Origin of the sequence: Streptosporangium sp. NPDC002721 (genome assembly GCF_042888905.1) — a bacterium.
Classification (GTDB): Bacteria; Actinomycetota; Actinomycetes; order Streptosporangiales; family Streptosporangiaceae; genus Streptosporangium.
Genome location: NZ_JBIAQI010000013.1, coordinates 229,945 through 286,317, shown reverse-complemented (window position 1 = coordinate 286,317; position 56,373 = coordinate 229,945). Strand labels below are relative to the sequence as shown.

Below are 56,373 nucleotides of genomic sequence, written 5' to 3'. Positions count from 1 at the left end.
TCGAGCGGCACGTCGCCCACGGCCAGAACACCCGGCGATGGGACGCGCGAGGACCGGACACCTGGGGACCGGACGTGGGAGGCCCGAGACCGTCATGGCAGGACGCGCCGGAGCCCGGAGTGCAGGGGCTGACGGCGCAGGGGCCCCTCGAAGCCGGGACGACCGGCGACGCCGCCCCCGTGGAGCGGTGGTCCCAGCTCGAACGCCGGGGCAGGCCGCATGGGGAGGGCGAGGCTCGGGAGGAGCACACGTTCACCCTGCCGGACGCGACCGGCACCGGGAGCGCTCCGGAGGACATCGACGCTTCCCGCGTCCAGGATCTTCCCGCCGGTCCTCCCCTGACCGAGACAGGGGCGAAGACCGAGACGCGCGCGGACTTCGGCCCTCCCCAGGTCAGGACACGGGCGAACTGACAACCGGTCCCCCGGCCGCGTCTCTCAGGCCGAGACGCGGGCGAACTGGCGGTTCAGGTAGCCGCGGATCAGGCGCTTGGCCTCGGCCACGATCTCCGGGGCGCCGTTCGGATCGCGCCGGAAGGCCAGCTTGAGGACGGCGTCACCGGCCTCCACCGCGACGAGGATGGCCAGGTCGAACTCCTCGCTGTCGGCCAGCCCGTACTCCTGCAGCAGAAGGCCGCGCAGCCGTCCGGCGATCACCGTGTTGTTCTCGGACCCGGGGTCGAGCAGGTTGAGGTCGACGACGTCGCCGAAGTGCAGGGACCGGAACCCCGGCACGGTCCGGTGCATCTCCACGTACTCGTCGATGATCGCGTCGACCGCGTCCCACCAGCCCGCGTAGTCCTCGAGCAGGAAGCGCCTGCCGATCCGGGAGACGAACCCCTCCACGTGGCGCCGGGTCACCGCCTGGGTGAGGGCACGCTTGTCGGGGAAGAACTGGTAGACCGAACCGATCGCGACCCCCGCGCGCTCGGCGATCCTCGTGGTGGAGAGCGCGTCGTAACCGATCTCGTCCAGCAGGTCGGCACACGCGTCGAGCATCCGCTCGACACGTCGCGCGCTTCGTCGTTGGGTGGGTTGACGGCGTAGTGGAGCCTCACCCGGCTCCTCGCAGGAGATGGTGGACACCCCACCATCTTGCCCCTCTGACAGGCCGGGGTCAGCGCTTATTCGTCAATCGCGAGATTTCTCCACCCCCGGTGATCCCCCGGTGAGCCGGACGAGCCCGGCCAGGCGGCGGGTGAGCGCCGGGGAGACCCGCGAGAGGGCGTAACCGATCTTGCCCTCCGCGTTCACCGCGACGACGGGCAGGTCGCGGTGAACGGCGCGCAGGATGTGCGCGGCCACCCGCTCGGGTGGGTACCCGCGCGCGGCCAGCGCCCTGCCCGCGGGCTCCCCCGCGACCTCGGCGAGGTCCCCGACGTAGGTGGCGTTCCGCGCGATCGCGGTGGAGACGAACCCGGGGCAGATCGTGGAGACCCCGATCCCCTGTCCGGCGAGCTCGGCGCGCAGGCAGTCGCCGAGCATCTTCACGGCCGCCTTCGACGTCGAGTACGCGGGCAGCAGCCTGTTGGGGAGGAAGGCGGCGAGCGAGGCCACGTTCACGATGTGACCGCCCTGGCCGCGCTCGGCCATCTGGGCGGCGAACAGGCGGCAGCCGTGGATGACACCCCACAGGTTCACGTCCAGGGTCCGCCGCCAGTCGTCGACCGTGTGGTCCAGGAACGGGCCCGCCACCGCGATCCCCGCGTTGTTGACCACGATGTCGGGCACGCCGTACCGGTCCCTGACCAGCCGGGCGAACTCCTCCATCCCCTCGGCGTCCGCGACGTCCACCCGGTGGGCGTGCGCCGCGCCCCCGCTCCGTGCGCCCCTCTCCGCGGTGAGGGTGATGCCCTCCGCGGTGCGGCGCGCGGCGTCGAGGTCGATGTCCGCGCAGACCACCTCGGCGCCGTGCGCGGCGAAGGCACGGGCGGTGGCCCGGCCGATCCCGCCGCCCGCGCCGGTGACCACCACCAGCCGTCCGTCGAAGGGCCCGCGCTCACCGGGCCGGTCCCTGCGCAGCTCCGCAGAGGGCGGCGCTCCCTCGACGTGCTCGGCGAACTCGGCGATCATGCGGGCGAGCACACCGGGGTGGCTGCGCTGCACCCAGTGGCCCGCGGGGACGCGGCGGTGCCACAGCCGGGGCGCCCAGCGGTGCGCCGAGGCGAGCAGGGCGGGGGAGACGAACGGATCCTCGGTGGCCTCGACCAGCTGGACGGGCATTCGCGGCGCGGACCCAGTCTCGGACCCGGTTTTAGGTGCGGACGCGGTTTCAGGTGCGGGCCCGGACACGGACGCGGGCGTAGTCCCGGACGCGGGCGCAGTCCCGGACGCGGGCGCAGTCCCGGACGCGGGCGCAGTCCCGGACGCGGGCGCAGTCCCGGACGCGGGCCCGGACACGGACGCGGGCGTAGTCCCGGACGCGGGCCCGGACACGGACGCGGGCGTAGTCCCGAATGGGGGCCCGGGCACGGACGCGGGCGCAGGTGCGGTGGGCGACGCGCCGCGGCCGGTCAGCATGTTGGCACGGTAGAGGCCGAGACCGTTCAGGCCGTCCCTGACGAGGGTCTCCGCCGGGTGTCCCGGCCGCGCCGGCGCGCCCACCGACCGGCGCATCAAGCGCGGCAGCACGGCGCGCAGCACGAGCTCGGGGACGACGGGCACCTGGAAGGCGCCGATGTACCAGGACCGCAGGAGCTGCCCGGCGACCTCGCGCCGCCCGCCGTGCCGTACGAAATGCGCGGCCTTCTCCAGGTGCGGGCCGCCGACGGAGGTGAAGGAGAGGATCCGCTCCTCGATGCCCGGCCTGCCGATCAACCTCCAGCCCTGGATGGAACCCCAGTCGTGTCCCACGAGGTGCACCCCGGGCTTGCCCACCGCGTCAAGGACCGCGGTCAGGTCGGCGGCCAGGTGGTCGTAGCCGTAGCCCTCGGTGGTGCGCGGGGCGTCGGAGAGCCCGGCGCCCCGGACGTCGTAGCGGACCACGTGGAAGCGGTCCTCCAGCAGCGCGGCGACCTCGTCCCAGACCCGGTGGGTGTCGGGGTAGCCGTGCACGAGCACGACGGTCGGGGACGCGGGGTCGCCCTGCTCGAACAGCGCCAGCCGGACGTCGCCGGACTCCACCCACCGCATCACTGCCTCCCGCCCACGCTCTTCCGGAACTATCCCGACTGGCCGGGCCTGGCGGCCAGGCCGGTGCAGCCGCGCAGCGCCTTCCAGCCCGTGATGGCCTGCTGCCGCCCGGTGCCGGTGAGCGGGATCGGCACCCCGCCCTGGATGGTGGCCGGGGTCCACTGGTCCTTGAGCACCTTGCGGCCGTTGATCGTCAGGGTGAGCACGCCGGTCCTGCCGGTGTCGGGGCCCCAGTTGTAGAAGACGAAGTTGCCCAGGCCGTAGCTGACGTAGCTGTTCTTCAGGTATCCGGCGCCGAGCAGGATGTGCGCGTGGCCGCCGACGACGACGTCCGCCCCGGCCGCGACCAGCTTGGGCGCCAGGCCGCGCTGCGCCTCGTTGGGACACTTCTGCAGCTCGGTGCCCCAGTGCAGGTGGACGATGACGGTGTCGGAGTTCTTGCGCGCCCTGCGCACCTCCTGGATCAGCCGCGCCTCGTCCTTGGCCGAGGCGAGACCGCCCTGGTCACCGGAGGCCGTCCACGCCTGGACGAACTCCGCGTCCAGCACCTGGGTCGCGCCGATGATGGCGACGCGGTTGCCGTTCACGGTCGTCCGCCAGGGCTTGTACGCCTCGGCCTCGTTCCTGCCCACGCCCACGACGGGGAACTTGGAACGTTTGATGGCGGCGAGGGAGTCCTTCAGCCCGCTCTGCATGTAGTCCATGCCGTGGTTGTTCGCCAGCGAGGCGACGTCCACCCCGGACGCCTTCAGCGCGGTGAGCGCCGCCGCCGGGGCACGGAAGGTGTACTGCTTGCCGGGGGCGGGGGTGCCGCCGGTGGTGATCGCGGTCTCCAGGTTGACCATCGCCAGGTCGGAGCGCTTGAGCACCCTGGCGATCGGGCCGAGCGCGGTCTTCGGGTCGGCGTTCAGCCGGGTGCGCAGCACGCCCTCGAAGTGCACGTCACCGCCGAAGGAGATGGTGTACGGCCTGCGCTCCGGCGTGGGGGTGGCCTCGGCCGGTTCGGTGGGCCTCTCCACGATGTCGGGGGTCGATTCGGGGGCGGCCGACTCGGCGGCGGAGCAGGCCGCGAGGAGCACGGCTGAGGCGGTGATCGCGGCGGCCAGGGCGAGGCGGCGAGCTGTGTACGTGTCCATCGGTATTCGAGGATGCCATCTCCCCCACCGCCTGTGTCACAACTCGCCCCACCAGATTTGTTTCATTAAGACTGGAGAAAGTCGTTAACTTGAATCATTCAGCTTTAGGTCGTACGGTGTGGTCATGGAGGACGAGGACCGGCTCCGGCAGGCGGGTCTGCGGGTGACCGCGGCCCGGCTGGCGATCATGCGGACCGTGCGGGAGGGCGACCACCTCGACGTGGACGCCGTCCATCACGGTGTGCGGAGCCGCGTCGGCCAGGTCTCCCTGCAGGCCGTCTACGACTCGTTGCACGCGTTGCACGGGGCCGGGCTCCTCCGGCGGCTGGAACCCGCGGGCAGTCCCGCCCGGTACGAGACGCGGATCGGTGACAACCACCACCACCTCGTCTGCCGCCGGTGCGGGAAGGTCACCGACGTCGACTGCGCCGTCGGCCACGCGCCCTGCCTCGACCCGGTCTCCGACGCCGGATACCTGATCGACGAGGCGGACGTGATCTTTTGGGGTACGTGCCCCGGCTGTCGTTCCGAAGACACTCGACGAAGAGAACCCCCGGAGGACCCGCTATGAGCACCAGGCCCATCACCACCACCACCGACGCGGGAATCGCCGCGCCGAGCGACGAGCACTCCCTGTCGGTGGGCCCGAACGGGCCCCTGCTGCTGCAGGACCACTACCTGATCCAGAAGATGGCCCACTTCAACCGGGAGCGCGTGCCCGAGCGGGTCGTCCACGCCAAGGGCGGCGGCGCGCACGGCATCCTCCGGATCACCGAGGACGTCAGCCAGTTCACCAAGGCGGGCCTGTTCGCCAAGGGCAAGGAGACCCCGCTCTTCATCCGCTTCTCCTCGGTCGCGGGCGAGCTCGGCAGCCCCGACACCCAGCGCGACCCGCGCGGCTTCGCGCTGAAGTTCTACACCGAGGAGGGCAACTACGACCTCGTCGGCAACAACACGCCCATCTTCTTCATCCGCGACCCGCAGAAGTTCTCCGACTTCATCCACAGCCAGAAGCGCCGCGCCGACACCAACCTGCGCGACCACAACATGCAGTGGGACTTCTGGACGCTCTCGCCGGAGAGCGCCCACCAGGTGACGTTCCTGATGACCGACCGCGGCACCCCGGCGTCCTGGCGCCACATGCACGGCTTCGGCTCGCACACCTTCCTCTGGTACAACGCCGCCGGCGAGAAGTTCTGGGTCAAGTACCACTTCAAGACCGACCAGGGCGTGAAGAACTTCACCGACGCCGAGGCCGGCGCGGTCATCGCGCAGGACGCCGACTTCCACATCCGCGACCTGCACACCGCGATCGCGAGCGGCGACCACCCGTCCTGGACGGTGAACGTCCAGGTCATGCCGTTCGAGGCCGCCGCCGACTACCGGTTCAACCCGTTCGACCTGACCAAGGTGTGGCCGCACTCCGACTACCCCGAGATCACGATCGGCAGGTTCACGCTGAACCGCAACCCGGCGAACTACTTCGCCGAGGTCGAGCAGTCGAGCTTCGAGCCGTCCAACCTGGTGCCGGGCATCGGCCCGTCCCCGGACAAGATGCTCCAGGGCCGGCTGTTCTCCTACCCGGACGCCCACCGCTACCGCATCGGCGTCAACTACCAGCAGCTGCCGATCAACGCGCCGAAGGCTCCCGTCCACAGTTACAACAAGGACGGCCAGATGCGCTTCGACAACCCGGGCGACCCCGTCTACGCCCCCAACAGCGTCGGCGGCCCGGTGGCCGACCCGGCGCTGTACGAGGGCGAGCACTACCAGGTGACCGGTGAGATCCTCCGTTCCGCCTACACCCTGCACCGCGAGGACGACGACTTCGTCCAGCCCCGCGCGCTGTGGGAGAACGTGCTGTCCGACACCGACCGCTCCCACCTGGTGAGCAACGTCGTCGGCCACGCCTCCGCCCCGGAGGTCACCGCCGAGATGAAGAAGCGCGTCGTCGAGTACTGGACGAACGTCCACAAGGACCTCGGCCAGGGCGTCGCCCAGGGCCTCGGCGTCGCCGCCGGGTAATCACACCTTCTTCTCCTCGTACGGCTCGCGTCTCCTCGGAGGTGCGGGCCGTACGGCTGTCCTGCGGCTTTCACCGGTTTTCCCCGGTTTTTCCCGGTTTTTTCGGCGTCCCCGGTCGTCCCCGAACAGTCTCCGGACAGTCTCCGGACAGTGCCTGGACACACGAAAGGGGGCTGTCCCGTCGTCGGGCAAGCCCCCGGTCCTGGAAGGACGGCCGCTCAGAGGTCGAGGGCTTCGCCCTTCACCGCCGCGACGAACGCGGTCCACCCCGGCCGGCCGAAGACCAGCACCGCTCCGCCCCTGTCCTTGCTGTCCCTGACCGCGAATCCCCGTCCGGGCAGGTGAGCCACCTCGACACAGTTACCGTTGGTTCCGCTCTGCCGACTTTTCCGCCATACCACTCTGGACAGGTCAATATCAGACACAACTCACCCCTTCTCCCACGGGGGACCATAAGGCACCTTAAGGATGAAGGCGTGACGAAGAACTTGCAAGGTATTAAGCATGGCCGGATAGAACACCGTATCCTGACCGCTCTTCCGGTGTGCGATGATTCTTCCCTGCTCAACCGGTGGGCCCAATCCATCCGGTGGGGCGGAAGCGATGAAAACGCGTTAACCACTGCGGGGCGGCTCTTGTTCTCTTGCGTGAGTGCCGGGGCCGCTTCCCGCTAGATGTCGAACTCCCCTTCCTTCACCCCCCCGACGAAGGAGTCCCACGCACCGGAAGCGAAGGTGAGAACGGGACCGGAGCGGTCCTTGCTGTCACGCACCCCGACCCGCTCCTCGCCCAACCTCGCCACCTCGACACAGTTGCCGCTGGCGGCGCTCAGGGCGCTCTTCTTCCAGATCACATCGTTGTGATTGTTCGCGCTCATTATTCTTCCCGGAAATAACGGAACAGGCGGCGGGAACAATGTCTCGCTACCTGTCCCAGTACTTGATTGTTTTTTTGATGATCTCCTGTGATGCCGTCTCGTCGAGGGCCCGTTCCATCAGGTAACCAAAGGCGCGCTCGTACTGGTAGACCATTTCCACGTCCTCGACAAATCGTCCTCCGGGAAGAAGCTCCTCGTAGACGACGTCCTGGAAATCGGGAAACGTCAGGTGCAGGAACGCCCCGGTGGACACCGGCGGCGGAACGTCCTGGGGAAGAACTCTCATATCCACGTGCTCCAGCTCCGAGACCTCGATCAGGTGCACGAGCTGGTCCCGCATGACGCGAGGGTCGTCGCCGTACTGGTTCTTCAGCACGGATTCGTGCAACACGCTCACATGGGTCAGCGGATCGGCCTCGTGCAGCAGCGTGCGCTGCCGCGCCAGCCGTATCTCGACCCGGTCCTGGATCCAGCTCGGTGGAAGCAGGCTGGACTCCTGGTTCGCGTTGTGAACGCCCAGGACGTAACCCTCCGTCTGGAGAAGGCCGGGCACGATCTGGGGTTCCCAGTTTCGCGCCACGGTGGCCTCCGCCTCCATCCCGATGAGCGTGATGTAGTCATCGGGCACGGAACCGCGATATCTCTCCCACCACCCCTTCCGAGCGGCGTCGCGCCGCAGCGTGACGAGAACCTCCCGCAGGGACTCGTCGACCTCGTAGAGGTCGGCGAGAACCTCGACGTCGACCTCGCTGGCCAGCGTCTTGGCGGTCTCGATCCGGCTGACCTTGGCGGTCGACCACCGCAGGCGCTCGGACACCTCGTCACCGGTCAGGTGAAGTCCTTCGCGAAGCCTGCGTAACTCCAGACCCAGCCGACGCCGACGGAGTGCTGGACTGCCACGTTGCGGCATCACGACCTCCTCACCATGACGGATGGGCGTGCGTCACGGCCTCAACAGGGACCTGACGAATGATAGTGCAAATTACACAGATGCTTGCAGTGCATGTGTGGAACATTATTGCCTTTTTCCTTACGGCAAGTCTTGCAGCCAAATCTATGCTGAGCGACTATCAGAACAGGAAGGTTCTCGAAAGATCGGGGGGCCCGCCGGTGATCATCCGGAAGGGCGTCTTCGAGTGCCTTCATGAGCCACGTGGTGCGGGGCGGGCACGCGGTTGTCCGGCAACGGTGCCGTCTTCGACGAAACGGAGTTGACGCGGGGAGGCCAGCAGGGGGAGCACGTAAATCGGCCGGCGACGGCCCAGCGTCGCACGCATCAAAGAGAGCGCCTTTGTCCGGCGCAAAAAACACCGGGCCGGCGGCCACCGACCCGGTTGGCACAAGAACTCCGCGTCAAAGCCACGAAAGGAGTCTCCTATGTCCTTCCACCGTACCAACAGAACTCATGGAATCAAGACCTTCATCCTCGATCTGATCTATGTGACCGACCGAGAGCTCTATATGGACCAGGACGAATGGGCCTACCGGCTCGGCTGGACCGTGACCAGGACCGGGTTCGGGACCAGGCACTACCGCGACCCCCGGTTCGACCTCCTCAAGGCCGAGCGGACCGCCGCTCCCGCGCTCGCCCTGGCGCCGGTCCGCGACGAGGGGGTGGGTGGTGACGTCGCGGCGTGACCTCCGCCACGGCCGTCACTGCGGCTACGGCGGCCGGCCTCCCGGCGGGGCGGGTCTCCTCGTCCGGCTGTGGCGCTGGCGAACGGAGACGATCCTGCTCACCACCGTCTCGTTCCTCCTGGTCACCGTGGTCCTCTCGCTCGGAGAGGGCGACCGGTGGCCGTTTCTCGTTCTGGCCTGCACCGCCGGTGTCCTCGTCGCCTCCGGCTTCTGGAGGAGATGGGTGACGGCACACGCGTGGTGCCTGTTCTCCCGGCACCGCATCCGGAGGGCGTGCGAGGAGGCCGGGATACACACCCGCTCGGGCCGGTTGCCGCTGATCCTGTGGATCACCCCCTCCGCGGCCGGGGAGAAGGCGCTCGTCCTCGCCAGGGCCGGGACCTGCGCCGAGGACTTCGACGCCTTCTCCGCCGGGATCGCGGCGGCGTGCTGCGCCCGCGACGCCGTGGTCTCCCGGCACGGCGAATGGGCGAACCTGCTCACCGTCGAGATCGTCAGGCGGGACGAGGCCACCGGCCCGCCGGTGGGTCTCGACCGGCTCTACGGGCGGACGAGCTGGGTGAGCCTGCGAGCCGACCGGCCCGTGGAGACGGAGGACCGGCCCGTGGAGACGGAGGAGGGGATCACCGGCACGCGCCCGGCGGGGAGGTTCGCCGCCCCGCTCCCCCTGTCAGGAGAGCTTCCCGAGCTTGAGTTGCCCGAGGCCGGTGAGTTCCCCGAACCTGGCGGGTTTCCCGAGCCCCGTGAGTTCCCCGAGTCCGGCGGGCTTCCCGAACGGCGGCGACAGGCCGCGTGAATCCGGAGGGACGCGCGGCGGGAGGTCCCGGAGATCGCGCTCCGGGGCTTCCCCATGACCCTGACGACGGCCATGATGAGTCCACTCGCCGAACTCAGGAGTGCCGATGAGAACAGCGCACCGGACCTGCCCCCTCTGCGAGGCCGTCTGCGGCCTCCGGCTCACCCTCGACGACACCGGGCACGTCACCTCGGTCAAGGGTGACCCGGACGACCCCTTCTCCAAGGGGTTCATCTGTCCCAAGGGCGCCACCCTGGGACACCTCGACGAGGACCCGGACCGGCTGCGCGTCCCGATGATCCGGACGGGCGGCGAGTGGCGCGAGGCGTCCTGGGACGAGGCGTTCCGCACCGTCGCGGAGGGCCTCGCGGGCGTGATCGACGCTCACGGCCGCCAGTCGCTCGCCGTCTACCTCGGCAACCCGAACGCCCACTCCATGGTCGGCGCCCTGTACGGCGGGGCGCTGATCCGCGCCCTCGGCACCCGCAACGTCTTCTCCGCGAGCACCGCCGACCAGATGCCCAAGCACGTCTCCTGCGGCCTGATGCTCGGTGACCCGCTGGCCATCGCGGTGCCCGACCTGGACCGCACCGACTACCTGCTGATGCTCGGCGCCAACCCGCTGGAGTCCAACGGCTCGCTCTGCACCGCCCCCGACTTCCCCGGCCGCCTCAAGGCGCTGCGCGGGCGCGGCGGCAAGCTCGTGGTCGTCGACCCGCGCCGCACCCGTACCGCCGCCCTCGCCGACGAGCACCTGTTCGTCCGGCCGGGTACGGACGCCTACCTGCTGTTCGGCATCGTCCACACCCTCCTCGCCGAGGACCTCACCTCGATCGGCGTCGAGGTCAACGGGCTGGAGGAGGTGCGGCGGCTGGCGGAGGACTTCGCCCCCGAGGTGGTGGCCCCGATGTGCGGGGTGCCCGCCGGGGAGATCGTACGGCTGGCGCGCGAGCTGGCCGCGGCCCCGACGGCCGCCGTCTACGCCCGCATCGGCACCTGCACCGCCGAGTTCGGCACCGTCGCGCAGTGGCTGGTCGACGTCGTCAACGTCCTGACCGGCAACTTCGACCGTCCCGGCGGGGTCATGTTCGCGAAGCCCGCCGTGGAGAACGGCCGCCGGAGCAAGCCGTACACCACGGGACGCTGGCACAGCCGCGTCCGGGGGCTGCCGGAGGCGAACGGCGAGATCCCGGTGGCCACCCTCGCCGACGAGATCGAGACGCCGGGTGAGGGGCAGGTCAGGGGGCTGGTCACGGTGGCCGGCAACCCGGTGCTGTCGGCGCCGGGCGGGCCCCGGCTGGACCGGGCCTTCCGCGACCTGGAGTTCATGGTCTGCGTGGACCCGTACCTGAACGAGACCACCCGGCACGCGAACGTCATCCTGCCGCCGCCGCGCGTGACGCAGTCGCCGCACTACGACCTGTCGCTGCTGGCCTTCGCGGTCCGCAACTACGCGAGGTTCTCCCCGCCGATCCTGCCGCTGGAGCCGGGGCGCCCCTCGGAGGCCGAGATCATGGCGCGGCTGACGATGATCGCCTCCGGACAGGGCGCGGACGCCGATCCGGCCGCGCTCGACGAGCTGATCCTCGACCGGACGCTCCGCAGGGCCGTCGAGACGCCCGGCTCCCCGGTGGAGGGCGTGGACCCGGCCGAGCTGCGCGCGTCCCTGGACGGCTCCAGCGGAGCCGAGAGGCGGCTGGACGCCATGCTCAGGCTCGGCCCGTACGGGCTCTCCCTGGCCACCCTGCTGGCGAACCCGCACGGCATCGACCTGGGCCCGCTGGAGCCCCGGCTGGGGGAGATCATCCGTACGGCCTCGGGGCGGGTGGAGCTGGCGCCGGCGCGGCTGGTCGAGGACGCCGCGCGGCTGCGCGGGCGGCTCGCCGTCCCGCCCGCGGAGATCGTGCTGATCGGACGGCGGCACCTGCGGTCCAACAACAGCTGGCTGCACAACGTGGAACCGCTGGTCGGCGGGACCAACCGGTGCACCCTGCAGATCAACCCGGACGACGTGAGCAGGCTCGGGCTGGGCGAGCGCGCCGTGGTGCGCTCGGCCGCGGGCGAGCTGGTCGTGCCGCTGGAGCCGACCGACACGATCATGCCGGGGGTGGTGAGCCTGCCCCACGGGTGGGGGCACTCGGGCACCTCGCAGCCGGTGGCCGCCAAGCACGCGGGGGTGAACGCGAACACGCTGACAGACGATTCCGTCGTGGACGCGCCCTCGGGAAACGCCGTGTTCAACGGGGTTCCGGTCACCCTCGGCCGGGCGTGATCCCATGATCGCTCGGAAAAGCGGGATCGACGCGCATTAGGCTTGCGCGCGTGACCACCCCTCCAGCACTGGACCGTCTGCACGCTCAGCTCACCTTCGCCATGGAGATCGACAAGCTCAGACGCATCGTCCGCCGCAACACCCTCATGGACGGGTCGCGGCGGGAGAACGACGCCGAGCACTCCTGGTACGTGGGCATGCTGGCGATGGTCCTGGCCGAACACGCACCACCCGGCACCGATCTCGACAGGGTCGTCGCGATGCTGCTCGTCCACGACATCGTCGAGATCGACGCGGGAGACACGTTCATCTACGACGCCTCGGCCGTCGAGGCCCAGCCCGCCATCGAGCGCAGGGCCGCCGACCGGATCTTCGGGCTGCTCCCCTGCGACCAGGCCGAGCGGTTGCGCGAGCTCTGGGACGAGTTCGAGGAACGCAGGACGCCGGAGGCCAGGTTCGCCAAGGCCCTCGACCGGATCGCGCCCATCATGGCGAACCACCACAACGAGGGCGGCACCTGGTCGCTGTACAAGGTGACCGCCGAGCAGGTGCTGGAAAAAGTGAAGATCATCGAGGAGGGATCGGCGACACTGGGCGCCTACGCCACCGAAATCATCGCCCTGTCCGTCAGCCGGGGGCATTTGGCGCGTGCATAACACCGTTCTCGGGTAGGTCCCTATGGGTTGAGAAGGGGGCGATGGTGAAGGAAACCGTCAAAACAGGGCGTCGGCCCTTCAAACGTCTGGTGCCCGGAGTCGAACTCACCGACCGGATCGAGCGCTCACCCCGGGCCGACAGGCCGATCCGCATACTCGCCAAGGCCGTACGTCAGCGGATCGGTCCCGGGCCGCTACGGGACCTGCTGCACGGGGTGCCGACCGGCAAACCGCTCCATCCGCCGCTCGCCAACCTCAGCCTGGGGCTCTGGGCGGCGACGGCGGTGCTGGACGTGACCCGCCACGACCCGCGGGCCTCGCGCGTGCTGGTCGCCGGCGGGCTCGCCGTCGCGATGCCCGCGATGGCGGCGGGCGTCACCGACTGGTCCGCGCTCCACCGCGAGCAGCAGCGGGTGGGGTTCGTGCACGCGATCGCCAACCTGACCGCCCTGGGGCTCTACACCGGCTCGCTGGTGCTCCGGCTGGCCGGGCGTGAGCGGGCCGGGCGGATGCTGTCGTTCGCCGGGCTGGGCGCCGTGAGCGTGGGCGGCTACCTCGGCGGCCACCTGGCCTACCGGCAGGCGGCCGGGGCGAACCACGCCGAGTCCGTCGCCCATCTGGTCCCGCTGGGCTGGCACGACCTGTGCGAGCTCGGCGACCTGCCCGACGGGCGGCCGGTGACGCGGCGGCTCGGCTACATCGACCTGTTCGTGCTGCGCGTCGGCTCGGGGGTCACGGTGCTCGCCGACCAGTGTGCCCATCTGGCGGGCCCGCTCCACCAGGGACGCCTGATCTCGGAGGAGGGGACCGCCTGCGTGGTCTGCCCGTGGCACGGGAGCACCTTCAGGCTCTCCGACGGGGCCGTCGTGCACGGTCCGGCCACCGCTCCCCAGCCGTCCTTCGAGACCCGGGTCCGCCGCGACGGGGTGCTCCAGGTCCGGCCCGCGCAGATGTGAGCCTGATGCCGTGGGGAGCCTCCCGGTGGGGGTTTCCACGGCTTTCAGTGGGCCTTTGAAGTCTCTGACGCCTTTGACGCCTTCTTCCGCGGATCTCCGCGGCTCTCGGCGGGAATCCTTGGGCCTCGTACGGTGTCTCCTCGGGCATGGCGCGGTACGGCCCCTGCGCCCCGCCCAGGCGTGACAGTGCGTCCCACCCGGGCGTGACGAGAACCGGCCCGCCGCCGGCCGGTCTATGCCGGCTTGCCGTCGGCGGGGTGTTCGACCAGAGCGAGAATACGGCTGGACATGAAGCGGGCGGTGCGCACGGCCGTTCCGCTCCGGGTGACCTCGCTCACCTCGACGACGCCGCCTCGGGCGTTCGCCACCTCAACGCGACGCCCCGCTCTGGTGGCGCTGACCTCGTAGGTACGGGAACTGTCTCCTGCGTCGATGACAACCTCGACTTTGTCACCTTTCATACCTGTATAGGTACCCGGTAAGGGGCAGGTTCACCCGTACACCAGTTTGACTATCGCCACTATCCCGATGCAGACGATGAGCCAGCGCAGCACCGGGGCGGGCAGTCTCCTGCCGATCTTCGCGCCGAAGAAGCCGCCGATCGCGGCGCCCAGCGCCACCATCAGGGCCGCCAGCCAGTCGACCTCCGCGATCGCGATGAACAGCAGCGCGGCGGCCGCGTTGACCAGCAGCGCGAGCACGTTCTTGGCCGCGTTGAGCCGCTGCAGGCCGTCGTCGAGGAGGGTGCCCATCAGACCGATGAGCAGCACGCCCTGGGCCGCGCCGAAGTAGCCGCCGTAGATTCCGCAGGCGAACACGCCGGCCAGGAGCCAGGGGCCGCCGTGCGGGTGGGGATGCTCCCTCCGGGCGCCCAGCCATTTGTTGAGCCTCGGCTGGATCACCACCAGCACGCACGCCACGCCGATCAGGATGGGCACGACGATGTCGAACGTCTCCGGGGGAAGGTAGAGCAGGAGCACCCCACCGGCCACCGCGCCGACCACCGCGGGGATCCCCAGCCTGACCAGCCGCCGGAGCTGCCCCCTCAGCTCCACCCGGTAGCCGAACGCGCCGGTCAGCGACCCGGGGACCAGGCCGACGGTGTTGGAGACGTTGGCGACGACCGGCGGCATGCCCAGCGCGACCATCGTCGGGAACGTGATCAGAGACCCGGAACCGACGACGGCGTTGATGCCCCCGGCCCCGATGCCGGCCACGAAGATCGCGACCGCCTCCCACGGTGTCATGCACTTCCCCTCACTGGTAAGGCTCGCGCCCATGACAGGTGCACGGCACTCACCGGATGTTAGGAGGAGAGCGGCGGTTATCCGGTGGCGGGGGGTCTTTCACGTCCTTCACGTCCTTCACGTTCATGACATTCGTGGCATCCTTGACGTTTTTGACGTTCTTGATGGGGGCCGGCCCTGACCGGGGGCCTGTCCGTGTCCGAGGAGTCGTCCTTCTCCGTCTTCACCGGAGATCCGCTCATGGCCGGGAACCCGTCCTTCACCGGCTTCACCGGAGATCCGCTCATGGCCGGGAACCCGTCCTTCACCGGCTTCACCGGGGACCCGCCCGTGGCCGGGAACCCGTCCTTCAGCGGGACCCGTCCTTGTCGGGGAACTCGTGCCTCGCCCTGATCCTGTCCGTGGCCGGGGGCTCCTCCCCGGCCGACGACCTGTCCGTGTCCGAGGGCTCGTCCTTCACCGGCTTCACCGGTTTCGCCGGTTTCGCCGGGAGAAGGTCCGCCAGGTTTTCGAGAGCCTGTCTCAGGTCCGGCGAGACGACCGGCGGCCCGCCCTCGCCCCCCTTGGCGATCTCGCGGAGTGCCCGCAGGTACTCGTAGGCGAGAGGCTCCGAGCCTGGCCCGCCCTCGTGGACGGCCCGGAAGAGCAGGCCGATCGCGTCGGCCTCCCCCCTGGCCCGCGTCGCCCTGGCCTCGGCGTCGGCCCGCGCCTTGAGCACCGTGGCCTCCGCCTCGCCGCGCGCCCTCAGCACGGCCGCCTGCCGCTGCCCCTCGGCCGCGAGGACGGCCGCCTGCTTCTGCCCCTCGGCCGCCAGCACCGCGGCCCGCCTGTCGCGCTCGGCGCGGGCGTACCTCTCCATGGACTCCTGGACGGAGACGGGCGGATCGATCGCCGTGAGCTCGACCCGGCCGACGCGGAGGCCCCACGCGCCCGTGACGGCGTCGAGCGCCTCGCGCAGCTCGGTCCCGATCTCCTCGCGGGAGGCCAGCGCGTGTTCCACGCTCATCCCGCCGATCACGTCGCGCAGCGTGGTCACGGTGAGCCGCTCGACGGCGATCAGGAAGTTGGCGATCTCATAGGTCGCCGCACGGGCGTCGACCACCTGGAAGGAGACTGCCGTGTCGACGGAGACGACGAGGTTGTCGGAGGTGACGACCGCCTGCGGCGGGAAGGCGACGACCTGCTCGCGAAGGTCGACCGTGTCCTTGATCCGGTCGATGAACGGCACCACGAGGTTCAGCCCGGGGGCGAGTGTCCTGTGGTAGCGCCCGAACCGCTCCACGACGCCCGCCGTGGCCTGCGGCACGACACGAATCGTCCGGTAGACGGCGAAAACCGCCACGACCGTGACGACGAGAGCGGCGACAAGCGATTCCATGAGCCATCCCGGGCGGTCGAGTCACGTGGAACTCTTGACCCGGCAGGATATTTGCTTTTCCCCTCACCGGCCTTTGAACGGCCGAAACAGTCTTGGAACCGCCCTGGGATCACCCTGGAATCGCTTTAAGATCGTCTCGGAACCGGCGGCCGTTCGGACCCACCGGTCCGCCCTCGGAGCCGGTGCGCCCTCAGGACCGGCGCATCCCTAAGACCAGCGCGCCCTCAAAGCCGGCGCGCTCTCAAAACCGTCCGTCCTCAGAGCTGGTGCGCCCGTGCGTACCAGCGGCCGTCACGCCCCCGATCCAGGGTGAGCGGGACGCTGAAGGTGCGCGACAGGTTCTCCGCGGTCATCACCTGGTCGATCGGGCCCTGGGCCACCACGGAGCCGTGCCGCAGCAGCAGCGCGTGGGTGAACCCGCTGGGCACCTCCTCCACGTGGTGGGTGACCAGCACCATGGTCGGCGCGTTCGGGTCGTGCGCGAACGTCGCCAGGCGGCGGACCAGGTCCTCGCGCCCGCCCAGGTCCAGGCCGGCGGCGGGCTCGTCCAGCAGCAGCAACTCCGGGTTCGGCATGAGCGCGCGGGCGATCTGGACCCGCTTGCGCTCCCCCTCGGACAGCGTGTTGAACCGGCGCCGGATCAGGTGGGCGCAGCCGAGCTGGTCGATCAGCTCGACGGCGCGCGTGACGTCGTGGGAGTCGTACTCCTCCGTCCAGCGGCCGAGGATGGCGTACGAGGCCGTGAGCACCAGGTCGATGACCTTCTCCTCCGGCGGCACCTTCTCCGCCAGCGCGGCGCTCGCGAGCCCGATGCGGGGCCGGAGCTCGAAGACGTCACTCTGGCCGAGCCGCTCGCCCAGGATCTCGACGATGCCCTCGGTGGGGAACAGCATCGCCCCGACCACCTGCAGCAACGTCGTCTTTCCCGCGCCGTTGGGACCGATGACGACCCACCGCTCGTCCTCGTGAACGGTCCAGTCGATCTCCCGCAGCAGGGCCGCCCCGTCCCTGCGGACGGTGACGTCCTGTAGCCGAAGCACTTGACCGCCCATCCCTTATGCCTCCTTGTGAATCGCTGGAACAAAACCTATTGCAGGACAAGCGCATATCGTGGATCGGTGCATCCTGATTCACCCATCTCGGCCACCCTGGTCTGCTGGGGCAATGCCTGGCTCGCCGGACAGGTCGGCCTCGACGAGGCCGCCGACCGCGTGGAACGACAGGCAGGCCCCCAACTCGTCGCCGGTGAGACCGGCGACCTCCCCCTCCGCGGATTCCTCGCCGACCTGCGGATCGAGGGCATGAAGTCGCTTCGGCTGGCCCTCCCCGTCGCGGGCGACCCACTCGGGCTCACCGGACCGCCCCCCTTCAACTCCGCGGCCATCGAGGCCGGGCAGGCGGCGACAGCCGTGCTCCCCGGCAGATGCGTCGGCCTGATCCCGGCAAACGACCGCCGCGGGTCATCGTACGCCGGGGTCCGCTGGACCGTGCTGGAGGCCCGTGCCACCGCCCCCGACCTGCCCTCCCTCGCCGAGGCCGAGCACGAGCTGACCCGAGCCATGCGCGTGGCCACCGACGCCCTGCTCGGCGTGGAGGGCCCGGCCCAGGGACATCGGCGGATGGAGATCGTAGACGACGGCCTGGCCCCCGGCTACCCCGCCAGGGCGCACCGGGTCGCCGCCCTGGCCGCCCGCCTCGCCGCGGTCCTCCGGGTCGCCGACGACCGCGGGCTCACCTCGGGCCAGATCGCCGTACGCGGTGAGGCCCTGCGCGAGCTCGACCGCGCGGTGCGCCGGGCCCGGGTGGTCGCCCACCACGCCATCACCGAGCTGGTCTGACGGTCTCGACGGTCTCGACGGTCCGGGCTATCGGACGGAGGTCAGCTTCCAGAGCTTGAGGGCGCGGTCCCTGCCCGCCGAGACGGCCAGGGTACGGTCGCCGACGGTCATGACGCCCACCGAGTAGACCCCGCCCTTGTGGGCCCTGACCGGCTTGCCGAGGGGCTTGCCCTCGGCCGGGTCCCAGAGCCGGACGGTCCCGTCCGTGCTGCCCGACACGAGCACGGTCTCGCCGTCGACCTCGCCGAACGCCAGGGAGTAGACGTTGCCGCCGTGCCCCCCGAGCGGCTTGCCGATGGTCTTGGACGTCTTGGGGTCCCAGATCCTGATCTTCTTGTCCTTGCCGCCCGAGGCGATCACGGTGCGGTCGCCCAGCTTGCCGAAGGCCACCGAGAAGACCTGCTTGCCGTGCGCCCTGTAGACCTTGCCGTACCGCTTCCTGGTGACGAGGTCCCAGATGCCCAGCGTCTTGTCGGCGCTGGCGGACACGACGACGGACCTCTTGCCGATCTTGCCGAAGGCGAGCCAGTTGACGTCGTCGCGGTGCGCGGAGATGGTCTTGAGCAGCCTGCGGCTCTTGAGGTTCCAGAAGTAGAGCGTGCCGTCGCCGTCCCCGGTGACGGCCAGCGGCGAGCCGTTCACGGTCCCGGCCGCGGCGGCGAAGACCGCGATGGGGTGGTGGCCCAGGGCCCTGCTCTTGCGGGACTTCAGGTTCCACAGGCGGACGGAGTGGTCGTAGCCGCCCGTCACCGCGTACGGCCTGCCGCCGAAGGTGACGGTGGCGACCGCGTAGACCTCGCCCCGGTGGCCGCGGAGCCGATGGAGCCTCTTGTGTTTGGCCGGGTCCCAGAGCCCGAGCGAGCCGTCCTGGCTCCCCGAGACCACCGTGGGCCTCTTCCCGATCTTGATCCCGGCGAGTGACTGGACGGCCTTGGTGTGCCCCTTGAGCGCCTTGCCGTCCTGGCCGGCGAAGGTCACCGTCGTGGCCGGCGGTCTGGGCGGCTCGGGCGGCCCGGAGGTGGGGGCGGTCGTGGGGTTCGCCGTGGGCACGGGGGTCATGGCCCGCGTGGCGGCGGTGGGAGCCTGCGTGACCCCCGTGGGGGGAACCTGGGAGGCGGTCGCCGGGGACGGCGTGGCGGGAACCGTGGACGGCGCCCCCGTACCGTCACCGGCCAGGGCGCCCCGTGTGGCCGCGGGGGTGTCGGAGGTCGCGGCGTCGTCCCGCAGGTTCGGCACCGCCACCAGCGCGGCGGCGGCCAGGGTCAGTGCCCCCGAGAGCACCGCTGTCACGAGGACGGCACGCCTGCGCCGCGCCCCGCGCTCGCCGGGCACCTCGGGGCCCGCGTCGGCGAAGAGGTCCGGACGGCGCGGTGGCGGTGGGGGGGAGGCCCCCTCGGGCGGCGCGGGAGACGGAGCGGGCCGCCGGCCCACGGGCGTCAGGTTGCCGGGGTAGCGCGCGGGACCGGCGGGGGAGGCGAAGGGGTTGACGACGGGCGGAGGGCCACCCGGGGCACCTGAGCGCCTCCGGGAGGCATCGGGGACGGCACCGGCCCCTCCGCCCGGGACGCCGCCGGAACGGTCTCCGGGAACGCCCGCCCGGCCGCCCGGCGTACGGCCGGAGGCGGCATCGGGCCTTCCACCCCTGGGATCCTCTCCCGAGGGTCGCACCCACACCGTCTCGGGCGCGGGTGGCCGCTCGTCGGCGGCTGGACGTTTGTCGGCAGGTGACGGCTCATCGGGTAGCCGTTCAGCGGCGGGATGCCGCTCGGCGACGAGGGGCCTCTCGGCGGGTGGTCTCTCGGTGGGGGGCCGTCCGTCGGCGGGGGGCGGGGACACGGGCGCCACGGCGGGGGCCTCGTCGGACTGGGTCTCCAGGAGCGCGAACAGCACCTCCGAGGCGCCGGGCCTCTCCCCGGCCCGCTTGCTGAGGCAGGAGGCGACGATCGGCCGCAGCGTGTCGGGGAGCGCGGACAGGTCCGGGTCCTCGTTCATCACCCTGTAGATGACCGCGGGCACGCTGTCCTGGCCGAACGCGGGCCGGCCGGTCGCGGCGAACGTCATCGTCAGCGCCCAGCTGAACATGTCGGACGAGGGTTCGACACGATGCCCGGAGACCTGTTCCGGCGACATGTAGGCGGGGGTGCCGACCACGCCGCTCGTCACGGTCATCGCCGAGTCCAGGGCCCTGGCGATGCCGAAGTCGATCACGCGGGGTCCGTCGGGGCCGAGCAGCACGTTGCTGGGCTTGAAGTCGCGGTGCACGATGCCCGCCCGGTGGATGGCGGCCAGCGCGGTCACGGTGCCGACCGCGAGCCGGTGGAGCACGTTGCCGCGCCTGGGCCCCTCGGACTGCACGACCCGCTGCAGGGACACGCCCTCGACCAGCTCGCTCACGATGTAGGGGCGGTCGCCGTCCATGTGGGCGCCCAGCACCTGGGCCGTGCAGAACGGCGCCACCCGGCGGGCGGCGGAGACCTCACGGAGGAACCTGTCGCCGTCCATGCCGGTGTCGCTCAGCCGGGGGTGGAGCAGCTTGATCGCGACCATCACCCCGTCGGGCCCTCGTCCCGCGTAGACCACGCCCTGCGCGCCCTCGCCGAGACGGCCGAGCAGCCGGTAGTCGCCCAGTGACTCGGGGTCCTCCCTGCGCAGCGGGTTCGTGTCCGGCACGTGAGCCTCCCCGTTGTCCAGCCGTGAGCCGCTGGTGTCCCCGAGTAACCAAAGATACGCAAACTACGAATGTTCAGGTAGATCATTCACTATTCCGACGAGTCCCGCTTACGTCATAATTCACGAAACAAATGGTGACCACGATCACCCTTAGCCCGTGCGGAGACGCCCATGCGCCGAAGCTTCGGCACGCTTCTAGGTCTCAGCCTCATCGCTCCGCTCGCGATCGTCCCCACCGCCTCGGCCGCCGCCGCGAACGCGCCGTCGCCGCCTCTGTCCGCCGCCCCGGCGGGCGCCCCGGCCGCCGCTCCTTCCGGAGCCCGGCAGGACAGGCCCTGGTCGGCCTTCAAGGTCTCGGTGAAGGCACCGAAACGGGTCAGGAACGGCCGCGAGTTCATGTACGAGGTCAAGGTCACCAACCGGGGGCCGAGCAAGGCCGACTACTTCTACGTCGGCGGCACAGTCCTGCCGAAAGGCATTAACGACACTGTTTACTACAAAGGCCCCAAAGGCACCGATTGTGACTTCTACAAGGACGGCTTCTGGTGCGTGACGCCGTGGATTCTCGATAAGGGCGAATCCGAGACGGTACGCATCTGGGTCAAGCTCAAGAAGCGGACCAGGGGCACCGCGGTCGCCAGGCTCGGCGCCGACACCTGGAACGTCCCGACCGGAGGCGGAGACCTCAGCCGCTCGGAGTGGAAGCGGCTGGCCTTCCCCAACTGGTACTACCTCAAGACGGTCAAAACGAAGATCGTCCACCCCCCGCCGCCCAAACCCAAATCCCAGGGCGGAGGGGGAGGCTACAACCCGCCACCCCCACTGCCTCCGCCGCCTCCGCCCCCGCCGCCGGACCGGCGCGAGGAGAAGAAGGACACCTGACGCCGTAGAGGTCCCAGACCCGGACCTGACGGCACCCGACCGGACCCGTCAGGTCCCGTCACGGCCCTGTCACGGCCCTGTCACGGCCGCGTACAGCCCTGTCACGGACCCGTCGGGCCGGGCGTATCAGACCTGGCTCCTGTCAGGCCGGGCGCCCCCGGTCAGGCACCACCTGACCGGACGCGCCGTCAGGCCAGGCGCTCCAGAGGTCCGGGCGCCGTCAGGCCAGGCCGTTCCGCACCGCGTAGAGGGCGGCCTGGGTCCTGTCCTGCACGCCCAGTTTCATCAGCACGTTGGAGACGTGGGTCTTCACCGTCTTCTCCGCCACCGCGAGCTGCCTGGCGATCTCCCTGTTGGAACGGCCCGACGCGATCAGCGCGAGCACCTCGCGCTCCCGGTCGGTCAGCGCCGCCACCGGCCTGCCCTCGGGACCTCCCGCCCGCCCACCCTCCCGCATGGCGGGGACGGGCCCGGGACCCGACAGCATCGCCTCGGCGGCCTCGGGGGCGAGCAGCACCTGGCCGCCGTGCACCGCCCGGATCGCCTGCACGAGCGCGGCCGGTTCGACGTCCTTGTAGAGGAAGCCCGCCGCGCCCGCCCGCATCGCCGGGGCCACGTCGCCCCTGTCGCTGACCGAGGTCAGCACGAGCACCCTCGGCGACAACCCTCGCTCCCCCAGCAGGAGCAGCGCGCCGAGCCCGTCGAGGACCGGCATCCTCAGGTCGAGCAGCAGCACGTCGGGGGCGAGCGACCCGACCAGGGCGACCGCCTCGGCGCCGTCGGCGGCCTCACCGACCACGTCGAGGTCCTCCTGCAGTTCCAGGAAGGTACGAAGCCCCTGCCGGACGATCGGGTGGTCGTCGGCGATCAGAACGCGGATCATCCGGGCGCCTCCGCCCGGACCGCCGACGGCGGGCCCCACGCCCGCTCCTCCGGCCCACGGATCACGCGATCCCCTTTCCAGCACCGCGGATCATCCGGGCACCCCGTATCGCGGATCATCCGGGCACCTCCATCCGGACGAGTGTGCCCCGTCCGGGCTCCGACCTCACCCGGACGCTCCCGCCGACGGACTCCGCCCTGTCGCCCATCGAGGCGATGCCCAGCCCCCGTCCCGCCGCCGCGGTCACGTCGAACCCGGCCCCGTCGTCGCTCACCTCAAGGAACACGCGCCCGTCCTCGCAGCCCAGCCGGACCTCGACGGCGCGTGCCGCCGAGTGCCTGGAGGCGTTGTGCAGCGCCTCCTGGGCCACCCGCAGGACAGCCACCTCGATCTCCGGCCCGAGCTCGCACACCGGGGCTTCCTCGAACGAGAACGCGGCCGGATGGAGCCGGTCGAGCAGCCGGACGTGCTTGCGGAGCGTCTCGGCCAGGCCGTGCCGGTCGAGCTCGGCCGGACGGAGCTCCACGATCACCGCGCGCAGCTCGGCCAGCGCCTCTCCCGCCAGCCGCTCCACCCGGTCGAGCTCCCGCAGCGCCCGTACGGGATCACCGATGACCAGCGACGCCGCGGCCTGGGCGGTGAGGCGCAGCGAGAACAGCTTCTGGGTCACCGCGTCGTGCAGTTCCCTCGCCATCCGGGTGCGCTCCTCGATCAGCGTGAGCTCCCGGCCCCGCTCGTACAGGCGGGCGTTGGTGAGGGCGATCGCGGCGTGCGCGGCGAACATGGTGAGCAGCCGCTGGTCGGCCTCGGTGAAGCCGCCGGGGGCCCGTTTGTTGGACAGGAAGATGATGCCGAGCACCTCGTCCCCGTCGAGTATCGGCACCCCGAGGAAGTCCTTGAGCACCGGATGGGCGCGCGGCCAGTACTCGAACCTGGGGTCCTTGCGGATGTCGGGCAGCCGGACCGGCGCGCCCTCGCGCAGCATGGCGCCGAGCATGCCGTGCTGGCGGGGCATCGGCCCGATCGCGTCCCACTGCTCGTCGGAGATGCCCTCGGCGACGAACTCGGCGAACGCCCCCTGGTCGTCGGGCACGCCCAGCGCGGCGTAGCGGGCGTCCAGCAGCCGCCGCGCCGACCGCACGATGACCTGGAGCACCTCCCGGACCGACAGGTGCCTGGTCACCGCGAGGACGGCGGAGCTCACCGCGTGCAGCACGGCGTCCCGGTCCTCGCTCTCCTCGCTCCCAGGGCTCACGGACCGACTCTAGGCGGCGGCGGGCATCGGCCGCGTACGCCATCGGTCCTAGGCCCATCAGCCCACCCCGGGCCGGGTCCGGCGGCCGATGTGCGGCGGGCGCGCGACTCCTAGCGTCGAGGCATGACGAAGACCGCACTCATCACCGGCGCCTCCCGCGGCCTCGGCCTGGCACTGGCCCGCTCCCTCGCCGCCGACGGCTGGCGGCTCGTCCTCACCGCGCGGGGCGAGGACGCGCTGCGATCCGCCGCGGACGAGCTGGGCGCCGTCGCCCTGGCCGGAGACGTCGCCGACCCCGCCCACCGGGACCGGCTGACGCTGGCCGTACGGGAACACGGCGGGCTGGACCTGCTGGTCAACAACGCGTCGGGGCTGGGCACGGTCCCGCTGCCGCCGCTGGCCGGATACCCGGCCGACACGCTTGAGGAGCTGTTCCGCACCAACGTGCTGGCCCCGCTGGCACTGATCCAGGCGAACCTCCGCGGGCTCAGGGAGCGGCGCGGCGCGATCGTGAACATCTCCTCCGACGCGGCGGTGGAGGCCTACGAGGGCTGGGGCGGGTACGGCGCGACCAAGGCGGCCCTGGAGCAGCTCTCCCACGTGCTGTCCGTCGAGGAGCCGGACGTCGCGGTCTGGTGGGTCGATCCGGGTGAGATGTCCACCGCCATGCTCGCCGACGCGGTCGGCGCCGGGGAGGCGGCGCGGGCCCCGGGCCCGGAGACCGTCGTCCCCACCCTGCGGCGGCTGATCGCCGACCGCCCGGACAGCGGCCGGGTGAGGCACGAATGAGCGGGCGAGGAGGGGGCGTGAACGGGCAGGGCGGGGGCGCGGGCGGGCTCGTGGCGGACGCCATGGCGGCGGACTTCGTGCTCCCGTACGAGCTGGAGGCGCACGAGCCGCCGGAGGCCCGGGGACTGGCCCGCGACGGGGTACGCCTGCTGGTCTCGGACCGGAGCACCGGGGAGGTGGGGCACCACGCGTTCGCCGAGCTCCCCGGCCTGCTCGGTCCCGGCGACCTGCTGGTGGTCAACAACTCCGGCACGCTCCCCGCCGCCGTCCGGCTCGACCGGCTCGCGGTGCACTTCTCCACCGAGCGGGAGGACGGGACGTGGCTGGTCGAGCTCCGGCGGCGCCGGGTTCCCGGCAGCCCCGAGAGCGCGGAGACGGCCGCCGAGCCCTACGGGGGCGGCGTGGACGGGGAGTGGCTGCCGCTGCCGGGCGGGGCGACGCTGCGGCTGCTGGGACGCGAGACACCCCGCCTGTGGCGGGCGAGCCTGGACCGCGAGGTCACGGGCTACCTGCGCCGGTACGGCGTGCCGATCCGCTACTCGTACGTCGACAGGGACTGGCCGCTGGCCGACTACCAGACCGTCTTCGGGGTCCGGCCTGGCAGCGCGGAGATGCCCAGCGCGGGGCGGCCGTTCACCACCGGGCTGGTGACCTCCCTGGTGTCGCGCGGGGTCGGGATCGCGCCGATCACCCTGCACACGGGGGTGGCGTCCCCCGAGAAGGACGAGCCTCCCTACCCGGAGCGGTTCGAGGTGCCCGAGGCCACCGCGCGGCAGGTGGAGCTCGCGCGCGAGACCGGCGGCCGGGTGATCGCGGTCGGCACGACCGTGGTCCGGGCGCTGGAGACGGCCGCGCTGGCCACCGGCCGGGTCCGGGCCGCGGACGGCTGGACCTCGCACATCGTCACCCCCGAGGCCGGGGTACGGGCGGTGGACGGCCTGCTCACCGGGCTGCACGAGCCGCGCTCCAGCCACCTGCTGATGCTGTCGGCGATCGCCGGCCGCGACCTGCTCTCGCGGTCGTACGCGAAGGCGCTCGAAGAGGGCTACCTCTGGCATGAATTCGGTGACGTCCACCTGATCACCGGTTAGCCGGTCGGCCAGTCAGTCACAAGGGTTTTCCAAGTCGGGCCCCGCATGCTGAGCGCGGCAGACAACGGGAATCACCGAATTCCGACTGGAGTAAAGAAATGCGCCGGCACCTGACCGCCTTCGCCGCCATCGCCCTGGCGGGAGGCATGCTGCTCACCCCCGGGACCGCGAACGCCGCGGCTCCCCGGATCACCGCGTCGCAGGGAATCGCGGACCAGCCCCTCGCGCCGCTGAGAACGACCGTCTCCTACCCGCGCAGGGCCTGGGCGGGCGACTCCTACGTCTACACGCTCAGGGTCAAGAATGTCGGCAAGTGGTACACCGACATCGCCTACGTCGGCGGGTACCTTCCCTCGCAGGTGTCCAAGGTCCGCATCATCGGCAAGCCCTCCGGCTCGTACTGCGAGGTCTCGGGGCGTGAGGTGGGCTGCCTGCTCGACACCCTGAACCCCGGCAGGACGGCCACCCTCAAGGTCAGGGTCTGGCTGAGGAACAGCGTCCGGGGCACCGCGACCGCCGATTTCGGTTCGGCCTCGATCGACGTCCCGTCGGGCGGGCTGAGCACCCTCGACATCCACGGCATCGACGTCGGCACCGACGTCAAGTATGTGCGGGTGAAGACGCGGGTCCTCCGCTAGTCACGCGTTTCACATATCGCCTTCTGACCAGGAACGATTACCGAAAGCAATGGATATTCACAACGCCGGGGAAATTCCCCGGCGGCGACGGCCCGGCCCGCGCCGGACAGGCGGGGACCGGGCCCGTCCGTCCGGAACGGCGCCGCACCCAGCCGTTCCGTTCAAATCACACAGCAAAATATAATTTCTCTTTACATCTTCATATGTGATAAAACGCTGCGGACTTTATGGGACGTTCCACGCGTCCCCCTGACTCCTCAGCTGGGAGACGTTTGATGCGCCACCCGATCTCCAAGATCGTTGCCTTTGCCCTGGTCACCCCGCTGGCCGGCAGCATGCTCCTCGCCGCCCCCTCCTCGGCCGCCTCGGCGCAGGCACCGGCGGTAACCGTCAAGGCGGAGCCGTACTCCACCTTCGCGGTCACCGTCTCCGCGCCGAAGAAGGTCAGGACGGGCGGGAAGATCACCTACAAGATCAAGGCCGTCAACGAGGGCCCCCACCAGGCCGACTACTTCTACACGGGCGGCCTGCTGCCCAAGGGCTCCAAGGTCGTCAAGGTCGCCGCTCCCAAGGGCACCGTGTGCGACCACTACGAGGACGGGTTCTGGTGCTGGAGCCCCGACATCATCGAGGTCGACGACTACGAGGCCATCGCGATCACGGTGAAGCTCGGCAAGAAGTCGGGCCGGACCGCGCAGGCCGTCCTCGGCGTCGACAGCTACGACGTACCGACCGGCGCCGAGAACCTGTCCAGGGACGAGCTGGAGCGCATGGGCCTCAAGAGCTGGTTCTTCGTGAAGAAGGTCAAGACCAGCATCGTGCGCTGACTTCGCGTTTTCGAGGGTTTCGAGGGGCCCCGGCCTGCCACAGGCCGGGGCCTCCTCTTTTCCCGCCTCGAGCCCTCCGGCTCCGGAAACCTTCCCGTCTCGGACGGTCTCCCCGCTTCGAGCCTTCCAGGTCCGGAAGCCTTCCCACCTCGGACGGTCTCCCGCTTCGAGCCCTTCGCGCTCCGGAGCCGCATCCATGCTCGCATTCGTGCTCGCATCGGTACTCGCATCCGCCCGACGGCATCACCTCTCGCGGGACGGCCGTCCCTCACGGACCCGGTCCCCGGCGAAAGTGCGGGCAACCTCATATGCGGGACGCCCGCGTACCGGGCAGGATCTCCCCATGGCGAGTTTCGGACTGTGCGCGATTCATGGCTGAACTGAGGATCGTCCTGGCCGAGGACCACTACCTGGTACGCGAGGGCACTCGCAGGCTCCTGGAGACCTCCGGTGAGATCGAGGTGGTGGCCGCCGTGGGCACCGCGGACGAGCTGCTCGACGCCGCCGGGCGGCTGCGTCCCGACGTGGTGGTCACCGACATCCGGATGCCCGGCTCGGCCGATCTCGTCCGGCCGGGGATGGAGGGGATCGACGCGGCGCACCGCATCCGCGCCGCCTCGCGGGACATCGGCGTCGTGGTGCTCTCCCAGTTCTCCGACGCGATGTTCGCCCTGGACCTGTTCAGGGACGGCACCGAGGGCCGTGCGTACCTGCTCAAGGACCGGGTCGGTGACATCGACGAGCTGCTCGGCGCGATCAGGTCGGTGGCCGGGGGCGGATCGGTGATCGACCCCAAGGTGGTGGAGGGCCTGCTGGCCAAGCGGGAGGTGCGCGGCGGTCCTCCTCCCGCGGACCTGACGCCCAGGGAGCTGGACGTGCTCAGGGAGATGGCGCACGGCCTGTCCAACGGAGGCATCGCCCGCGCCCTGCACCTGTCGGTCTCGGCCATCGAGAAGCACGTCAACTCGATCTTCATGAAGCTGGCCCTGGAGAACAGCCCCGACACCCACCGCCGGGTGGCGGCCGTCATCACCTATCTGGGCTCGGCCTGAGCCCCCGTCCTCCCCGCGTCCGGAGCCCGACCCCGCCGACGGCACGGCCCTGCCCGACGCGGCGTACCGGCCCTCCCGGAAGCTCCCGGCCTGACGGCGGGCCACCCGCCCCCGTCAGGCGGCGACGGGAAGGCCGTGCGCGGCCCCGGCGACCAGGACCGAGGCGACGGACGACTCGGCGGCCCAGGCCAGTTCCCTGCGGTCGCGTCCCCACACGGCGGGCAGCATCGTCACCTCCACCGTGAGTCTCCGGACGGCCACCACGCGGCGGAGCGAGGCCAGCAGGGGGTCGTCGCCGACGAAGGCGGGCCCGGTGGCCGGGACGCCCTCCCCCTCCAGGTACCTGATCGCCACCGGCCTGACCGGGGCCCCGGCGTCCAGGGCCGCCTGGAACACGGCGGGTCTGAAGGAGCCCATGCCGCGCCCGCACCACGTCGTCCCCTCGGGGAAGGCCGCCACCGGGTGGCCGCCGGCGAGCGCGGCGGCCACCCCGCCGACGGCCTCGGGCAGCACGGAGAGCCGGTCCCTGTCGATGAACAGCGCGCCCGCGCCCGCCGCCAGCCGGCCGATCACCGGCCACATCCGTACCTCCTGCTTGGCCAGCAGGCGGCACGGCAGCACCGCCGCCATGACGAGCGGGTCCAGCCACGACACGTGGTTGGCCACGACCAGCGGAGCCGCCCCGGACGGCCCGGCGGCGACCGGACGGGGCCCGGAGACGGAACCGGCCATGAACGCGAAACCCTGCCGCACCTCGACCCGTACGCCCACGGCCCGCAGCACCAGCCGGGACCAGGCACTCGTCAGCCGGAGCCTGCCCGTCGTGCCGAGCCCCCGGGCCGCGAGCGCGAGCACCGCCCCCGCCAGGACCACCAGCGCGATCGCCGCCAGCCGCAGCGCCCTGCGCGGCCCGGCGGCCCGCGATCCCGGCGGGAGGAGACAGAGGACGGGCCTGCACGGCGCCACCGGCATCCACGGGTTCACGACACGGCTCCCAGGAAGTGGCGCAGGTAACGGGGGTCCGCCTCGTTCATCGAGAGCAGTACGAAGAAGTCGGCCGTGTCGAAGTCGAGGTCGTGGGCGGGCGGCCCGCAGACCCAGGCGCCCAGCCGCATGTACCCGCGCAGCAGTGGCGGCAGCGCCCGCCCCGGCCTCGTGGCCGCGGCGGAGGCCTCCTCCCGCTGCGACGGTACGGAGGAGACCGGCTGTGACAGTACGGAGGAGGCCGGACCCTCCCGCCAGGGGTGTAACGGCGTGACGCGGTAGCCCGGCGGGGAGAGCGGCACCCGCTCCATGATCCCGGCGGCCTCGGCCACCGGCACCGAGCAGCACCCGGCCAGCCAGCCGTACCCCCCGTCCGCCATGTAGCGGGCGATTCCCGCCCACATCAGCCCGAGCACCGCGCCGCCCCGGTGGCCCGGGTGCACGCAGGCCCTGCCGGCCTCCACCATGTCCCCCCGGATGCCGGCCAGCGCGCCGAGGTCGAACTCGGAGTCGGCGTAGAGGCGATCGGCCCTGCGGGGGGCGAGCAGCCGGTAGGTGCCGACGACCTCGTCCGTGTCGTCGCACCTGACCAGGAGGTGATCGCAGTAGGCGTCGAGCGGATCGACGTCCAGGCCGGTGATGGGACTGTCCAGCCTGGCGCCCATCTCCTCGGCGAAGACCCGGTGGCGCAGGCGCTGGGCCTCGCGCATCTCGACGGCGGTAGCGGCCAGCCCGACGCTGTAGCGGGCAAGGCGCGGCTCCATGGGAAGGGTCGTCATGAGTTCATGAAGACAGTCACAGATGACATGGGACCCGAGGGCCCCGCGAACTCCAGGCGTCCGGATGATGAACCACATTCACGGTCCAATCCGGAGCCAAGTACCGTAGGAACCGATGAACCAGCGCACGCTTCTGATCACGTTGAACGGCCCCGACCGACCGGGCGTGACCTCACGCCTCTTCTCGGTCCTGGCCGGCTTCCCCGTCATCGTCGCCGACGTGGAGCAGGTCGTCATCCGCGGCCGGCTCACCCTCGGCGTCCTCGTCTCGTACGCGGGCGACACGCCGACCGGCACCGGCGGCACCCTCGGCGCCCTGTGGACCGCCGTCGAGCGGACCGCGGAGGATCTCGGGCTGCAGGTGGAGCTGTCCACCGGCTCCGACCCGAAGGAGAAGCGGCGCAGGGGGCGGCTCAACGTCACCGTGCTCGGCGCGCCGCTGCAGCCCGCCGCCATGGCGGGCATCGCGGGGCGGATCGCCGCGGCCGGTGCCAACATCGACCGGATCGAGCGCCTGTCCAGTTACCCGGTGACCTGCATCGAGCTGTCCCTCTCCGGCGCCGACCCCGACACCCTCAGGACCGAGCTCGCCGTCGAGGCGCACACCCAGCAGGTCGACGTGGCCGTGCAGCGGACCGGCCTGCACCGCAGGGCCAAGCGGCTGATCGTGATGGACGTCGACTCGACGCTCATCCAGGCCGAGGTGATCGAGCTGCTGGCGGCGCACGCCGGCTGCCTGGAGGAGGTCGCCAGGGTCACCGAGGAGGCGATGCGCGGCGAGCTCGACTTCGCCGAGTCGCTGCGCCGCCGGGTCGCGCTGCTCAAGGGCCTCTCGGAGGAGGTCTTCGAGAAGGTGCGCAAGGAGCTCGTCCTGACTCCCGGCGCCCGGACGCTGGTACGGACGCTCAAGCGGCTCGACTACCGGTTCGCGATCGTCAGCGGCGGGTTCACGCAGCTCACCGACGCCCTCGTGGACGACCTCGGGATCGACTACTCCGCGGCCAACACCCTGGAGGTCGTCGACGGCGTGCTGACCGGGCGGGTGGTCGGCGAGATCGTCGACCGGCCGGGCAAGGCGCGGGCGCTGGAGCGCTTCGCCCGCCAGGCGGGAATCCCGATCAGCCAGACCGTGGCCATCGGCGACGGCGCCAACGACCTGGACATGATCGCGGCGGCCGGTCTGGGCATCGCGTTCAACGCCAAGCCGGTGGTCCGCCGGGCCGCCGACACCGCGGTCAACGTGCCCTACCTCGACTCGATCCTCTACCTGCTCGGCATTCCCCGCGCCGAGGTGGAGGACGCCGACGCCGAGGACGGTGTCACCACCGCCGAACGGTGACCGTACCGGCCTCACCGACGATCGCGGCCACCGGCACCTGGAGGCGGGGAACCGCCCGGCACCGCCCGGCACCGCGCGACGACGGGCCACCGGCTCCCCGGAGCGGTGGGCTACCGGCTTCTCGGGGTCGTGAGAGCGGCCAGGCGTACGGCCTCGGCGCCCAGTCCCCGCAGGGCGGGCTGCGCGGCGGCGGCGTGCCTGATGCGCCGTCGCAGACCGGTCATCCTGTCGGCCGCGTCCCCGTGCGGATCGTCCGGCCCGGCCAGTTCGGCGAGCTCGTCCAGGCGGCGGGCGGCCAGCGTGTCCACGTGCGAGCCGATCTCGTCGAGCACCGCGTCGAGATCGTCGGGCGGCACCCCGGCCTCCTCCGTCCTGACCGCCTCGGCGACCTTCTCCAGCCGGTCGGCGACGAGGTCGAGGATCGTCACCGTGGGCCCCGCCCCCTCCTCGGGCGGCGGCACCGCCAGCAGCGCGAACCCGTTGTCCCGCAGCCGCCTGGCCGCCGTCAGCGACTCCCTGAGCCGCGGCGGCGCGCTGCCGCCGGGTTCCCTGTCCAGCAGGTCCAGGGAGTCGGCGAGCCGTCCCTCGGCGTCGGCCGCGGCGAAGCCCCGAGCGCTCACCTGGGCGGGGTCACGATCGACCAGCGACCGCACCAGTGCGGCGTGGCTGTCGAGCATCTCCCCGATCCCGGTGGTCAGCCGGGCCCGGTGCCCCCTGGGCCACAGCAGCCGGGCGAAGAGCAGCGCCAGCGCGCCGCCCGCGACCGTGAGCCCCACCCGGGCCACCGCCGCGCCCCAGTCGAGCGGCAGGGAGAAGTCGGACAGCGTCAGCGAGAGCGGCGTGGAGAAGATCGCCCAGTACCCGTAGCCGGACCCGCGCAGCGCGAAGCCCAGCGCCGCGCAGACGGAGATGAAGAGCGTCAGGTACAGATGCCCCGGCGCGACCGCCAGCACCACCGCGGCGGCCAGCGCGCCCACGGCCGTGCCCAGCACCCTCAGCAGCACCCGCTCCACCGTGTCGCGGTAGGCGGGGCGGAGGCTCACCGTCACGGTCACCACGAACCACTTCGCGTAGTGCTCGTGGACCAGCGCCATCAGCGTCATGGCCGTGACCACCGCCAGCCCCACCCGGATCGGGTGGTGCCCGGCCGAGACCGCCGGCCTGCGGGGGCGTACGAACCTCGGCAGGCGGGGGCCCACCGCGACGCTCTCGGCGGCCTGCCGGGCCACCGAGCGCACCGCCATCGCGATCCGGTCCACGTCCCGGCGGATCTGCCCCAGCAGCACGGCCGCGGGCAGCGGCGCGCCGCCCGCGCGGGCGGTTCCGCGGATCTCGTCCACCCGGTCGGCGAACCGCCCGATGGCGGCCAGCGCCTCCGGGATCCGCGACGAACCGCCGAGCAGCACCGCCTCCCGCAGCGCGCGGGCCAGCACCCCGACCGCCTCGTCCAGCTCCCGGGCCCACTCCGTCCCGAGCCCCCTTCCCGCGGTCTCCCCGGCCCGTACGGTCTCCATGGCCTCCACGGCCGCCGCGCGCAGCACGCGCAGCGCGACCGTCTGCTGGAAGACGCGGGTCAGCGTGTCCGGCAGCCGCTCCGGCGACCGGTCGTCCCGCACGGAGATCCGGTAGAGGGAGAGCGCCACGTCCAGGTTCTTCAGCGCGGTGGCGGCCCGGCGACGCAGCGGCTCCCAGCTCTCGTCCGCGAGCGGCGCCCTCCCCCCGGCCGCCAGGAGGTCGGCCAGCGCCGTACCGGCCTCCTCCACGGCCCTGCGCAGCGGCCGGAGGCGCCGTACCGGCCAGACCGCCACGACCAGCAGCACGGCCAGCAGGCCACCGGCGGCGGTGGTCGCCAGGTGGAGCGGCACGCTCATGCCGGGGAGCGCGAAGTACGCCAGGGTCACGGAGAGCACCGCGGAAATGCCCAGCGCCGGCCAGTAGACGCTCGCCGCCGCGACCAGGCCGACCACCACGACGGCGACCGGCCGGGGACCGGGCTGGACGAGCGTCCCGAGACCGGCACCGACCGTGACCGTGGCCGTGGCGACGAGCAACCTGCGGACGCGATCACCGTACGGCTGTCCCGGGGCGTCGCCGAAGAGCGTGAGGTAGCCGCCCAGGGCGACCGAGGCGCCCTCCCGGAGGTGGCCGAGGAGGACGCCGAACGTCAGGGGGAGGCAGATGACCAGCGCGCACAGCAGGCCGTAGCCCCAGGCCGGACGGCCGGAGAGCCGGAAGTCGGCGCGCAGCGCGCCGATGAGCCCTCGCATGCGTCCCTAGATCGCCCCCTTCGTGCCGCTTTCCCTTCCGGCCCTTCCAGCCCTTCCGGCCCTTCCGACCCCGGCCCCTCCGGCCCCTCCGGCCCCTCCGGCCCCTCCGGGACCGTGCCGGGTCTCAGTGCCTCTTGGGGTTCCAGTGGGCGATCCCGCGACCGGTGTCGAGGCCGGACCACTCGCCGTCGACCTCGATGACGGCGAACGCGCCCGGCGGGAACCCGCCGTCGCCGTCGGCGGTGAGCTGCGCGACCAGCTCCTGGACCCCGGGGTTGTGACCGACCAGGACCAGCGTGCCGACCTCCGGGTCGCTCCGCCGGATCAGCGTGAGCAGCTCGTCGGGATAGGCCTCGTATATGGCCGGTTCGATGATGATGTCCGCGCCGGGGAGCGCCAGGTCCGCGGTCCGCCGCGTCCGTACCGACGGCGAGCAGAGCACCAGGTCGGGGGTGAGGCCCATGCCCGCGAGGGCAGCGCCGACCTTGAGGGCGTCGCGCTCGCCGACCTCGGTGAGGGGCCGCTCGCGGTCGGCCAGGCCGGAGGTGTGAGCGGCCTTGGCGTGGCGCAGGACGACGAGCGTGCGCGCCGTCATCGCGACGCCCACATGGCCAGACCCACGATCACCGCGAACACCGCGGCCATCGCCAACAGGATGAGGACGAGTGTCTTGCCTCCGGAGGGCTGCTGTTCCATACCGGCCAGTTTCCCATCGAGGTGGTCCGCACACGCCGAAGGGGTGCACGCGGCCCGTGCACCCCTTCGTCAAACGTTTCTCAGCTGGAGACCGGCTCCGGCTCGCGGTCGGAGTTGCTCTCCTCCGTCGGGGCGATGCTCGCCGAACGACGCTTGGAGACGACGACCGCGGCGACGACGATGCCCACCGCCAGCACCGTGATGCCGACGCGCAGCACGGGGTTGTCGGCGTAGGTCACCACGGCCGGGGCGATCAGCAGCGCCACGAGGTTCATCACCTTGAGGAGCGGGTTGATCGCCGGTCCGGCGGTGTCCTTGAACGGGTCGCCGACGGTGTCACCGATGATCGTGGCCTCGTGGGCCGGCGAGCCCTTGCCGCCGTGGTGGCCGTCCTCGACCAGCTTCTTGGCGTTGTCCCAGGCACCACCGGAGTTGGCCAGGAACACCGCCATGAGCGTGCCGCACGCGATGGCACCGGCCAGGAACGCGCCGAGCGGGGCGTACCCGAGGGCGAAACCGACGCCGATCGGGGTCAGCACGGCCAGCAGGCCGGGCGTGGCCAGCTCCCGCAGCGAGTCGCGGGTGCAGATGTCGACGACCCTGCCGTAGTCGGGCAGCTCCGTCCCCGCCATGATCCCCGGCTTGGTACGGAACTGCTCGCGCACCTCGAAGACCACCCGGCCCGCCGCGCGGCCGACCGCCATGATCGCCAGACCGGAGAACATGAACACCACCGCGGCGCCGATGATCAGGCCGACCAGCACGTTCGGGGAGTCGACGCTCAGGCTGAACGAGCTGAACGAGCCCAGCGCCTGTTTCACGCTCGCCGTCGCGCCGGCCAGCTCGGTCTCGACCGCCGTACGGAACGCGCCGAACAGCGCGGTCGCGGCGAGCACGGCCGTGGCGATCGCGATGCCCTTGGTGATCGCCTTGGTGGTGTTGCCGACGGCGTCCAGGGAGGTGAGGACCTGTGCGCCCTCGCCCTCGACGTCGCCGGACATCTCGGCGATGCCCTGGGCGTTGTCGGAGACCGGGCCGAAGGTGTCCATCGACACGATCACGCCGACCGTGGTGAGCAGGCCGGTGCCCGCCAGCGCCACGGCGAACAGGGCGATGGTGACGTTGCCGAAGCCCAGCAGGAAGGCCCCGTAGACGGCCGCTCCGATGATCAGCGCGGAGTAGACCGCCGACTCCAGGCCGACGCTGATGCCGGACAGGATGACCGTGGCGGGACCCGTGCGGGAGCTCTCGCCGATGTCCTGCACCGGGCGCCGGTTCGTCTCGGTGAAGTAGCCGGTGAGGATCTGGATGGCGCTCGCCAGCACCAGGCCGATGAGCACCGCCCCGATCGCGATCAGGCGCGGGTCGGAGGTGACCGCGGCGATCTCCGGGCTCACCCCGGTCAGGCCGGAGAAGGTGGCCGGCAGGTAGTAGTAGGCCGCGCCGGCGACGAGGACCGCCGAGATGGCCGCCGAGATGAAGAAACCCCGGTTGATCGCGGCCATCGCGTTGCGGTCACCGGCGCGCGGGGCGGTGACGAAGATGCCGATGATCGCCGTGATCACACCGATCATGGGCACGATCAGCGGGAACACCAGTCCCTCGACGCCGAAGGCCACCTTGCCCAGGATCAGGCTGGCGACGAGCATGACCGCGTAGGACTCGAACAGGTCGGCGGCCATGCCGGCGCAGTCACCCACGTTGTCGCCGACGTTGTCGGCGATGGTGGCGGCGTTGCGCGGATCGTCCTCGGGGATGCCCTGCTCGACCTTGCCGACCAGGTCGGCGCCGACGTCGGCGGCCTTGGTGAAGATGCCTCCGCCGACTCGCATGAACATGGCGAGCAGCGCGGCGCCGAAGCCGAAGCCCTCCAGCACGGCCGGGGCGTCGCCCCCGTAGGTGATCACCACCACGGCCGCGCCGAGGAGGCCGAGGCCAACGGTGATCATTCCGGCCACGCCGCCGGTGCGGAAGGCGATCCGCATGGCGACCTTCTCGCCGGAGGCGCGGGCCGCGGCGGCGACGCGGACGTTTCCGCGCACCGCCAGCCACATGCCGATGAATCCGGTCAGCGCGGAGAACAGCGCGCCGACGACGAAGAAAGCCGATCTGCCGATTCTTACGCTGGTCGTCTCGGCAGGAAGGAGATACAGCAGGAACGGGATCAGGATGACGAACAACGCGAGCGTCCGGAACTGCCGCGTAAGGTATGCGGAAGCCCCTTCCTGGACCGCTCTCGCGATGTTCTGCATACGTTCGGTACCTTGGTCGGCGGCCAGCACCTCTCGCACCAATGTGCCGGCGACGGCGAGTGCGAGCAGGGCGACGACGGCGACCACTATGACGATGGTGAAGTGGTGACCACTCAGGGACACCGCTGGCTCTGCAGCGGCGAGATGGAGCACAGACATCCGACTCTCCTTGGCAAGACGGGAACACGTCCTGCCCGGAGTGCGCTGCGATGGGATTAGGCGGCTGAAGCGGCGCACGTCCGGGATGGTTGGCAGTGCCGCTTCCAGTTGCAGACCCCCACGGAGGGCGGCTCGCGTGCGGGCCGCTCCGAAGGATAAACCTTGGCCGGTTCCGGGAGTCTACGCAGCGATGACGCGGATATGAAGCCTCTGCCCCCGCCCATTTGACGACACGGCTGACACCCTCAGGCGACCGGCCTGCTTATGAGGTCATTTCACCCGTCACACCTGTCCCACCCATTCCCATTTCCCCCTAATTTCAGACAAGAAAGGTCCAAATTAAGTTTGGACCGAAATTAGGATTTCCTCGGCCGGACGACCGGGCACGTTCACGTGAACACCGGAAACGCCCCTCCGGCGGAGCGGCTGCCCGCCCCTGGCTCTTCACGACCGAACAACCGATCTTGTACGCGTGACGCCGGAACCCTCAGCCGGACGTCACAGACGCCCCTCGGGGCCCTGGTGGAACGGGCGACACGGCCCCTTGACGGGCGCCACACGTGCCCTTTCCCCGGCGGACCTGCGGGCCGCCCTTCGGGAACGTCACAGACACCCTTGGGGGACATCAGGACACCCCCACGAACGTCCCACTTGGCGGGCCCAGGGGACGCCACAGACGCCCCCAGGCGGAACCCGGGCCGGCGCCCCACCCTGAACGCTCCCTGCCCCACACCCTTCCCTGAGCACGCCCCACCCCTGGACACGCCCCACCCCTGGACACGCCCCCCTGGGCACGGCTCACCCCTGGACACGGCTCACCCCTGGGCACGATTCACTCCGGCCGCGCCTTCGCGCGAAAGAGCCGGACGACGTGCTCATCCGGACTTCACGGGTGGATCCACCTGCCCGGATCACGCCCTCGGGACCCCAGGCCCCTCCCAACGAACAGCCGGGCTTGCCCACATGGACACGCCCGGCCGCCGAAGTCTTCCTGTCAGACCGGAGACAACCCGTTCGTCGCCGCCGGCCAGCTCATGCGAATGCACATGCCCTTCTGGCTCGGGTAGACCTGAACGTCGTCGGCCAGCCCAGCGATGACCGCGATGCCGAAACCGGCCATCAGGTCATCGGGAAGCTGTCCGAACGGATCGTCGAACCCCAGAAGGGCGCGCTCGTGCTCCAGCTCGTCACTGTCACTAGGGGCGGAGTCGGTGACTGTCACCTCGAAACGCCCTAAGTCATCACGTAGCTCGATCCGGATCGGCTCCCCCGGACAGTGGAGGCGATGTGCCTCCACAGCCCGCGAGCATGCCTCACCGACAGCGAGCCTTACCTCGTCCAGCAGCGACTCCTGCACGCCGGTGCGCCTGGCGATAGCCGTGGCGACCAGGCGTGCCGTCCGCACATGCGCGGGGAGAGCGCTGAACGTCAGCTCGACGGTAGCCACGACTACTTGTCTCGACCGTGAGCTTCCTTGGCCTCGTCGACCGAGGCGTAGATCCCGAAGACCTTTGTCAGTCCGGTGATCCGGAAAATCTTCAGGATGCGCTCCTGGGTGCAGACAAGCTCCAGTGAGCCATCGTGCGCCCTAACTCGCTTGAGCCCGCCGACCAGGACACCAAGGCCCGTGGAGTCAAGGAAGTCAACCTTCTCCATGTTGACGAGCAGGTGGAAATTCCCCTTGTTGACCAGGTCGATCAGGAGCTCACGCAATCTGGGCGCGGTGTAGACATCGATCTCACCCTCGACCTCAACGATGGTGAGACGGTCCTCGGAATGGTGGTCCAACTTCAGATCCACAGATCCTCCAGCGCCTTGCCTGCGAAAGTACCGATTCGGGCGTGCCCTCCTGGGACCGGGTGGCCCCCGGACGACAAGCCCCGACGCGCGGCATTCAACCATGCGTACGCTCAGTGTCTATACGAAATCACGATTCCCGGCGACTCTGCCCACAGATGTGAGACTGGAAACCAGTGACCACGCCCTCATCCTCGCCCCTCAGAGTGGGCGCCGCTCTCAGCCACCTCCTCGACGTTCCCGCACGTCATGGGCGCATGACCCACGTGGAGCGCGTTCCCGCACGTCAGGCCGGTGAGACCCGATGGCCGGACTGGGTCGACCAGCGGCTGGTTACGCGCTGGGCGAACCACGGTATTTCCGGCCTGTGGTCGCATCAGGCCGAGGCCGCGGACCTGGTTCACCGTGGCCAAAACGTGATCATTTCCACAGGGACCGCGTCGGGCAAATCCCTTTCTTACCTGGTCCCGGCGCTCTCCTCGACGCTCGACGGCGGCACGGTCCTCTATCTGTCGCCCAGCAAGGCGCTGGCCGCCGACCAGCTCCGCGCGCTGCGCGAGCTCGACCCTCCCGGGCTCCGGGCCGCCACCTACGACGGCGACACCTCCTTCGAGGAGAGGGCCTGGGTGCGCAAGCACGCCAACTACGTCCTCACCAACCCGGACATGCTCCATCGCGGGCTGCTTCCCCGTCACGCTCAGTGGTCGCTTTTCTGGCGGCGGCTCCGGATGGTCGTCGTGGACGAGTGCCACGGCTATCGAGGCGTGTTCGGCTCCCATGTCGCGCAGATCCTGCGCCGCCTGCGCCGGATCTGCGCCCGTTACGGCTCCAGCCCGACCTTCCTGCTCTCCTCGGCGACGGCCAGCGAGCCCGGGGTCTTCGCGAGGCGCCTGACAGGCCTCCAGATGGCCGAGGTGACCGCGGACGCCTCTCCCCGGGGCGCGACCACCTTCGCGCTGTGGGAACCACCCCTGACCGATCTGCGCGGCGAGGGCGGGGCCCCTGTCCGCCGCCCGGCGACCGCCGAGAGCGCGGACCTCCTGGCCGACCTCGTCGCGTCCGACGTGCGGACCCTCGCCTTCGTCCGCTCCCGCAGGGCCGCCGAGACCGTGGCCCTCACCACCCGGGCCAGACTCCAGGACCTCGTCATCGACGGGGAGGCGCCCGCGGACCTGCCCGGCAAGGTGGCGGCCTACCGGGCGGGATACCTGGCCGAGGACCGCAGGGGGCTGGAAAGGGCACTGCGCTCCGGCGAGCTGCTCGGCCTGGCGACGACCAACGCGCTGGAGCTCGGCGTCGACGTCTCCGGCCTGGACGCCGTGCTCATCGCGGGATGGCCGGGAACCCGCGCCTCCCTCTGGCAGCAGGCCGGAAGGGCCGGACGGGACGGACAGGACGCCCTGGCGGTGCTGATCGCCAGGGACGACCCCCTGGACACCTATCTCGTCCACCATCCGGAAGCCCTGTTCGGCCGTCCCGTGGAGACGATCGTCCTCGACCCCGGCAACCCGTACGTGTTGGGGCCGCACCTGTGCGCGGCGGCGGCCGAGATCCCGCTGACCCACGACGAGCTGGAGATCTTCGGCCCGACCACCAAGGAGGTGCTCGCGGACCTGGTCGAGGACGGCCTGCTCAGGGAGCGCGCCGCGGGCTGGTTCTGGACCAGCCGGAGACGCGCCACCGACCTCGCCGACATCCGGGGCGCGGGCGCCGCACCCGTTCAGGTCGTCGAGATGTCCACCGGGCGGCTGCTCGGCACCGTGGACGAGCCCTCGGCCCACTCGGCCGTGCACACCGGCGCCGTCTACGTGCACCAGGGAGAGACGTTCCTGGTGGCCGAGCTCGACCTGGAGGCGGGGGTCGCGCTGGTCGAGGCCGGGACTCCCGACTACACGACCTTCGCCAGGGACGTCACCGACATCTCGGTCATCGAGTCCCTTCGCTCGCACCCCCTCGGGCAGGGAGAACTCCACTTCGGCGCGGTCGAGGTGACGAGCCAGGTGGTGGCCTACCTCAAGCGCCGGACCCAGAGCGGCGAGCTCATGGGGGACGAGCCCCTCGACCTGCCCCCGCGCACGCTGCGGACCCGCGCCGTCTGGTGGACGCTGCCCGCCTCGGCGATCATCCCCCTGGCCGGGGAGGGCATGGACCTCGGTGGTGCCGCGCACGCGGCCGAGCACGCCTCCATCGGCCTTCTGCCGCTCTTCGCGACCTGCGACCGCTGGGACATCGGGGGTGTCTCCACGGAACTCCATCCCGACACCGGGCTGCTGACCGTCTTCGTCTACGACGGCCACGAGGGCGGCGCCGGTTTCGCCGAACGTGGCTACGCCCGCGCCCGCGACTGGCTCACGGCCACCCGCGAGGCCATCGCCTCCTGCGAGTGCGAACGCGGCTGCCCTTCGTGCATCCAGTCTCCCAAGTGCGGCAACGGCAACGAACCCCTCGACAAGGCCGGAGCCCTTCGACTTCTTGCCGTCCTCCTCTCCCAGGACGAACCGCGGACGTGACAAACGGAAGAGACGAACCGCGGACGGCGGGATTTCGACGATCTCCTCATGGCTCCCGTCACGCAGCGGCCGAGTTCCGCCGATCTCCTCATGACTCCCGTCACGCAGCGGCCGGGTCTTACCGATCTCCGAGTAGCGCATGCTGCTCTTCAGTCAGCTCATAGAATCCCGGCCGCTTTCATCGACTCGCCGTCACGGGCCGGGGTCGGCGATGTGCACGGGGCCCGCACGTGCCCTGGCGGTGATCGCCACCGGTCCTTTCAGGGGCAGCGAGACCTCCAAGGTCACCTCGATGTCCGCGATGCCGCCATCGCTGAGAGAACAGCGAGTGACCCGAGCCTCGTTGTCCGCGGCGAGCGAGGAGGCCCTCACGCAACCTCGGCCGGGGTCCGCGAAGGCCAGCCGGGCGGCGGCGAGCGCGCTCAGGTCGGCGGCGCTCTGCGCCCGGTGGCGGGCGACCCGGGCCATGCCCGCGAACACGACCGCCGTCGCGACCGCGAAGACCAGTGCCATGAGGCCGACCGTCCAGATCGTCGCCGATCCTCGCTGCGAGTTCTCTCCCTCGCCCCCACCCCCACCCCAGCACCAAGCCCTCGCCCTCGCCCTCGCCCTCGCACCAAGCCCTCGCCCTGTCGTAGACACGTCCTCTCTCCCTTATCCATGGCGTGATTCCCCGATCCTCTGATTGACACGTGACTCGCGCCGCCGCCACAGACACGTCCGGTAGGGGCGGTTGTGCCGGTGAGCTCCCACGAGCCGGGTCAGGAGCCATGGCCTACCGCTCCACGACCTACCGCCCCATGGCTGTCACTCCCCGGCCTGTCAATCCATGACCTGTCGTTCCAGTCCTGGCTCGGTGACGGACACGGCGGTCGCGTGAACGGTCACGCCCGGGAGCGAGACCCCCCAGCGAGGCCTGACGTTGGCGGACACCTCCACTCGCACCGTTTCCGCGCTCCGGGTCACCGCGACCACGGCGCCCGCCGGAGCCGCTGACAGGACGCCACCCCGGACCCGCTCAAGCGGTTCGCCACGCGAGGCGGCCCGGGCCCCGGCCCGCGCGGCGTCCACACACTCCAGCCGCGCCCCGACCACCGCCACGGCCCACAGCCCCGCTGCCAACACGACCATGAGGGCGGGTAACGCGGCAGCCGTCTCCGCGGTCACCGAACCTCTCGACCGGCGGGAGGAGGCCACCGAGGAGGTCACCGAGGAGGTCACCGGCGCCGGGAGGGTCATCCGGCCACGGTGAGCGCTCGGTTGATCAGAGCTGTGATCATCTGCTGGACGTCGGAACTCGTCACCACCTTGAAAAGAAGGGCGGCGAAAGCACAGGCGGCTATCGTTCCGACCGCGTATTCGGCGGTGGACATGCCCCGGTCACGGTGCGCGCCGTTGGTCAGCAGCGCCCACCGGGCACGTGACCACCGGGGCCACCGGGACCACCGCGACCAGCCGCGCCTCGTGTGAACAGCACCGGTTCGAGCCATCCGCTCCTCCTGGAGATCACCGCCGGACCCACCGTCCGGCATCGGTCACGCCAGGGTTCTCCATACGCCCACGGCCGCACTGCCCCGAACGGCATTCTGTGGAAGACCTCTGGTTGTCCACAGCCCAGAAAGCAGAGAATGGCGCCGGAAAGCATGAAACGGCTCCCTTCAAGCAAGGAGAGCCGTTTCGGGATCCAGATGGGGAAATTTCCAGAAGTCTATCCACAGGGTTCGTCGTTTTCCTGTGGATAACCCTGCCCTGCCGGGGAAAACCCTGTGGATAACTCAGGGAAGCAGCACCTCACCAGCGAGACCGGCCACGACGGGGATGATTCCCAGAAAGACGAAGGCCGGCAGGAAACACAGCCCCAGGGGAGCGACGGCCTGGACCCCGACCCGCTGGGCGGCCGCCGACGACGCGGCGCGAGCGGCACGGCGGGAGTCGTCGGACAGCCTGCTGAGGACGTCGGCCACCGGTGCGCCGCTCAGCGCGGCCCGGCCCATGGCCCGTGCCAGAGAGGCGAGCGAGCGTTCGGAGGCCAGGGCATGCCAGGCGCTCTCCGGCGCGGCTCCCAGCCTCAGCTGGCCGCTCACCCAGGCCAGCCTCTCGCCCAGCGGCCCGCCGATCGCCTCCACCGTCACGTCGATGGCTCCGGTGATCGGCTGGCCGGCGCGCAGGCAGGCGACCATGAGATCGGCCGCCAGCGGCAGATCCGCCGTCACCCTTCGACGTTCCGCACGCAGTTCAGGGGGGTCCCGCCTCCGCAGGACCGCCAGCGCGATCCCGAAACCGGCGACACCCGCGACCACCCCCGGCAGGCCGCCCACGGCCAGGAACGCCGCCAGCCCGGGGGCGAGGGCGACCGCTACCTCACCCCGCCCCGGCCGCCTCCTCCCCTCCGGTCCATGAGCCGTCCCACCGAACGCACCCCGGGCCCTCCTCTCGGCTGTGCCACGAGCCGTGCTCGCGGACGTGTCACGGACAACGCGCGGTGGTGCGTCGCGAACCGTACGTGCGGAAGGATCACGAGCCGCCCCTACTGACAGGGAGAACGTGGGTGCTTCGACCTCCTGCGGTGTCTCCGGGAACCTGACCGAACGGAATGAGCGCCGCACGCGGCGGAGCCTGTCGGCGGGTTCCCTTGGGGGGCTCCACAGCCGAGCGGCGATTCCGGCGAGCACCACGGCCAGCAGAACAATCACTGTCTCTCCCACCGGTTTCCCGGACCTCGACCTTCGAATCTCGGGCTCTCGAACCTTCAGACCTCGGGCCCTTGAACCTCGGGCCCTTGAACCTCGGGCTCTCGGACTTCGGGCCCTCGAACCTTGAGTTCTCGGACCTCGGGTTTCGGACCTCGAACCTTCGGACCTCGAACTCCTGAACCATGAGCTCTCGGACTTCGGACGTCGGATTCCCAGACCTCAGACTCTCGGACCGCAGATTCTCGGACCCCGAACTCCCGAGCCCCGGACTTCCGAACCCCGGACCCGGCCGCGCGGGCATCACACCTGCTGGGCACGAGTCACCAGACGATGGGTCCACCACAGCCCGCAGGTGTCGAGAGCGAGACCGACGATCAGGCAGCCGACACCCGCCGGGCTGCCGAACAGGAAGTGCAGCGGGCGCATGCCGAGACCGGCCGCCATCACCAGGCCGAGAACGGGCAGCCCCGCAAGCAGCCGGGCCGTGGCCCGGGGACCGGCGAGCTGGGCGGCGACGTCGTGACGATGGGCCTGGGCCTCTCGCAGGGAACCGGCGACACGGTCGACGAGAACGGCCAGACCTGCCCCGGCGGTCACGCTCACCTTCCAGCAGGCGGCCAGCCCTCGGAAGGCCTCGCCTCCGTGTTCGGGGGCCACCGCCAGCAGCGCGGCCGGGACATCGCCTCCGTCCCTCGCGGCCGCGACCAGCGGGCGCAGGGCGACGGGATCGGGAAATCCCGCGGCCTCCACGGCCCGCGCCAGCGCCTCACCCGCCGTCCGCCCCGCCGCCAGCTCCGCGGCGAGGCCCTGGCACAGCTCGATCGACGCGGCTCGCCAGGCTTCCACACGCTTGGAAGGTCTCGACCGGGCGGTGAACCTCTCGCGGAGAGACCCCGCGGTGACCGGGCTCCGGCGTCTCATCCGGCGCAACCTGGCGGTGCCGGGATCGGCTCCCGCCCACAACCACGCCGCCAGAGCGGCGAGAAGCAGGGCGGTCGCCATCATGACGCCAACCGTGACGCCGGCTGTGACATCGATCGTGACACCGGCCGCGATATCGGTCGTGACGTTGCTTGTGACGCCGGTCGTGACGCCGGTTTGTCGGAGCTCGGACGATCGGGAACGTCCGGCCGGGACTCCCCGTGAGGACCGGACGCGGACATCGTCGGCCCTGAACCCGCGATGCCAGGAGAGGACTCCCGCGAACGTACGGGATGACGTGAAGGATCTTGAATGCTCGCAAACGGGCCGTCGGGAGGCGCCGGGGTGGATGAGGTGAATGAGGTGGTGACGCCCTGATGAGGGGTGCCGCTGCCGTAAGGGGCGCCCCCTCTGCGGGGGAAGCCACCGCTGGAGAAGGTGACCGGCGAAGGAGCCCCGGCTCGGGGGGCCGCCGGTGGTTCGCATGACAGCGGCGGATGGGGCGAGACGCGAGACCCACTCCGGGAAACCGGTGAGGCGTGGACGCCGGGCGCCCTGGAGGCGAGGGCGGGCAGGCCGGGACCGGGGATCACCCGGCCGTCCGGGGTGAAAGTGAGGGCCGATTCGGCCTCGACCAGCCCCGAGGGGCGGCGAACCATCAGGCAGATCTCGGCGACCCGGCGACGGCCGTCGGCGTGGTCGCGGACCAGGTGGATGACGACGTCCAGGGCTGCGGCGATCTGGCTGTGGACCGCCTCCCGGCTGAGACCCGCCGCGCATCCCAGCGCCTCCAGGCGGGGTGGCACGTCGGTCGCGGTGTTGGCGTGCAGCGTGCCGCAACCCCCCTCGTGTCCCGTGTTCAAGGCGCTCAGGAGGTCAACCACCTCGGCCCCTCGGACCTCTCCGACGACAAGCCGGTCGGGGCGCATCCGCAGGGCCTGGCGGACGAGGTCGCGCAGGCCGACACCACCCGCGCCCTCAAGGTTGGCCGGGCGCGACTCCAGGCGGACGACGTGGGGATGAAGCGGCCTCAGCTCCGCGGAGTCCTCGACCAGCAGCAGCCTCTCACCGGGGTGGGCCAGGGAGAGCAGGGCGGAGAGCAGGGTCGTCTTGCCCGTACCCGTGCCACCCGTGACCAGGAAGGCGAGCCTCGACTCGATGACCGCGGTCAGGACGGCGACGCTGTCGGCCCTGATCGCACCCGCTTCCACCAGGTCGGGGAGGGTGAAGGTGCGTCTGGGCGGGAGCCGCAGGGAGAGGCAGGTGCCGTTGGGCGCCACGGGAGGAAGGACGGCGTGGAGCCGGACGCCTCCGGCGAGGCGGGCGTCGACGTACGGGCACGCGTCGTCGAGGCGCCTGCCCGCGGCGGAGGCGAGACGTTGCGCGAGACGCCGGAGAGCGTCTTCGCCCGGGAAGACGATCGAGGTCAGGCGCAGCCCGCCGCCGTCGTCCACCCACACCTCGCGCGGACCGTTCACCAGCACGTCCGTGACCTCGGCCTCGGCCAGCAGCGGCTCCAGCGGACCCGCCCCGATGAGGTCGGCGCACAGGACCCGGGCCACCGCCAGGATCTCCGCGTCGCCGAGCACCGCCCGCTCGGCCCGCAGGGCGGCCGTGACGTGCGCGGCGCTGGGCTCGACGCCCGTCCGGGCCAGCCGTACGCGGACCGCCTCCACCAGCTCCGGCGAGACCGTCACGGCGCTCTCGGCCCGCTTCACGCGTCCGGTCCAAACAGCTCGTGCAGGAACGCGGCGCAGAACCGGCCGAGAGAGGTGCGGCGGCCGAGCGGGGGAACGTCTCCCCGATCGAGCGTGGCGGCGAGACGAGGCTGGTCGGGGAGGCTGCCGCCGCGCGGGATGCCGAGCGAGGTCGCCACCACGTCGTCGTTCAGGACCCCGCTGCGCACGACGGCCCGCACCTCACCCGTGTGCCCGCGCAACCCGGCGAGCACCTGGGCGGCGGCGAGCACGCCACGCACGTCGGCGGTGACGACCAGGAGGGTCGTGACGGCTCGGCCGAGCGCCTCCACCGCGGCCTGGTCGAGATGGCGCGGCAGGTCGACGACCACCAGGTCGAAGCCTCTGCGGCCCGCCTCGAGGACCGAGCGCATCGCCTCGGCCGGGATCGGGTCGGCCTGGCCGCGGTCGTAGGAGAGCAACGTCAGCCCGGCGAGGGACGGCAGGGCCGCCTGGAGCGCGGTGTAGCTGACCCTGCCCTCACGGGCGACCAGGTCGGACCAGCGCGCTCCGTCGGACTCCTCCTGCCCTAGCAGGAGGTCCAGGCCTCCGCCGAGCGGATCGGCGTCGACCAGAAGCGTGCGGACACGCTGCCGGGACGCGGCCAGTGCCAGCGAACCCGCCAGGACGCTGGCTCCCGCTCCTCCCCGCCCGCCCGCGACGCACACCACGGAGCCGGGTCTCGCGGGCGGCTCGACGGCGTCGGCGAACTCGTCGACCAGCTGCCGCTCCGCTGCGGGCAGCTCCAGCACCCCCTGGGCGCCGACCGCGACGCACTTGCGCCACGTGTCAGGATCCTCGGAGGTATGGGTGGCCAGGAAGACACGGGGGCGAGAGGGCGGACCGGTCGCGGCCAGGGCGTCGGCCACGTCGCCACCGACGACGACCAGCGGAGCGCGGTTCCAGTAGGGCCGGGCGTGCGCGGGCACGTGGGCGACGTCGAGCTCGGCCCCGGCCGCGGCGGCGACACGGAGCAGGTCGTCGAGCAGTTCGTGATCTTCGGTGATGACCAGCGGGCGGTCCACGGATGCCTCCCTGGGGTTCGGGGGGCCCACTCTCCGTGACGGCCGCCCCTCCTCGGGACACCGAACGCCGCACTGTGGAAAACCCGCCGCCCACGGTCCGTCCTGTGGAAAACCGACGGCCGGGACATCCGTACGTCGGGGATCACCGATGCGGGAAGGGAGGGTACGTGCCCGGGAGGCGAAGGGGCGCGTACCCAGGAGACCGCCGTGCCGAGGAGACCGCCGGACCAAGGAAGCCGCCGGACCAAGGAGACCGCCGTACCGAGAACGTGCCGGAAGCGGGGAAAAGGAGGGCGGCCGGAAAAGGGGCGACCCCCGCCGGGGGGGAGAGCGGGGGTCGCCAACCGGTCCGGCTCTGGGGGGGTAGAGCCGGTCCCGTTTCAGAAGAAAGCTTTCAACAGCCACCGGAGCACGGCAGGAGGATTGCGTTGCAACTCATGCGCAGTTACTCCGGTTTGGGGAGATACCACCTCATGCTGCCCGATCAACTCAAGTTTCGTCGAGGAGTAATCCTTGATTCCCACCACTTTTTTTAATGTAACGGTCCAGTCTCCGGATACGGCCCCACCAAGACACCTCCTACGCACCGGCGAACGACGGTGACACTCGGTGAGCGCCGCCAGGGTGCCGGACCGTCCGCCGGACGCCATGCCGACCGGGTCCGCCGGAGTGTAAAACGGCATAAGAGAGGGTTCGTCCATTAATGTCCTCCGATCCGTAAAGGTCTTGCTCCTAGGGGTTCCCATCAGCGCGGATCGGACGTACAAAGGTTTCACGGACCACTTGTCCGGGCACGGCCGCCGAGTACCCACGCGCCGCCAGCCGCGGGAGGCGCGCTGGAGTGGGCTTGACCCGCTTCAGCGATTATCAGGTGCACGCTTGGTAACTCGGTAAGGACGTGTCGGCGACGGCGCCCCCCACCAGGGGCGCCGTCGGTTTGTGAGGACAGACACCCGGCATGTCCGTAATCGATGACGCTCCGTAGTCCCGCTCGTGACCGACCGTCGTACAGGGGCGCACACAAAGCCGTTCATGACGCCACAAGCGCGAGCAAAGTCGGCCATCGCTCATGCGCGTGAACAAGCGAGCACACGGACCAACCGAAGCTACGACAAACGGACATCGCGGCACGTCAAGGCTGTAACGGTGCGACGGACACGAAACTGCCGTTAAACAGGCGGGAACGAACACGAAGTCACCGGAACGTCCACCGGTCGCCGACCGGTGACCCGCCCGAGGTCAGCCGCGCTGCATGGCCTCGCAGATCGCCGTGGCCTCGCGTACGCCCAGCAGGACCGCCGACGCGCAGTGCCGCACCCACGCGGCGACGCCGTCGGGGGTGCCGCTCAGGTACGACCGCAGCCCCTCCCCGTAGGCCGGGCCGAGTTCGAGGTGGCCCACCTCGACGGCCACCAGCGACTTCGGGTCCAGGCCGTACTCCACCAGCGTCAGCCGCTCCGCCGCCCGCGCGACCACCCCGTCCGCCGTCCCGAACGGGCGCAGCACGGCCAGTTCGGCGTGTACGACGGCGGCGAGCACCAGGGCGGGGGCCTTCGAGGAGGCCGTCACCAGCTGGACCAGCCCGTCCACCCGTGCCACCGCCTCCCGCGGGCCGGGGGCGGCTCCCAGGCCGAGCGGGTCGGGGACCACGGCGGTGGCCCTCGGGCGGCCGAGGTCTCCCGCGACTCCGCCGACTCCGCCGACTCCGCCGACTCCGCCGCCTTCGCCGTCTCCGGTGAGTCCCGAGGCGGCGAGCGTGTGCAGCCTGGCCAGCACCTGGCGGGGTGCCGTCCGCCAGGTCGCGCCGAGCCGCCCCAGTTCGGCCGAGACGCGCAGCGCGCCCTGCACCGTGGGATCGGTGACCTCGGGGATGACCTCGAGGGGCACGTCCACGCCCTCCAGGGCGGCCGACGCGCGGGCACCCCGCAGCGCGGACCGGGCCGACACCTCCGGGCTCTTGCGCCGCAGCACGCGGTGCCCGTAGAGCCGGTCGACGGCCTTGCGCGCGTCGGCGACCGCCTCGGACACTCCGGGCATTCCCGCGATGACAGCCAATGGGTCGTTCACGCTGCCCGACCCTATCGGGACCGCCCGGCGAGGCTCCGGCCAGGCCGAGGAGGCCCCGGGGAAGCCCTCCTCCGGGAACCGGTCCGGGAGGCTCGCTCGCAGAGCCCGGCACCCCGGCCGTCGCCCTCGGGAAACGGCGGGCGAACCGTTCACCGAGCGCATGACACCGCCCGGCGCACCGCGTCGCCGGGGCGCGTTGAACAACGCCATCTCCGTTCTTACGGTGTCGAAAACGCACCGTTTCGGGGGTGGTTTTCCCCAAGAGACAAGGCGTTTTGAATGCATATGCTCCTCCATCACCGATTGGTACAGACCTGTCTAGACCTCTTGTGGCGGACACGGCTGGCCTGGTGAAGTGGGACACGACCAGTCGATAGCAGTACGTGAGGAGTGCGTAGTGGCCCCGGAGACCCCTGGTTCCGAGTCGCGTGAGACCCAGGAGACGCTGTCGAACCTGCTGAACGAGACCCGGCGGTTCGCACCTCCTGCCGACCTGGCCGCGGCCGCGAACGTGACCGCCGACGCCTACCAGGAGGCCGAGCGGGACCGCCTCGCCTTCTGGGAGAAGCAGGCCGACCGTCTGACCTGGTCGAAGCGCTGGGACACCACCCTTGAGTGGAACCCGCCCTTCGCCAAGTGGTTCGTCGGCGGCGAGCTCAACATCGCCTACAACTGCGTCGACCGCCACGTGGAGGCGGGCCGCGGCGACAAGGTCGCCTACCACTGGGAGGGCGAGCCGGAGGGCGACACCCGTACGCTCACCTACTCCGACCTGCTGCGCGAGGTCTCCAAGGCCGCGAACGCGCTCCAGGAGCTGGGGGTCGGCAAGGGCGACCGGGTCGCGATCTACATGCCGATGATCCCCGAGCTGCCGATCACGATGCTGGCCTGCGCCCGCATCGGCGCGATCCACTCGGTGGTCTTCGGCGGTTTCTCCGCGAGCGCGCTCAGCGGCCGCATCAAGGACGCGGACGCCAAGCTCGTGGTCACCGCCGACGGCGGTTACCGCCGCGGCGCGCCCAGCGCGCTCAAGCCGACCGTGGACGAGGCCGTCGCGGAGTGCCCCGGCATCGAGCACGTCCTCGTCGTGAGGCGGACCGGCCAGGACGTCGAGCAGACCGGCAAGGACGTCTGGTGGCACGACGTCGTGGACCGGCAGTCCGACGTCCACGAGGCGCGGCCGAACGACGCCGAGGACCCGCTCTACATCCTCTACACCAGCGGGACGACCGGCAGGCCCAAGGGCATCCTGCACACCACCGGCGGCTACCTCACCCAGGCCGCCTACACCCACAACGCGGTGTTCGACCTCAAGCCCGACACCGACGTCTACTGGTGCACCGCCGACATCGGCTGGGTGACCGGCCACTCCTACATCGTGTACGGACCGCTGGCCAACGGCGCGACCAGCGTCATCTACGAGGGCACCCCGGACACCCCGCACCGCGGCCGGTTCTGGGAGATCGTGCAGAAGTACGGGGTCACGCTGCTCTACACGGCCCCGACGGCCATCCGTACGTTCATGAAGTGGGGTGACGACATCCCCGCCAAGTACGACATGTCGTCCCTGCGCATCCTGGGCAGCGTCGGCGAGCCGATCAACCCCGAGGCGTACGTCTGGTACCGCGAGCACATCGGCGGCAACCGTACCCCGGTCGTCGACACCTGGTGGCAGACCGAGACCGGCGCCGTCATGATCAGCCCGCTGCCCGGCGTCACCGAGGGCAAGCCCGGCGCGGCCATGCGCCCGCTGCCGGGCATCACCGCCGACGTGGTCGACGACCAGGGCCGGAGCGTGGGCAACGGCGGTGGCGGCTACCTCGCGATCCGCGACCCGTGGCCGTCGATGCTCCGCACGATCTGGGGCGACGACCAGCGCTACATCGACACCTACTGGTCCCGTTTCGAGGGCATGTACTTCGCGGGCGACGGCGCCAAGAGGGACCAGGACGGCGACATCTGGCTGCTCGGCCGGGTCGACGACGTCATGCTCGTCTCCGGGCACAACATCTCCACCACCGAGGTCGAGTCCGCGCTGGTCTCCCACCCGAAGGTCGCCGAGGCGGCCGTGGTGGGCGCCACCGACCCGGTGACCGGGCAGGCCATCGTGGCGTTCGTGATCCTGCGCGGCAACGCCGAGGAGGGCGCGGACATCGCGGCCGAGCTGCGCGCCCACGTGTCCAAGGCGCTGGGCCCGATCGCGAAGCCGCGCCAGATCCTGGTGGTCCCCGAGCTGCCCAAGACCCGCTCCGGCAAGATCATGCGGCGTCTCCTGCGTGACGTGGCGGAGAACCGCAGCGTCGGCGACGTCACCACCCTGGCCGACAGCACGGTGATGAACCTCATCTCGGAGAAGCTGCCCAGCGCCAAGAGCGAAGACTGAGCGAACCGGGACACCCGGGTGGGCCGGAAACGCGGCCCACCCGAAGGGGTCGAGTCTCCTGATCACTCCGGGTCCCCGCGAAGGTCCCCGCGAAAAGCCCTCCCTGAGCCGGTCGATCCGTGGGCCGTGAGTCCCCACGAGTTCACGGAGGGCGTTCGAGGGCGCGGGCCCTCGGCGGCGCCCCCACGGCTTTCCGACGACGACCGCGGCGGCCACGGCGCCGTCCTCGTTCATGCCCCCGACGACACGGGGATTCGCCGCTCGGGAGGTCATTCTCACCGGCCCGGCGACGTTCACCGGGCCGTCGCCGGGGTAGCTCCCGGCCCGTTGACGTCTTCTCCGGGGCCGAAGGCCGCAGAAAACGAGGAACTCCCGCCCGTACGGGCCAGGAGTCGCCCCATCGGTCGTCCTCCCGCCCGGAAACCCGCCCGGAAACCCGCCCGGAAACCCGCCCGGAAACCCGACGGTCCCGCCCGGAAACCCGAGGGTCCTGTACGAACTTCAGCGGGCGTCTGGTGCAGGTTCTCACCACCGGACACCCGAGACCTCACCAAACCGGTGCAGTCCCCCGCCTCCCTTCCGTCACGGGACTAAAGTCTGAAGTCTTGACGACGCAGATATTTGATGACAGGTACGCGATGACCACCGGCGTGCTCGCGGCGCCGGTCCCGGCGACGATTCCGCTGCGGGTGTGCGTGCGCGACCGCCTCGACGCGCAGCATGATGTTCGACAAAGGCCCTCGATAGGAGATCGTCCATGACACATATCCCGCCCGCGGAACCACAGGAGGAGTCACTGGGCGCGCTGGTCGCCGCCGCCAGCGACCACATATCCACCCTGGTCCGCGCCGAGATCGAACTGGCCAAGGCCGAGTTCAGGTTCGACGCCAAGCGGGTCGGCACGGCGGCGGGGCTCTTCGGCGCCGCGGCGTTCATGGCCCACCTGTGCCTGATCCTCGCCTCGTTCACGATCGCCTACGCCCTGATCGGCGCGGGCCTGTGGCCCTGGGCCGCCTTCCTGATCGTCACCGTCCTCTACCTGCTCACGGCCGGGCTGCTGGTCTTCATCGGCATGCGGCGGCTCAAGGGGCTGACCGGGATGAAGCGGACGCTGCGCTCGCTCAAGACCATCAGGAGCGGTGAGCCCGAACCCGTTCCCGGCGCGGCTCCGATCACCCCCGTCCAGGCGGACGGCCGTCGCGACCCGGCGAGACCCGGCCAGTGAGCAGACCCGACGAGTCCCTGGTCGAGATCGAGGGGCCGTGGACCCACCGCTCGGTCCACGCCGGCGGCACCCGCTTCCACGTCGTGGAGGCCGGTACGGGTCCCCTCGTGCTGCTGCTCCACGGCTTCCCGCAGTTCTGGTGGAGCTGGCGCAACCAGCTCGTCTCGCTCCCCGAGGCGGGCTACCGCGCCGTCGCCGTCGACCTGCGGGGCTACGGGGCCAGTGACAAGCCTCCGCGCGGCTACGACCTGCACACCCTGGCCGCCGACGCGGCCGGGCTGATCCGGGCGCTGGGCGAGACCGGTGCGATCGTCGTCGGCCACGACTGGGGCGGGCTGCTCGCCTGGACCATGGCGGTGACGGACCCCAAGGCGGTCCTGCGCCTGGTCCCGGTCTCGGCGCCGCACCCCCGCCGCCTCCGCACCACGCTGTTCACCGAGCCCTTCGGCCAGTTCAGGGCGGCCCGCTACGCGCTGGGCTTCCAGATGCCGCTGCTTCCCGAGCGGCGCCTGACCGCCAACTCCGGCGCCAGGGTGGGACGGCTGCTCGACCAGTGGTCGGGCCCCGGCTGGCCCGAGGAGGACGTGGCGAGGACCTACCGCGACGCGTTCCGCATCCGCAACGTCTCGCACTGCGCGCTGGAGTATCACCGCTGGTTCGGCCGCTCCCAGCTGCGTCCGGACGGATGGCGCTACGCGCGGATCATGCGTACCCAGATCAACGTGCCGACCCTGCAGCTGCACGGCGCGCTCGACCGGCACATCCTGCCGCGCACCGCCCAGGGCTCCGGCCGTTACGTCGCCGCCCCCTACCGGTGGCGGCTGATCGAGGGCGCGGGGCACTTCCCGCACGAGGAGCGTCCCGGGGAGTTCGACGCCGAGCTCGTCGCCTGGCTGTCCGACCCGGAGCCCGACCGGTGAACGGGCGGGACCGGGACCCCGACGGGAGACCGCGCAACCAGCGCCCCCGCGACGCGTTCGGGCGCCCGCTGCCGCACGGCGCCGAGGGCGTCGAACGCATCCCCGACGACTACGCGCCGAGTGCCGAGGAGGCCCTCTCCGAGGCGCGCCGCCTGCTCGGCGAGGGGAGGCCGTTCCACGCCCACGAGGTGCTGGAGGGCCGCTGGAAGACCTCCCCCGAGGAGGAACGCGAGCTGTGGCAGGGGCTGGCGCAGATCTGTGTCGGCCTCACCCACCTGCAACGGGGCAACCGGCGCGGGGCCGCGACGCTGTTCGCGCGGGGCGCCGACCGGATCAGCGGCTACGGCATGCCGTACGAGCGGATCGCCAGGACCGCCCACGAGCTCGACGACCTGGAGGCCGAGGCAGCCATCGCCAGGATCGAGGCCCTCCTCTGATCCTCACCTCTCGGCTCTGATCCTCACCCTTCGCCGCCGAAGGTCGCCGCCGAAGGTCGCCGCCGAAGGACCGCGCGCCGACTCCGGCCGCGACTCCTGAGCGTCGGCGCTTCTTCTGATCGCGCCTCCTGGGCGTCGACGTCGTTCCTGGTCGTGCCCCCTGAACGTCGGCGCCGACTCTGTTTCTGGCCGCGACTCTTGGATGTCGGCGCTAGTTCTGGTCGCACTCCTGGGTGTCGACCTGGTTGAGGAGCCTGGAGCCGTCCTCGGCGTCCGGTGCGACCTCGGCGGCGGTGAGCACGTAGCCGGTCTCCTGCTGGTCGAGGGCGGCGGCGAAGACGACGCCGTAGACCTTGCCCTCGGGGGTGAGCAGCGGGCCGCCGGAGTTGCCCTGGCGGACCAGGCCGCGGATGGCGTACACGTCGCGGACGACGGTCTTGCGCTCGTAGATGTTGAAGCCCTTGGCCTTCTGCTGCACCCGGATGCGGGCCACGTTCATGGTGTAGCCGTGGCCGTGCGGGAATCCGGCGACGATCGCGTCGTCACCCTTCTGCGCGGTGCCGTCGAAGCGCAGGATCGGCATGTTGAGCCCGGTGACGTGCAGGATGGCGATGTCGCGGTCGGGGTTGTAGAGCACGACCTTGGCCGGGTGGGTCTTGTTGAGGTAGTCGGTGACCTGCAGCCCCTGGTTGACCCCGGCGACCACGTGCGCGTTCGTCATGATCTTGTTCTGGGCGTAGACGAACCCGGTGCCCTCGATGTGCTTGCGGCAGCTCGTGGCCACGCCCTGGACCTTGACGATGCCCCGGCGCGCCCGGGTGAGCTGCCTGTTGCCCTTCGCCACGCTCTGGTCGGGCGGCGAGACGTCGACGAGCTGGCCGCCCCCGATGGCGTCGAACACCTTGGGGAAGCCGGAGGTGTCGATGAGGTTCTTGAACGGCTTCTGCAGGTCCTTGGCCGCGCTGGGCAATGTCTGGTCGACCGTGCTCAGCAGCAGTGACCTGTTGATCTGCTCGCTGATCAGGGTGAACTGCGACGAGGCCAGCAGCGAGCCGATCAGCCAGGCGACGATCAGCACGGAGAAGGCGCTCGCGAAGGTGCCGCCGACCGCGTCGACGACCTTGGCGGGCTCCCAGGTGACATGGCTGCGGACCACCGCCCCGATCGTGGACGACGCGAACTGCCCGACCGTGGCGGAGAGGAAGACGATGACGATCGCCAGCAGGGCACGCTCGGTCTCACCGTCGACCACGGCTTCGGCGATGGGCGGGGCGACGAACATGCCCAGCAGCGCGCCACCGACAAAACCGACAAAGCTCAGGGCACCGATGATGAACCCCTGGCGGTATCCCGACACCGCGAAGGCCACCATCAGGGCGATCAGGATGAGATCGAGGAGATCACCGCTCACTCCCTTACGGTATCCAGCCGCCGCCCCGCGCGTGCACACCTTCTGTGAGGTCTCTGCGGTTATCGTGGCCGGATGGCGATGATCGGGGGGGCCGCGGCCGTCGAGTCTCTCATCGAGACCGCACTGCGAGAACGGGATCAGGAGGGCGCGGCCCGCTGGCGCGCGATCACCCAGTTACAGGAACGCGGGGATCTGGAGACCTTCACCGCGGCACGGAGGCTGTGCTCGGGGAGGACCCCCGTCGAGCGGATGCTCGGGGTCGACATCCTGGGGCGGCTCGGCTTCGTCGACCGGACGCTGCCGGTGCTCCGCGCCCTGTCCGTCCGGGAGGACGACTGCCTGGTGCTCTACTCGGTGCTGATCGCCTTCGGCCACCTCAGGGACCGCCGCGCGCTGCCGTCGGTGATCGCCCTCGCCGAGCACGACGATCCCCGGATCAGGTACGGGGCCGCCTACGCGCTGCCGAACATCATGGGCAGCCCGCCCGACCCGACCGGCCTGGCCGCGCTGCGGCGGCTCACCCTCGATCCAGACGAGGACGTGGCCGACTGGGCCCGCCTCGGCCTCGCCCTGTCGACCGGCTGCGAGGTCGAGGACGTCTCGACGGGACGCGAGACCGGGAATGTCCCAGCAGGACACAGGGACGTCTCCACAGGACGCGGGAACGTCTCCACAGGACGCGGGAACGTCCCAACAGGACGCGGGGACATCTCCGCAGGAAGCGAGAACGTCTCA

Annotated in this window: 53 protein-coding genes and 1 pseudogene (3 of these 54 running past the window's edge); 23 read left to right on the top strand and 31 right to left on the bottom strand. The window is 70.9% G+C overall.

Annotation, left to right across the window (positions count from 1 at the left end; all coding sequences use genetic code 11):
• Window positions 1-413, top strand: partial view of a hypothetical protein gene (locus ACFYWM_RS20805; protein WP_389917001.1) — the 3' portion only. It extends 361 nt beyond the left edge of the window; the window shows 413 of its 774 coding nt (coding positions 362-774); the start codon falls outside the window, past its left edge; it ends in the stop codon at window positions 411-413.
• Between the two features lie 24 nt (window positions 414-437).
• Here ACFYWM_RS20805 and ACFYWM_RS20800 read toward each other — a convergent pair whose 3' ends face one another.
• From ACFYWM_RS20800 to ACFYWM_RS20790, 3 genes are read right to left on the bottom strand one after another with little or no spacing between them, the layout of a single operon-like run.
• Window positions 438-1,085 carry a TetR/AcrR family transcriptional regulator gene (locus tag ACFYWM_RS20800; protein ID WP_386154687.1) on the bottom strand — a complete coding sequence of 216 codons (648 nt, stop codon included), beginning with the start codon at window positions 1,083-1,085 and terminating at the stop codon, window positions 438-440.
• A gap of 45 nt (window positions 1,086-1,130) precedes the next feature.
• On the bottom strand, window positions 1,131-3,131 hold the full coding sequence (locus ACFYWM_RS20795; RefSeq protein ID WP_389916999.1) for an SDR family oxidoreductase: 2,001 nt from the start codon (window positions 3,129-3,131) through the stop codon (window positions 1,131-1,133).
• 29 nt (window positions 3,132-3,160) lie between these two features.
• A complete protein-coding gene (locus ACFYWM_RS20790; RefSeq protein ID WP_389916997.1) occupies window positions 3,161-4,267 on the bottom strand; it encodes a CapA family protein in 1,107 nt (368 codons plus the stop codon).
• A 124-nt stretch (window positions 4,268-4,391) separates the two neighbouring features.
• Between ACFYWM_RS20790 and ACFYWM_RS20785 the strand changes: the two genes are divergently transcribed.
• Window positions 4,392-4,838, top strand: coding sequence for a Fur family transcriptional regulator (locus tag ACFYWM_RS20785; protein ID WP_389916995.1), 447 nt, complete (start codon window positions 4,392-4,394; stop codon window positions 4,836-4,838).
• The gene (locus ACFYWM_RS20780; protein ID WP_389916993.1) at window positions 4,835-6,292 is read left to right on the top strand and encodes a catalase; all 1,458 of its coding nucleotides are present in this window, start codon (window positions 4,835-4,837) and stop codon (window positions 6,290-6,292) included. The genes ACFYWM_RS20785 and ACFYWM_RS20780 overlap by 4 nt, the downstream gene beginning before the upstream one ends.
• Window positions 6,293-6,510: 218 nt before the next feature.
• Here the strand turns inward: ACFYWM_RS20780 and ACFYWM_RS20775 are convergent, their stop codons facing one another.
• The 3 genes from ACFYWM_RS20775 to ACFYWM_RS20765 form a co-directional block, all read right to left on the bottom strand.
• A complete protein-coding gene (locus tag ACFYWM_RS20775; protein ID WP_389917015.1) occupies window positions 6,511-6,693 on the bottom strand; it encodes a DUF397 domain-containing protein in 183 nt (60 codons plus the stop codon).
• A gap of 269 nt (window positions 6,694-6,962) precedes the next feature.
• Entirely contained in the window at window positions 6,963-7,169 is a 207-nt protein-coding gene (locus tag ACFYWM_RS20770) for a DUF397 domain-containing protein (RefSeq protein ID WP_389916991.1), read from the bottom strand.
• A gap of 46 nt (window positions 7,170-7,215) precedes the next feature.
• Complete coding sequence (locus ACFYWM_RS20765) at window positions 7,216-8,079, bottom strand: helix-turn-helix domain-containing protein (RefSeq protein WP_389916989.1); 864 nt, start codon at window positions 8,077-8,079, stop codon at window positions 7,216-7,218.
• Between the two features lie 467 nt (window positions 8,080-8,546).
• Here ACFYWM_RS20765 and ACFYWM_RS20760 point away from each other — a divergent pair, with 467 nt between their 5' ends.
• From ACFYWM_RS20760 to ACFYWM_RS20740, 5 genes are all read left to right on the top strand, one after another.
• Window positions 8,547-8,807: a hypothetical protein gene (locus tag ACFYWM_RS20760; RefSeq protein ID WP_389916987.1), complete on the top strand. Its 261-nt coding sequence runs from the start codon at window positions 8,547-8,549 to the stop codon at window positions 8,805-8,807.
• Window positions 8,791-9,603 carry a hypothetical protein gene (locus tag ACFYWM_RS20755; protein ID WP_389916985.1) on the top strand — a complete coding sequence of 271 codons (813 nt, stop codon included), beginning with the start codon at window positions 8,791-8,793 and terminating at the stop codon, window positions 9,601-9,603. Before ACFYWM_RS20760 ends, ACFYWM_RS20755 begins: the two co-directional genes overlap by 17 nt.
• A 106-nt stretch (window positions 9,604-9,709) precedes the next feature.
• Entirely contained in the window at window positions 9,710-11,875 is a 2,166-nt protein-coding gene (locus ACFYWM_RS20750) for a molybdopterin-dependent oxidoreductase (RefSeq protein ID WP_389916983.1), read from the top strand.
• 101 nt (window positions 11,876-11,976) lie between these two features.
• Window positions 11,977-12,531: an HD family hydrolase gene (locus ACFYWM_RS20745; protein ID WP_389917013.1), complete on the top strand. Its 555-nt coding sequence runs from the start codon at window positions 11,977-11,979 to the stop codon at window positions 12,529-12,531.
• A gap of 89 nt (window positions 12,532-12,620) precedes the next feature.
• On the top strand, window positions 12,621-13,487 hold the full coding sequence (locus ACFYWM_RS20740) for a Rieske 2Fe-2S domain-containing protein (RefSeq protein ID WP_389916981.1): 867 nt from the start codon (window positions 12,621-12,623) through the stop codon (window positions 13,485-13,487).
• A 233-nt stretch (window positions 13,488-13,720) separates the two neighbouring features.
• On the opposite strand, the gene ACFYWM_RS20735 is transcribed toward ACFYWM_RS20740, so the two are convergent.
• The 4 genes from ACFYWM_RS20735 to ACFYWM_RS20720 form a co-directional block, all read right to left on the bottom strand.
• Window positions 13,721-13,948, bottom strand: a complete 228-nt coding sequence (locus ACFYWM_RS20735) for a hypothetical protein (protein WP_329088968.1) — start codon at window positions 13,946-13,948, stop codon at window positions 13,721-13,723.
• A gap of 30 nt (window positions 13,949-13,978) precedes the next feature.
• The gene (locus tag ACFYWM_RS20730; protein WP_389916979.1) at window positions 13,979-14,734 is read right to left on the bottom strand and encodes a sulfite exporter TauE/SafE family protein; all 756 of its coding nucleotides are present in this window, start codon (window positions 14,732-14,734) and stop codon (window positions 13,979-13,981) included.
• Between the two features lie 349 nt (window positions 14,735-15,083).
• Window positions 15,084-16,112 carry an SPFH domain-containing protein gene (locus ACFYWM_RS20725; RefSeq protein WP_389916977.1) on the bottom strand — a complete coding sequence of 343 codons (1,029 nt, stop codon included), beginning with the start codon at window positions 16,110-16,112 and terminating at the stop codon, window positions 15,084-15,086.
• Window positions 16,113-16,369: 257 nt separating this feature from the next.
• Entirely contained in the window at window positions 16,370-17,164 is a 795-nt protein-coding gene (locus ACFYWM_RS20720) for an ABC transporter ATP-binding protein (RefSeq protein WP_362690027.1), read from the bottom strand.
• A gap of 66 nt (window positions 17,165-17,230) precedes the next feature.
• Between ACFYWM_RS20720 and ACFYWM_RS20715 the strand changes: the two genes are divergently transcribed.
• Complete coding sequence (locus ACFYWM_RS20715; protein WP_389916975.1) at window positions 17,231-17,950, top strand: hypothetical protein; 720 nt, start codon at window positions 17,231-17,233, stop codon at window positions 17,948-17,950.
• 27 nt (window positions 17,951-17,977) lie between these two features.
• Here ACFYWM_RS20715 and ACFYWM_RS20710 read toward each other — a convergent pair whose 3' ends face one another.
• Window positions 17,978-20,620: a protein kinase gene (locus ACFYWM_RS20710; protein WP_389916973.1), complete on the bottom strand. Its 2,643-nt coding sequence runs from the start codon at window positions 20,618-20,620 to the stop codon at window positions 17,978-17,980.
• Window positions 20,621-20,791: 171 nt separating this feature from the next.
• Between ACFYWM_RS20710 and ACFYWM_RS20705 the strand changes: the two genes are divergently transcribed.
• Complete coding sequence (locus ACFYWM_RS20705; RefSeq protein WP_389916971.1) at window positions 20,792-21,502, top strand: hypothetical protein; 711 nt, start codon at window positions 20,792-20,794, stop codon at window positions 21,500-21,502.
• A 220-nt stretch (window positions 21,503-21,722) separates the two neighbouring features.
• Here ACFYWM_RS20705 and ACFYWM_RS20700 read toward each other — a convergent pair whose 3' ends face one another.
• On the bottom strand, window positions 21,723-22,385 hold the full coding sequence (locus ACFYWM_RS20700; RefSeq protein WP_389916969.1) for a response regulator: 663 nt from the start codon (window positions 22,383-22,385) through the stop codon (window positions 21,723-21,725).
• Between the two features lie 115 nt (window positions 22,386-22,500).
• A complete protein-coding gene (locus ACFYWM_RS20695; protein ID WP_389916967.1) occupies window positions 22,501-23,640 on the bottom strand; it encodes a GAF domain-containing sensor histidine kinase in 1,140 nt (379 codons plus the stop codon).
• A gap of 123 nt (window positions 23,641-23,763) precedes the next feature.
• Here ACFYWM_RS20695 and ACFYWM_RS20690 point away from each other — a divergent pair, with 123 nt between their 5' ends.
• The 5 genes from ACFYWM_RS20690 (at window position 23,764) to ACFYWM_RS20670 (ending at window position 28,037) form a co-directional block, all read left to right on the top strand.
• Entirely contained in the window at window positions 23,764-24,429 is a 666-nt protein-coding gene (locus tag ACFYWM_RS20690) for an SDR family NAD(P)-dependent oxidoreductase (protein WP_389916965.1), read from the top strand.
• Window positions 24,430-24,446: 17 nt separating this feature from the next.
• On the top strand, window positions 24,447-25,520 hold the full coding sequence (locus ACFYWM_RS20685) for an S-adenosylmethionine:tRNA ribosyltransferase-isomerase (protein ID WP_389916963.1): 1,074 nt from the start codon (window positions 24,447-24,449) through the stop codon (window positions 25,518-25,520).
• Window positions 25,521-25,618: 98 nt separating this feature from the next.
• Entirely contained in the window at window positions 25,619-26,158 is a 540-nt protein-coding gene (locus ACFYWM_RS20680; protein ID WP_389916961.1) for a hypothetical protein, read from the top strand.
• A gap of 275 nt (window positions 26,159-26,433) precedes the next feature.
• Window positions 26,434-26,985 carry a hypothetical protein gene (locus ACFYWM_RS20675; RefSeq protein WP_389916959.1) on the top strand — a complete coding sequence of 184 codons (552 nt, stop codon included), beginning with the start codon at window positions 26,434-26,436 and terminating at the stop codon, window positions 26,983-26,985.
• A gap of 371 nt (window positions 26,986-27,356) precedes the next feature.
• Complete coding sequence (locus tag ACFYWM_RS20670) at window positions 27,357-28,037, top strand: response regulator (RefSeq protein WP_389916957.1); 681 nt, start codon at window positions 27,357-27,359, stop codon at window positions 28,035-28,037.
• Window positions 28,038-28,151: 114 nt separating this feature from the next.
• On the opposite strand, the gene ACFYWM_RS20665 is transcribed toward ACFYWM_RS20670, so the two are convergent.
• Together ACFYWM_RS20665 and ACFYWM_RS20660 are read right to left on the bottom strand one after the other, a co-directional pair.
• Window positions 28,152-29,021, bottom strand: coding sequence for a lysophospholipid acyltransferase family protein (locus ACFYWM_RS20665; RefSeq protein ID WP_389916955.1), 870 nt, complete (start codon window positions 29,019-29,021; stop codon window positions 28,152-28,154).
• The gene (locus tag ACFYWM_RS20660) at window positions 29,018-29,800 is read right to left on the bottom strand and encodes a GNAT family N-acetyltransferase (RefSeq protein WP_389916953.1); all 783 of its coding nucleotides are present in this window, start codon (window positions 29,798-29,800) and stop codon (window positions 29,018-29,020) included. The genes ACFYWM_RS20665 and ACFYWM_RS20660 overlap by 4 nt, the downstream gene beginning before the upstream one ends.
• A gap of 115 nt (window positions 29,801-29,915) precedes the next feature.
• Between ACFYWM_RS20660 and serB the strand changes: the two genes are divergently transcribed.
• Window positions 29,916-31,139 (top strand): phosphoserine phosphatase SerB, encoded by a 1,224-nt coding sequence (gene serB, locus ACFYWM_RS20655; protein ID WP_389916951.1) that lies wholly within the window; start codon window positions 29,916-29,918, stop codon window positions 31,137-31,139.
• 110 nt (window positions 31,140-31,249) lie between these two features.
• Here the strand turns inward: serB and ACFYWM_RS20650 are convergent, their stop codons facing one another.
• From ACFYWM_RS20650 to ACFYWM_RS20630, 5 genes are all read right to left on the bottom strand, one after another.
• Window positions 31,250-33,406: an FUSC family protein gene (locus tag ACFYWM_RS20650; RefSeq protein ID WP_389916949.1), complete on the bottom strand. Its 2,157-nt coding sequence runs from the start codon at window positions 33,404-33,406 to the stop codon at window positions 31,250-31,252.
• A gap of 124 nt (window positions 33,407-33,530) precedes the next feature.
• Window positions 33,531-34,001 carry a SixA phosphatase family protein gene (locus tag ACFYWM_RS20645; RefSeq protein WP_389916947.1) on the bottom strand — a complete coding sequence of 157 codons (471 nt, stop codon included), beginning with the start codon at window positions 33,999-34,001 and terminating at the stop codon, window positions 33,531-33,533.
• Between the two features lie 181 nt (window positions 34,002-34,182).
• Entirely contained in the window at window positions 34,183-36,513 is a 2,331-nt protein-coding gene (locus ACFYWM_RS20640) for a sodium-translocating pyrophosphatase (protein WP_389916945.1), read from the bottom strand.
• 994 nt (window positions 36,514-37,507) lie between these two features.
• Window positions 37,508-37,960, bottom strand: coding sequence for an ATP-binding protein (locus ACFYWM_RS20635; protein WP_389916943.1), 453 nt, complete (start codon window positions 37,958-37,960; stop codon window positions 37,508-37,510).
• A gap of 2 nt (window positions 37,961-37,962) precedes the next feature.
• Window positions 37,963-38,313, bottom strand: a complete 351-nt coding sequence (locus ACFYWM_RS20630) for an STAS domain-containing protein (protein WP_030916965.1) — start codon at window positions 38,311-38,313, stop codon at window positions 37,963-37,965.
• 254 nt (window positions 38,314-38,567) lie between these two features.
• Here ACFYWM_RS20630 and ACFYWM_RS20625 point away from each other — a divergent pair, with 254 nt between their 5' ends.
• A complete protein-coding gene (locus ACFYWM_RS20625; RefSeq protein WP_389916941.1) occupies window positions 38,568-40,820 on the top strand; it encodes a DEAD/DEAH box helicase in 2,253 nt (750 codons plus the stop codon).
• A 192-nt stretch (window positions 40,821-41,012) separates the two neighbouring features.
• On the opposite strand, the gene ACFYWM_RS20620 is transcribed toward ACFYWM_RS20625, so the two are convergent.
• From ACFYWM_RS20620 to ACFYWM_RS20580, 9 genes and pseudogenes are all read right to left on the bottom strand, one after another.
• Window positions 41,013-41,462, bottom strand: coding sequence for an Rv3654c family TadE-like protein (locus ACFYWM_RS20620; RefSeq protein WP_389916939.1), 450 nt, complete (start codon window positions 41,460-41,462; stop codon window positions 41,013-41,015).
• A gap of 180 nt (window positions 41,463-41,642) precedes the next feature.
• Entirely contained in the window at window positions 41,643-42,059 is a 417-nt protein-coding gene (locus ACFYWM_RS20615; protein ID WP_389916937.1) for a TadE family type IV pilus minor pilin, read from the bottom strand.
• Window positions 42,056-42,310, bottom strand: a complete 255-nt coding sequence (locus ACFYWM_RS20610) for a DUF4244 domain-containing protein (protein WP_389916935.1) — start codon at window positions 42,308-42,310, stop codon at window positions 42,056-42,058. Before ACFYWM_RS20610 ends, ACFYWM_RS20615 begins: the two co-directional genes overlap by 4 nt.
• A gap of 285 nt (window positions 42,311-42,595) precedes the next feature.
• Window positions 42,596-43,033 (bottom strand): type II secretion system F family protein, encoded by a 438-nt coding sequence (locus tag ACFYWM_RS20605; protein WP_389916933.1) that lies wholly within the window; start codon window positions 43,031-43,033, stop codon window positions 42,596-42,598.
• Window positions 43,034-43,813: 780 nt separating this feature from the next.
• Window positions 43,814-44,359 (bottom strand): type II secretion system F family protein, encoded by a 546-nt coding sequence (locus ACFYWM_RS20600; RefSeq protein ID WP_389916931.1) that lies wholly within the window; start codon window positions 44,357-44,359, stop codon window positions 43,814-43,816.
• Window positions 44,360-44,988: 629 nt separating this feature from the next.
• Window positions 44,989-46,152, bottom strand: a pseudogene (locus ACFYWM_RS20595) (TadA family conjugal transfer-associated ATPase); the annotation flags it as partial.
• Window positions 46,149-47,195 carry a septum site-determining protein Ssd gene (gene ssd, locus ACFYWM_RS20590; RefSeq protein ID WP_389916929.1) on the bottom strand — a complete coding sequence of 349 codons (1,047 nt, stop codon included), beginning with the start codon at window positions 47,193-47,195 and terminating at the stop codon, window positions 46,149-46,151. The gene ssd and the pseudogene ACFYWM_RS20595, both read right to left, overlap by 4 nt.
• Window positions 47,196-47,575: 380 nt before the next feature.
• Window positions 47,576-47,896 (bottom strand): hypothetical protein, encoded by a 321-nt coding sequence (locus ACFYWM_RS20585; protein WP_389916927.1) that lies wholly within the window; start codon window positions 47,894-47,896, stop codon window positions 47,576-47,578.
• A gap of 538 nt (window positions 47,897-48,434) precedes the next feature.
• On the bottom strand, window positions 48,435-49,262 hold the full coding sequence (locus tag ACFYWM_RS20580; protein WP_389916925.1) for an oxidoreductase: 828 nt from the start codon (window positions 49,260-49,262) through the stop codon (window positions 48,435-48,437).
• A 397-nt stretch (window positions 49,263-49,659) separates the two neighbouring features.
• Between ACFYWM_RS20580 and acs the strand changes: the two genes are divergently transcribed.
• The 5 genes from acs to ACFYWM_RS20555 all read left to right on the top strand — a co-directional run bounded on the left by acs (window position 49,660) and on the right by ACFYWM_RS20555 (window position 54,227).
• Window positions 49,660-51,645 carry an acetate--CoA ligase gene (gene acs, locus ACFYWM_RS20575; RefSeq protein ID WP_389916923.1) on the top strand — a complete coding sequence of 662 codons (1,986 nt, stop codon included), beginning with the start codon at window positions 49,660-49,662 and terminating at the stop codon, window positions 51,643-51,645.
• Window positions 51,646-52,250: 605 nt separating this feature from the next.
• Window positions 52,251-52,406 carry a hypothetical protein gene (locus ACFYWM_RS20570; RefSeq protein WP_389916921.1) on the top strand — a complete coding sequence of 52 codons (156 nt, stop codon included), beginning with the start codon at window positions 52,251-52,253 and terminating at the stop codon, window positions 52,404-52,406.
• Window positions 52,403-52,870 (top strand): phage holin family protein, encoded by a 468-nt coding sequence (locus ACFYWM_RS20565; RefSeq protein WP_389916919.1) that lies wholly within the window; start codon window positions 52,403-52,405, stop codon window positions 52,868-52,870. Before ACFYWM_RS20570 ends, ACFYWM_RS20565 begins: the two co-directional genes overlap by 4 nt.
• Complete coding sequence (locus ACFYWM_RS20560; RefSeq protein WP_389916917.1) at window positions 52,867-53,790, top strand: alpha/beta fold hydrolase; 924 nt, start codon at window positions 52,867-52,869, stop codon at window positions 53,788-53,790. Before ACFYWM_RS20565 ends, ACFYWM_RS20560 begins: the two co-directional genes overlap by 4 nt.
• Window positions 53,787-54,227 (top strand): DUF309 domain-containing protein, encoded by a 441-nt coding sequence (locus ACFYWM_RS20555; protein ID WP_389916914.1) that lies wholly within the window; start codon window positions 53,787-53,789, stop codon window positions 54,225-54,227. The genes ACFYWM_RS20560 and ACFYWM_RS20555 overlap by 4 nt, the downstream gene beginning before the upstream one ends.
• A gap of 211 nt (window positions 54,228-54,438) precedes the next feature.
• Here the strand turns inward: ACFYWM_RS20555 and ACFYWM_RS20550 are convergent, their stop codons facing one another.
• The gene (locus ACFYWM_RS20550; protein ID WP_389916912.1) at window positions 54,439-55,638 is read right to left on the bottom strand and encodes a MarP family serine protease; all 1,200 of its coding nucleotides are present in this window, start codon (window positions 55,636-55,638) and stop codon (window positions 54,439-54,441) included.
• 72 nt (window positions 55,639-55,710) lie between these two features.
• On the opposite strand from ACFYWM_RS20550, the gene ACFYWM_RS20545 reads away from it, so the two are divergent.
• Window positions 55,711-56,373 carry the 5' portion of a HEAT repeat domain-containing protein gene (locus tag ACFYWM_RS20545; protein WP_389916910.1) on the top strand. The gene runs 48 nt beyond the window's last position, so the window shows 663 of its 711 coding nt (coding positions 1-663); it begins with the start codon at window positions 55,711-55,713; the stop codon falls past the right edge of the window.
• On the bottom strand, window positions 56,371-56,373 hold the 3' end of the coding sequence (locus ACFYWM_RS20540; protein WP_389916908.1) for an NUDIX hydrolase. It continues 642 nt past the right edge of the window; the window shows 3 of its 645 coding nt (coding positions 643-645); its start codon lies beyond the right edge, outside the window — the gene reads right to left on this strand; it ends in the stop codon at window positions 56,371-56,373. The two genes, ACFYWM_RS20545 and ACFYWM_RS20540, sit on opposite strands and share 51 nt — an antisense overlap.

Coding starts and splice junctions, on each gene's coding strand:
- ACFYWM_RS20795 (WP_389916999.1), bottom strand. CDS start 3,131: ATGCGGTGGGTGGAGTCCGGCGACGTCCGGCTGGCGCTGTTCGAGCAG.
- ACFYWM_RS20790 (WP_389916997.1), bottom strand. CDS start 4,267: ATGGACACGTACACAGCTCGCCGCCTCGCCCTGGCCGCCGCGATCACC.
- ACFYWM_RS20785 (WP_389916995.1), top strand. CDS start 4,392: ATGGAGGACGAGGACCGGCTCCGGCAGGCGGGTCTGCGGGTGACCGCG.
- ACFYWM_RS20780 (WP_389916993.1), top strand. CDS start 4,835: ATGAGCACCAGGCCCATCACCACCACCACCGACGCGGGAATCGCCGCG.
- ACFYWM_RS20770 (WP_389916991.1), bottom strand. CDS start 7,169: ATGAGCGCGAACAATCACAACGATGTGATCTGGAAGAAGAGCGCCCTG.
- ACFYWM_RS20765 (WP_389916989.1), bottom strand. CDS start 8,079: ATGCCGCAACGTGGCAGTCCAGCACTCCGTCGGCGTCGGCTGGGTCTG.
- ACFYWM_RS20760 (WP_389916987.1), top strand. CDS start 8,547: ATGTCCTTCCACCGTACCAACAGAACTCATGGAATCAAGACCTTCATC.
- ACFYWM_RS20750 (WP_389916983.1), top strand. CDS start 9,710: ATGAGAACAGCGCACCGGACCTGCCCCCTCTGCGAGGCCGTCTGCGGC.
- ACFYWM_RS20745 (WP_389917013.1), top strand. CDS start 11,977: ATGGAGATCGACAAGCTCAGACGCATCGTCCGCCGCAACACCCTCATG.
- ACFYWM_RS20735 (WP_329088968.1), bottom strand. CDS start 13,948: ATGAAAGGTGACAAAGTCGAGGTTGTCATCGACGCAGGAGACAGTTCC.
- ACFYWM_RS20730 (WP_389916979.1), bottom strand. CDS start 14,734: ATGACACCGTGGGAGGCGGTCGCGATCTTCGTGGCCGGCATCGGGGCC.
- ACFYWM_RS20725 (WP_389916977.1), bottom strand. CDS start 16,112: ATGGAATCGCTTGTCGCCGCTCTCGTCGTCACGGTCGTGGCGGTTTTC.
- ACFYWM_RS20720 (WP_362690027.1), bottom strand. CDS start 17,164: ATGGGCGGTCAAGTGCTTCGGCTACAGGACGTCACCGTCCGCAGGGAC.
- ACFYWM_RS20705 (WP_389916971.1), top strand. CDS start 20,792: ATGCGCCGAAGCTTCGGCACGCTTCTAGGTCTCAGCCTCATCGCTCCG.
- ACFYWM_RS20700 (WP_389916969.1), bottom strand. CDS start 22,385: ATGATCCGCGTTCTGATCGCCGACGACCACCCGATCGTCCGGCAGGGG.
- ACFYWM_RS20690 (WP_389916965.1), top strand. CDS start 23,764: ATGACGAAGACCGCACTCATCACCGGCGCCTCCCGCGGCCTCGGCCTG.
- ACFYWM_RS20680 (WP_389916961.1), top strand. CDS start 25,619: ATGCGCCGGCACCTGACCGCCTTCGCCGCCATCGCCCTGGCGGGAGGC.
- ACFYWM_RS20675 (WP_389916959.1), top strand. CDS start 26,434: ATGCGCCACCCGATCTCCAAGATCGTTGCCTTTGCCCTGGTCACCCCG.
- ACFYWM_RS20670 (WP_389916957.1), top strand. CDS start 27,357: ATGGCTGAACTGAGGATCGTCCTGGCCGAGGACCACTACCTGGTACGC.
- ACFYWM_RS20660 (WP_389916953.1), bottom strand. CDS start 29,800: ATGACGACCCTTCCCATGGAGCCGCGCCTTGCCCGCTACAGCGTCGGG.
- serB (WP_389916951.1), top strand. CDS start 29,916: ATGAACCAGCGCACGCTTCTGATCACGTTGAACGGCCCCGACCGACCG.
- ACFYWM_RS20650 (WP_389916949.1), bottom strand. CDS start 33,406: ATGCGAGGGCTCATCGGCGCGCTGCGCGCCGACTTCCGGCTCTCCGGC.
- ACFYWM_RS20645 (WP_389916947.1), bottom strand. CDS start 34,001: ATGACGGCGCGCACGCTCGTCGTCCTGCGCCACGCCAAGGCCGCTCAC.
- ACFYWM_RS20640 (WP_389916945.1), bottom strand. CDS start 36,513: ATGTCTGTGCTCCATCTCGCCGCTGCAGAGCCAGCGGTGTCCCTGAGT.
- ACFYWM_RS20625 (WP_389916941.1), top strand. CDS start 38,568: ATGACCCACGTGGAGCGCGTTCCCGCACGTCAGGCCGGTGAGACCCGA.
- ACFYWM_RS20615 (WP_389916937.1), bottom strand. CDS start 42,059: ATGACCCTCCCGGCGCCGGTGACCTCCTCGGTGACCTCCTCGGTGGCC.
- ACFYWM_RS20610 (WP_389916935.1), bottom strand. CDS start 42,310: ATGGCTCGAACCGGTGCTGTTCACACGAGGCGCGGCTGGTCGCGGTGG.
- ACFYWM_RS20585 (WP_389916927.1), bottom strand. CDS start 47,896: ATGGACGAACCCTCTCTTATGCCGTTTTACACTCCGGCGGACCCGGTC.
- ACFYWM_RS20565 (WP_389916919.1), top strand. CDS start 52,403: ATGACACATATCCCGCCCGCGGAACCACAGGAGGAGTCACTGGGCGCG.